A 56,413-nucleotide genomic window follows, 5' to 3' on the forward strand; every position below is an offset into this window, starting at 1 on the left:
CGGCGGGCACGCGCCGGACATCATCAAGGTCGCGGGTCAGCGCAACGTGCTGCCGAGCTCGACGAACCCGACGCTGCCGTACGGGGTCAACTCGCAGTCCGAGCTGTTCGACATGATCATGTTCTGTCACAACCTCAACCCGCGGATCCCCTCGGACGTCGCGTTCGCGGAGAGCCGGGTCCGGCCCGAGACGATGGCCGCCGAGAACGTCCTGCACGACCTCGGCGCCATCTCGATGATCTCCAGCGACAGTCAGGCGATGGGCCGGGTGGGCGAGAGCTTCCTGCGCGCCGTCCAGCTCGCACAGGCGATGAAGGCGGCCCGGGGCAAGCTCCCGGAGGACGCGCCGGGCAACGACAACGTCCGGGTGCTGCGGTACCTGGCGAAGGTGACCATCAACCCGGCCGTCACCCAGGGCGTGGCCCACGTGCTGGGCTCGGTCGAGCCGGGCAAGCTGGCCGACCTCGTGCTGTGGGAGCCGGCGTTCTTCGGCGCCAAACCGAAGCTGGTCCTCAAGGGCGGCATCATCAGCTGGGCGGCCACCGGCAGCTCGGACGCGTCGCTGCCGCTGACCGAGCCCGTCATGTACAAGCCGATGTTCGGGGCATTCGGTGCGGCGCTGTCGCAGAGCTGCGTGACGTTCGTGTCGCAGGCCGGTCTGGACGCCGACGTCGCCGGGAAGCTCGGCCTGCAGCGGCAGATCCTGCCGGTGCAGGGGACGCGCTCGCTGACCAAGCGGGACATGGTGCGCAACGAGCTGACCCCGCGGATCGAGGTCGACCCGGAGACCTTCGCCGTCAAGGTCGACGGGGTGCACGCCACCGTGCCGGCGGCCTCGGCGCTGTCCATGAACCAGTTGTACTTCTTCAGCTGACGCCCGCGCCGACGCCGATGTGATGCCGATGTGATGCGGGGGGAAACATGTACGTCGAATCAGTGCTGGGCAACGCCGCCGAGCCGGGCTGGCGCGACCGGCTGGCCGACATGCACGTCGACCGGCTCGTCCTGGACCAGTGGGAGGCGCAGAAGCGCCGCCTGCGCAAGCGGACCAGCGGCGGCGTCGAGGTGGCGCTGTCACTGGCGCGCGACACGCACCTGCACGACGGTGACGTCCTGACCTGGGACGCCGCGAAGCGGACGGCAACCGTCGTGCAGCTCATGCTGGGTGAGGTGATGGCGGTCGAGCTCCCGCCCGACACGCCGCTGCGCACCGCGGTCGAGTTCGGGCACGCCATCGGCAACCAGCACTGGCCGGCCGTGGTGAACGGCACGACCGTGTACGTGCCGGTCACCGTCGACCGCAGGGTCATGGACTCGGTCATGCGGACCCACGACTTCGCCGGGATCAAGCACGAGTTCGTCGACGGCACCGAGGTGCTCGCGTTCCTGGCGCCGCACGAGGCCCGGCGGCTGTTCGGCGGGGCCGACGCGGCGGGCCACACGCACCTACCCGCGGACGGCAGTTGAAGAGCGTCGCGGCGGTACCGCGGATGCCGGAGCTGATGCGGCTGCTGCAGTTCACCGACTCGATGTTCCCGGTCGGGGCCTTCACGTTCTCCAACGCGCTGGAGCCGGCGGTGCAGCTCGGGATCGTGCATGACCGGCGGACGCTGCACGACTTCGTGTCCACCGCGACGCATCTGGCGGCCGGCTGTGACGGCATCGCGCTGCTGGAAAGCCATCGCGGCACCCGCGCCGGCGACACCGACCGGGTCGGGCGGTCCGACGAGGCGGTGTTCGTCCGCAAGCTCAACGAGGAGATGCGCTCGATGAGCACCCGGATGGGCCGGAAGCTGGCGGAGATCTCCGCCGCCGTCGTCGCCGATCCGGTGCTGGTACGGCGGGCCGGTGACATCGCCGCCGGAACCGTACCCGGTACGTATCCGATCGGCGTCGGGGTGCTCGCCGCCGTGCTCGGCCTGCCCGAGGAGGCCGCCTTCGCGGCGCAGCAGTACGGGACGGCGGCGATGATCGTCGGCGCCGCCGTCCGGCTCATGCCCATCGATCACGTCGACGCCCAGACGGTGCTGTTCGCCGTCAACGACACCGCACAGCGGCACTACGAACGGGTGGCCGGGGCGGGGCTGGACGACATGGCGTCGTTCGCGCCCATGACCGACGTGCTGGCCGCCGCGCACGTGCGGGCCCGGATTCGGATGTTCATCAACTGACCTCACCGGAGGAAACATGCAATCAGCCAGTCGCGTCGGCGTCGGAGGTCCGGTCGGCAGCGGGAAGACGGCGATCATCGAGGCGCTGGTGCCGCGCCTGGTGGCCGGCGGGCAGCGGGTCCTTGTCGTGACGAACGACGTGGTGACGACCGAGGACGCCGCGCACGTGCGGCGGGTGCTCACCGGCGTGCTGCAGGCCGAGCGGATCATCGGGGTGGAGACCGGCGCCTGCCCGCACACCGCCGTCCGCGAGGACCCGAGTATGAACCTCGCCGCGGTGGAGGACATGGAGTCCCGGTTCCCCGGCACCGACCTCGTGCTGATCGAGAGCGGCGGCGACAACCTGACCCTCACGTTCAGCCCGGCCCTGGTGGACTTCTTCATCTACGTGATCGACGTGGCGGCCGGCGACAAGATCCCGCGCAAGAACGGCCCCGGCATCGCGCGCTCCGACCTGCTCGTGATCAACAAGGTGGACCTGGCCCCGTACGTCGACGCGGATCTCGCCGTGATGGACCGTGACGCGGCGATGCAGCGCGACGGCAAGCCGGTCGTGTTCACCAACTGCAGGACCGGCGAAGGCGTCGACGAGGTCCTCGCGGTCATCCGCCGTGAGGTCCTGTTCGGGCTGGTACCCGCCGAATGAGCACCCTGCACGCCGCGCCGGAGCTGGCGCCGTACCACGACGAGCCGGCGCAACTGCCCAGCGGCGCTCCCGGCAAGAACGGGGTGCTGCGCCTGGGATTCGAGCGCCGCGGCGACCGCACGATCCTCGCGGAGCTGTACCGGCAGGCGCCGCTGCTGGTGCAACGGGCGTTGTACTGGGACGAGGCAATGCCCGACCTCGCCTGCGTCTTCATCATCACCACGTCCGGCGGGCTGCTGCAGGGCGACCGGCATGCGCTGCGGGTGCGGCTCGGCGAGGACGCGCAGGCCCATCTGACGACCCAGTCCGCGACCAGGATCCAGCAGATGGACGCGAACTACGCGACGCAGACGCAGGACATCGTGCTGGAGGACGGGGCGTACCTGGAGTTCCTGCCGGAGCCGGTGATCCCGTACCGCCGCAGCCGGTACCTGGCCCGGACCCAGGTGTCGTTGCCGGAGAGCGCGACGGCGCTGTACGCGGAGATCATCCTGCCCGGGCGGCGGTACCACCACGACGGTGAGCTGTTCGGCTACGACCTGTTCTCCTCGGCGCTGCGGGCGACCCGCCCGGACGGCCGCGAGCTGTTCGCGGAGAAGTTCGTCATCGAGCCGGGGCGCTTTCCCGTCGACCGTTGCGCGGTGATGGGCGGGTTCCAGGTCGTCGCCAACGTCGTGCTGCTGACCTCGGCGGCGCTCGCCGACCGGGTGTTCGACCAGGTCCCGGCCGCCGTCACCATGACCGGCCCGGCGGTCGCCGGTGCGAGCCGCCTGCCCAACGGCGCGGGCCTGATCTACCGGGTGCTGGGGACGGACTCGGAACCGGTCCGGGCCGTGGTCCGGGACTTCTGGTCGCTGGTGCGCCGGGAGACCGTCGGCGCTTCGCTGCCGCCCCCGTTCCGCTGGCGCTGACGGCATGGACGCGATCAGCCGGACCTGGTCCGCGACGGCCGACGCTCATGCCCCCGTGCGGTTCGCCGACGCGTGCCTGCGCGGCGCCGCCCAGGTGATGCTGCAGAACAACCCGGTCACCGGCCTGCTCATCCTGGCCGCCATCGGCTGGGGCACGATCCGCACCGGCACCGCTGAGGTCGGCGCCGGCGCCCTGGTGGGGCTGCTCGCCGGCACGGGCACCGCCCTGCTGCTGCGGGTCGACGCGACGTCGTGGCGGCAGGGCCTGTTCGGGTTCAGCCCGCTGCTGACCGGCGCGGCGCTGCCCACGTTCCTCGCCGCCGAGCCGGTGCTGTGGGCGTACGTGGTGCTGGGCGCGGCCGTCACGACCGTGGTCACCCTCGCGTTGAGCAACGTGCTCAACAGCTGGGGTGTGGCCGCCCTGACGTTCCCGTTCGTGCTGACGTCCTGGTTCCTGCTGATGGGCGCCTACCAGTTCATGCGGATCGGGCCCGGTGCGCTGAGCCGGCCGGCGCTGCCGGCCGCCACGCCGGCGGAGCTGGCCCACGTGCCGGTGACCTTCGAGTTCCTGGCCACCGGCACGCTGAAGGGGATCGCTCAGGTCTTCCTGCTCGACGACTGGGTCAGCGGCGCCGTCATTCTCGTCGCGCTGGCGGTCAACTCCCGCGCGGTCGCACTCGCCGCGATCCTCGGCTCGGCGGTCGGCACCGCGCTCGCGATCGGGCTGGGCGCGGACGGCACGGCGATCGGCAAGGGGATCTGGGGCTTCAACGCGGTCCTCACCGCGCTCGCCCTGGGTGCCGTGTTCTACCGTCCCATGCCGGCGGTGGCCGTCTACACCCTGCTGGCGACGATCACCGCGGTCTGGGTGCAGGCCGCCCTGACCACGGTGCTGGCGCCGTACGGCATCCCCACGCTGACCGCCCCGTTCGTGGTCGCCACGTGGCTGTTCCTGCTGCCGAAGCGGCACTTCGCCCCGGTGCCGCACCACGAGCGGCACGGCGACGGCACGATGCTGAGCACCCCCGCCGCACCGCCGCGCCGCTCATGAGGGCAACCGGCGGTTTCAGGGTGTTGCGCCGTGCTCGCGCTGGATGCTGGTGCTGGGCTTGACGACCTGGACGAACCCCTCCGGATGCTCGGCGGAGAACCGGTCGAAGACGTCCAGGACCATGGCGACGCTGCGGTCCGGGACGAGCACCTCGATGCGCAGGCGGCTGACGAGCTCGAGGTTTCGCCGGTACCCGCGGACGGTCTGCGCCTGCGGCGACTCCACGGCGGCGTGGGCCTCGGTGACGACGACCGACGCGGCGCCGGCCCGTGACAGTGCGTCCTCGAGTTCGTCGGTGTGCACGCGTTCGGGGTCCAGCAGCCCGGTGACGAGGCTGACGGTGGAGTCCGGGCCGCCGGCGGCCGCCCTGGCCGGCACCGGGCGCTGCGGTGCCGCCCCGGGGCCGCTCGAGCCGGGCAGGCCGGAGACCGCGTCGAGGTGGTATGCCTCGACGGCCTGCTGTACCCGGTCGAGCCGATCCTCGTCGGCCGGCGGGACGCGAAGGCCGATGCTCTTCTGGATCGCCACGGCGATGATCCAGGTCAGGACGAACGAGAACGCCGCCACCGCGACGACCGCGACGGCCTGCCGCCACAGCAGGCCCACGCCACCGCCGAAGAACAGGCCGTCGGCGCCGAGGCTGTTGGCGGCGCGGTCGGCGAAGAAGCCCAGCAGCAGCGAGCCGAGGACACCGCCGATGAAGTGCACGGCGACGACGTCGAGCGCGTCGTCGAACCGGAGGCGGAACTTCACCCGCATCGCCAGCTGGCAGACGAGGCCGGCGACGACGCCGATGGCGAGCGCGGACAGCGTGCTGACGTATCCCGCGCACGGGGTGATGGTCGCGAGCCCGGCCACGGCGCCGGACACGGCTCCCAGCACGGTCGCGTGGCCGCTGGTGAACCGCTCCAGCAGCAGCCAGGCGATCAGGCCGGCCGCGGCAGCGATGTGGGTGTTGAGCAGCGCCTGGGCCGCGATTGTGTCGGCGCGCAGCCCGTCGCCGGCGTTGAAGCCGAACCAGCCGAACCACAGCACGCCGGCGCCGACGATCGTCAGGGGCAGCGAGTTGGGCAGGGTGCCGGTCTGCGGCCAGTTCCTGCGGCGGCCGACCACGAGGAGGATCGCCAGCACCGCGGCGCCCGCGGAGGTGTGCACGACCATGCCGCCGGCCCAGTCCTGCGCGCCGAGCCTGGCCAGCCAGCCGCCGGGGTGCCAGAGCCAGTGCGCGATCGGCGCGTAGACGATCACCGACCAGACCGCGATGAAGACCGCCCAGCCGACGATCTTCAGCCGTCCCGCGGTCGCTCCGGTGATGAGCGCCGGGGTGATGACGGCGAACATCATCTGGAACGCCACGAACGCCAGCGTGGGGATGGCGACCCCGGGGGCGACGACGTGGAACGCGGGCGCCGGCGCGGGTGTCGTGCCGGCGTGCATCAGCCCGAACAGTTTCACGTTGCCGACGAGGCCGGTGCCGGCGTCGTCGCCGAACGCGATGGTGTAGCCGAGCAGGATCCAGGTGATGCTGACGATGCCGAGCGGGATGAAGTTCTGTTGCAGCATAGCCAGGGTGTTGCGGCTGGACACCTGGCCGGCGTAGAAGAACGCCAGACCTGGGACCATGAACAACACCAGCGCCGCGCAGACGAGCACCCAGGCGGTGTCGGCGCCGTTCACGATGATCGGTGTGGGCATGTGACAGCTCCTTCCGGGACAGCGGGATCAGGTCGGTGGGCCGGCGTCCGGGTCGCATGGGGACCGGCGTCACGGCTGGACACCCGCGAAGTTCCCCCGGTGCGCTGATTGCAACCTGGATCGCCGGGGGACCTCACCGGCGCATGGTGGAAGGGTCCGTGTCAGGACCGTGCAGGCAGCCGGTTCGTCAGAGCAGGCCACCCAGCCAGAGGCCGAAGGCCGCCAGCACGAGGCTCGCGGCCAGGCTGCCCAGCACGTTGAAGGCCTCGAGACCGGCGTTCTTGCGCAGCAGGCCCAGGGTGTGCCACTCCTCGGTCGAGAACGTCGTGTACGCACCGAGAAAACCCACGCCCGCGATCGTGGCGAAGTCCTGGACGGCGCCGGACGTGTCCGCGGTCGCGAAGCCCGTGACGATGCCGAGCACGAACGCGCCGGAGACGTTGATCAGGAAGGTGCTGGCCGGGAACGCGCTGCTCGACGCCGGCACCCGAGCCTTCCACCACGGCATGACGGTCGCGTCGAGGGCGCCCCTGCACAGCGCGCCCAGCCCGCAGGCCAGGAAGACCCCGATCCCCACCCACATCAGACGGGGCTTCCCGCCGGGCGGCCGGTGCGCAACTCCACCAGGCGCGCGCCGAGCGCCGCCGCGATCACGCCGGCGACGATGCTCACCACCAGGTAGATGATGGCGAGCCCACTGCGCCGGGCCCCGATCAGCTGGTCGCTCTCGACGATGAAGTGGGACCAGGTCGTGAAACCGCCCAGGACGCCGGTGGACAGGAAGGGCTTCGCCCAGGCGGCGTTCAACCGGCCGGCCGCGAGCAGCGTCATGAGCGCACCCAGCCCGAACGCGCCGACCATGTTGATCATGAAGGTGACCCACGGGAAGTCCGGTGGTGTCGGCGGCGCCAGAGAGAGCCCGAGCAGGTAGCGGAGCAGGGCACCGATCCCGCCACCGATGACCACCAGGACGACCTTCACACGACAATTTGCTCACGTGCCAGGGGTGCCAGGGGCCCGCGTCGCGCCGGACCACCCGGGGCGGATGAGCGCGGTGGTGGCGGCCGTTTCATCCGGGGCCGGCCCTTCGCGTTCCGGGTTGCGGGCGGCGTGCCGTCAGCGACAGCAGCAGCATGCACAGGATCGACACCGCGACGGCGAACGTCCACACCGGATGGCGCTGGGTCAGGGCGCCGACGCCGCCGCCGGTGGCATAGCCGGCGATCCCGATGCTTCCCAGCAACGAGGCGTGCCGCGCGCCCGTGCGTGCGGGACCGGTACCGGTGATCCACGCCGCGATGCGTTCCCCGGTCTTGGCGACCGTGCCCGACTGGTACGTCGCGTTGACGGCGGTCCCGGCGCTTCGGACCATCAGGGCGCTCATGCACCCCATGGAGAACCCGCCGATGACGACCAGGACCACCCACCGGACGCCGGCAACCGGGCCCCGGTCCAGCGCCACGTCGATGCCCGCCCACAGCAGGAGGGCGCCGATCGTCATGCAGAGCTCGACGGCGGCCGGTGACCGGTGATCCGGTCCGCCGCGGCCGCGCAGCCGGAAGGCGACGCCGGCGCCGGTGGCGAAGCCGGCCATCGAAGCCACCGACGCCGGCCAGGACGGATCGTGGCCGACCAGGCCCATGCCCACGTGGACGACATTGCCCGACTGGTTGGCGACGAAGACGCCGTACCGGGTCAGGGCGAACGCGTCCAGAATGCCCGCGACACCGGCGGCGAGCGCCAACGCCAGGAAGGGAGCCCTGAACGCCGCACGCTCACCCGCGGCGGGGGAGTCGCCTGCCGCGCTGCCGCCGGTGTGTGCTGCCATGCCGGGCCCTCACTTGCAGTGTGCGGCGTGGACGCGGCGCGTCTCCGGCCGGTGGTGGCCGGAGACGCGCTGGTGTGCACCCGCGTCGGGAGGTGGTCACTCCTTGCGGCGGGCCTGCTGCTCACCTCCCTTCGACGACTGCATGCCGGCCTGCCGTGGGCGTTCCTCGGAGGTGTGCACCTCGATCCTGCGCATCGCGGACTCCTGTGCCTTGCCCACGGTGATCGTCAGCACCCCGTTGACGTAGTTGGCGTCGACCTGGTCGGCGTCGACGTTGCCGGGCAGTTCCACCTGGTACTCGAACTCGCCCGATTCGCGGAGCTGGCGGCGCATGACGCCGCTGCGTGGGCGCTGCTGGAACTCCCCGGTGATGCGCAGTTCCTCGCCGCGCATCTGGATGTCGACGTCCTGCGGGTTCACGTTGGGCAGATCGACGTCGACGATGTAGGCGTCGTCGGTCTCCTCGATGTCGACCGGCGCCAGCGTCGACCACAGCCCCGCGCCGGACCCGGCGCCCGGTTCGCCCATGAAGCTGCTCATCAGCTGGCTGAACCGGGTGGAGATGTCGTCGATCTCCCGGCGTGGGTCCCAGCGGTGCAGCGGTGCCAGACGTCCACCGGCATAGCGTTGCCGGGAGGAGAACGGTGCGAGTGACATGGCGGATCGGTTCCCTTCTGCAGGCCGGCACGTCCCGGCTCGATCATTTCGGTGACCAATCCGAAGCATGGCGCCGGGGCGGGGCAATCCGTCTCGCCTGGACGAGATGACCACCGGCGGTCAGGTGAGCAGGTTTACGCCGCCGGAAACCGGCCAGTGTCGTCCTTACGGCCTTCGTCGCGGCCGGGTCACGCCGGGAGGACATGTGGATCACCAGTTGCTGGCCGATGCGGCGGACAACCTGTACCCGGCCCGGATGCAGATGGCGTTCTCGCTGGGCTGGCACATCATCTTCTCCTGCTTCGGGATCACGTTCCCGGCGCTGGTGCTGTTCGCGGAGTGGCGGGCGCACCGGCGGGCCGACGCCGACCTGGAGCGGCTGGCCCACACCTGGGCCAAGGCCATGGGCGTGATGTTCGCCGCCGGCGCGGTGTCCGGCACGATCCTGTCCTTCGAGATGGGCATCCTGTGGCCGGGGCTGATGGAGCGCTTCGGCGCGGTGTTCGGCTTCCCGTTCATCCTGGAGGGCTTCACGTTCTTCATCGAGGCGATCTTCCTCGGCATCTACCTGTTCAGCTGGGGACGGCTGTCGCCGCGGGCCCACCTGCTCACCGGCCTGCCGATCATCCCCGCCGGCGTGGCCGGGGCGCTCTTCGTCATCTCCGCGAACGCCTGGATGAACACCCCGCAGGGATTCACCATCGACGCCGAGGGCCGCGTGGTCGACGTCGACGTGATCGACGCGATGTTCAACCCGTCCACGGCCGCGCAGTGGCTGCACATGATCATTGCGGCGTTCATGGTGGTCGGCTTCACCGTCGCGTCGATCTACGCGGTGGGGATGCTGCGCGGCCGGCGCACCCGCTATCACCGGCTGGGCCTGGTGATCCCGCTGACCCTGGCGGCGATCGCGACGCCGGTGCAGATCGGGGTGGGCGACTACATCGCCAACGTGGTCGCCGAGACCCAGCCGGTCAAGCTCGCGGCGATGGAGGGCCTGTACCGCACCGGCACCGGCGTGCCGCTGTCGCTGGGCGGCATCTACACCGGCGACGAACTGCGGTACGCGCTGCGGATCCCGTGGGGGCTGTCGCTGCTGGTGACCCACGACCCGGACGGTCGGGTCGTCGGCCTGGAAGCGGTCGCACCGCAGTTGCGGCCACCGGTCAACGTCGTGCACCTGTCCTACAACGTCATGGTCGGCATCGGCTCCGCCCTGATGCTGATCACGCTCGCGATGGCCTGGACGTGGCTGCGGCACCGGCGGCTGCCCAGATCGCGGTGGTTCCTGCGCGGCGTCGCCGTGTCCGGCGTGGCGTCGATCGTCGCGATGGAGGCGGGCTGGGTCACCACCGAGGTCGGCCGCCAGCCGTGGGTCGTCTACGACAAGCTCAGGACCGCCGACGCGGTGAGCTCGGCGCCCGGGCTGTACCTGGGTCTGTGGGCGGTGCTGGCCGTGTACGCCGTGCTGACGTTCCTCACCGTGTACACGCTGCGGCGCCTCGCCCATCACCACGACGCCGCCGTGGCGCCGCAGGAGGCCGCCGCCGAGCCGCTGGACGGCGAGAGGCAGGCCGGATGAACCTGCCCGACGCCGTGCTCGCCGTGATGTTCGTGGCGCTGATCGCCTACGCCCTGTTCGGCGGCGCCGACTTCGGCGCCGGGATCTGGGACCTCCTCGCCGGCGGCTCCGTCAAGGGTCGCCCCCAGCGCGCCCTGATCGAGCACTCCATCGGGCCGGTGTGGGAGGCGAACCACGTCTGGTTGATCTTCGTGCTCGTGGTGCTGTGGACCGGGTTCCCGCCCGCGTTCGCCGCGGTCGCCTCGACCCTGTACATCCCGCTGACCCTCGCCGGGTTCGGGATGATCGTGCGGGGCGGGGCGTTCGCGTTCCGCAAGACCGCGACCACCCACGCGATGCAACGCTTCCTCGGCGGCTCGTTCGCGCTGTCGTCGGTCGTCACCCCGTTCTTCCTGGGCGCGATGGTCGGCGGCATCGCCTCCGGGCGCGTGCCACCGGGCGTCGCCGCCGGCAACGTGCTGACCAGCTGGATCAACCCGACGTCGGTGCTCGGCGGGGTGCTGGCCGTGCTGTCCTGCGCCTACCTCGCCGCCGCCTTCCTGTGCGGCGACGCCCGCCGCGAGGCGCCGGACCTGGCCGACGTGTTCCGCGTCCGGGCGCTGATCACCGCCGTCGTCACTGGTGCGGTGGCCGTCGCCGGCATCTTCGTCCTGCGCGGCGACGCACCCGCGCTGTTCGACCAGCTGCTCGGCCGCGGCCTGGCACCGATCGTGCTGTCCGCGGCCGCCGGTGCCGTCTCCATCGGGCTGCTGCTGGGCCGCCGGTACATCTGGGCCCGTATCACCGCCGGTGCCGCCGTCACCGCGGTGCTCTGCGGCTGGGCGGCCGGGCAGTACCCGTACGTGCTGCCGGCGCACCTCACCATCGACGACGCCGCGGCCGGCCGGGCCACCCTCACCGCGGTGCTGGTCGCCGTCGCGATCGGTGCGGTCCTGCTCATCCCGGCGCTGATCCTCATGTACCGGATGTTCCAGACGGTCCCGCCGCAGCGATGACGGCCGTCGCGGTCGCGCCGGCGCCGGACGTGCCGCCGTGGCCCAGGGCCGGTCCCGCCCTGGACGTTCCCAGGGCGGGACCGGCCGCGACTACACGGTGCAGGTGAGTGCGGGCACGGCGTTCGTGCCGTTCCAGGTGCCGGTGAAGCCGAACGAGGTGGTGCCGCCGGCTGGGACGGTGCCGTTGTACGACACGTTCGTCACGGTGATGGCCGAGCCGGACGTGCTCAGGGTGCCGTTCCACAGCTGGTTGATCGTCTGGCCGTTGGCGAACGTCCACTTGACCGTCCACCGTGAGATGGCGGCGTTCCCGGCGCTCACCGTGACCGAGCCCTGGAATCCGCCCTGCCACGAACTGGTGACGGCGTACGTCGCTGAGCAGGCCCCACCCGCCGGCGGCGGCGAGCTCGGCGGCTGCGACGTGCCGCCGCCCGGGGTGGTCGGCGGCGGGGTGGTCGGGTTGGTGCCGTCGGGGGCGACCGCCCGGCCGGTCTGCGGGGAGATCATGCCGGCGCAGAGGTTGCGTGCCGCCAGGCCCTGGGCGATGCGCGGGATCGCGGCGACCGTGTTGGCCGGCCAGTCGTGCATGAGGATGATCTGGCCGTTGGTGAGGCGGGCGTTGGCCTGGACGATCGCGTCGACGCTGGCGTTGTTCCAGTCCTGCGAGTCGACGTCCCAGATGATCTGGGTCAGGCCGTAGCGCGACAGGACCGACTGCACGGTGGAGTTGGTCTCGCCGTACGGCGGGCGGAAGAGCTTCGGGGTGCCGCCGCCGGCGTTGGCGATGGCCTGCTGGGTGCGGGAGACCTCCGAGTCGATCTGGGCCTGGCTCTGCTGGGTCAGGTGCGGGTGGGTGTAGCTGTGGTTGCCGACCCACATGCCGGCGCTGACCTGCGCGCGGACCTGGGCCGGGTACTGGGCGGCGTACTGGCCCTCGTTGAACATCGTGGCCCGCAGCCCGTTCTGGCGCAGCGCGTTGAGCAGGTTGCCGGTGTTGTTGCCGGGGCCGTCGTCGAACGTGAGCCCGACGTACCCGTTGCAGGTCGCGGCGTTCGCCGGGGAGGCGGCCCCGACGACGAAGGTGGTGAGAGCCGCGGCCGCCGAGACGGCGGCGGCGGTGGCGAGCAGACGGCTACGCATGTTCATGGTGCGCGCGTTCCTCCTCAACATGGGCAGCATGCGACAACCCGGTCGGCGCCCGGTGTTGACGGATATCGATGGCGCCAGTATTGGGCGACCTTCGCGGCGGTGTCAAAGCTTTCGAAACCCCTGTGCGTGGGGCGCGGCCGGCGGCTCCGGAAGATCCGAGGCGTGGCGCGGCCCGCCGAGGGACCCGGGAATGCGCCGCGGATCCTGCCCGAATGGTGGTGTTCGGCGGCATAAAAGCATTCCACCCGACTCGCGGGAGGCCCGGTTGATAACACATTTTAAATGCCAAGGTTCCGGCTGCCGGAAACGAACGCCGACACCATTCATCGATGGCGTCACGGCGGGTCTCCGGATTTCGTTCGGCACTGCAACTTTCATGGCGGGACTCGTGCGTGCCGCGCATATTCCGGCCCCGCTGTCGCGCATTTCATTGTCATCGATGAGTCTGCGTGAACTGATTCGAGAATGCCTGAACGTGCCCGGCGGACGGCACGGACCCCAGGCCGGACGAAAGGAAGTGCGGTGTCGAAACGCAGATACGGCGCGCCGGTGCTCGCGGCGCTGGCCGCGCTGATCATGGTCGTGGCCGGCCACACCCTCACCAGTGGCGGTGCCACCGCGGAAGCCGCGACCAACGGCGTGCTCGCGACCACCGCCGGATGCGGCAGGTCCCCGGCGCTGAGCAGCGGTACCCGCACGATCCAGAGCAGCGGCCAGAACCGCACCTACATCCTGCGGGTTCCCGACAACTACGACAGCAACCGGCCGTACCGGCTGATCTTCGCGCTGCACTGGCTCAACGGCTCGGCCGGCAACGTGTCCTCGGCCGGCTTCTACGGGCTGCAGCCGCTGTCCGGCAACAGTGCGATCTTCGTGGCGCCGCAGGGCATCAACAACGGCTGGGCGAACACCAACGGCCAGGACCTGACCCTCGTCGACGACCTCACCAAGCTGATCGAGAGCAGCCTGTGCGTCGACACGACGCAGCTCTTCGCCCTGGGCTGGAGCTATGGCGGCGCCATGAGCTACGCGATCGCCTGCGCCCGGCCCACGGTGTTCCGGGCGGTCAGCGTCCTGTCGGGGGCGAACCTCAGCGGCTGCAGCGGCGGCACCCAGCCCGTGGCCTACTTCGGCATCCACGGCACGCACGACAGCGTCCTCAACATCAGCAGCGGGCGGTCGCTGCGTGACACCTTCGTGCGCAACAACGGCTGCACCGCCCAGAGTCCGCGTGAGCCGTCGCAGGGGAGCCTGACGCACATCACCACGACCTACTCCGGGTGCCGGTCGGGGTACCCGGTCCAGTGGGCCGCGTTCGACGGTGACCACACGCCCAGCCCGGTGGACGGGTCGGGCTCGCCCAACGACGCCCGGACGTGGACGTCGGGGGAGATCTGGAAGTTCTTCTCGCAGTTCCAGAACACCACCCCGCCGAGCAGCCCGCCGCCGTCGTCGTCGCCGCCGGTCTCGCCGAGCGCCTCCCCGTCGAGCAGCCCGCCGCCCAGCGGCCAGCCCGGCACCTGCACTGCCACCTACCGCATGATCAACGACTGGCCCGGCGGCTTCCAGGGTGAGTTCACGGTGGCCAACAACGGCTCCACCACCCTCAGCGGCTGGACCACCCGGTTCAGCCTCGCCGGCGGCCAGGCCATCAGCAGTCTGTGGAACGGCGTCAACACCGGCACCACCGGCGCCATCACCGTCCGCAACGCCGTCTACAACGGCGCCCTCGGGGCGAATGCCACGACGACATTCGGATTCACCGCCACCGGTGCCAGCACGCCACCCAGCGGCATCACCTGCACCAGCCCGTGACCCCCGCCGGTGGGGGTTCGAAGCCGCGCGGCCTCGAGCCCCCACCGGCCCGTGTCGCCGTCCGCCAGCACCTCGCCGAGCATGCCGGGCGGCACGAGAGAGATCGTCGGCTCGCAGTCAGGCCGGTGCATCGACGTGCCGAACGCGTCGCAGACCAACGGCACGCTGGTGCAGCTACCGCCGGACCGGGCCATCCGTGATCGTCCACGGGGGCCCGGTCCTCGGCGTGCGGGCACTGCTCGGGACCGGTCACGTCGTGGGTTCGTCCGGCACGACGACGAGGCTGACGACGCGGCGGATCCGGCCGCCGTCGCGGGCGTTGCCGACCCTTGACACGACCGCGTGCTCGATCTCGGCGACCATCACGGCGAACTCCTCGTCGGTCAGCCACACCGCCGCCTGCTGACCGCCGCGGTGCAGCGGGCGGTTGCACTGCCCTGAGCCGGACGACGACGTGGGGTTCAGCCGCCGCCGGCCGTCGCCGGAGCGGTCGCTGAGCCGGGGCCCGCTCGGTCGATGTCCGCGGTGGCACCGGGATCCGCGGGGGCCGGCGACCTCGCCGCGGTGCTGCGGTAACGCCCGTCGTCACCCGGTGGCTGCTGATGGCGCGGGCCTGCCGGCAGCCGGGCGGTGACGAGCGTGCCGCCGCCGTCACGGGTCCGGATGTCGGCGCTGCCGCCCAGTGCGGCGCAGCGCTCACGGATCGAGCGCAGTCCCACCCCGGCGTGGTAGTCCGGTGGCAGGCCCACGCCGTCGTCGGCGACCTCGATGCGCAGGTCGTCATCGCGGCGCAGCCGCACGACGCACCCGGTGGCGTCGGCGTGCTTGACCACGTTCGTCAGCGCCTCGGAGATGATGTGGTACGCGGCGACCTCGGCCGCGGCGGGCAGCGACGCCACGTCCTCGCCGGCCTCGACGGTGATGGTCACGCCGCCGCTGAGCCGGGCGGCGCGTTCCCGCACGGCGGGCACCAGGCCCAGCTGGTCGAGCACCGGTGGGCGCAGCCCGTCGATGAGCCGGCGGACGTCCCGCAGCGCGTGCTGATGGGTCTGCACGAGGCCGTCGAACACCACGTCGGCCGTGGCCGGGTCGGTGTGCATCAGGGAACGGGCGAGCTCCAGCCGCATGGTCACGGACGCGAGCGTCGGCCCGAGCCCGTCATGGATGTCGCGGCGCATACGACGCCGCTCCTCCTCCAGCGCCGTGATGGTGCGTTCCAGGGAGCGCCGGAGCCGCTCGCCCAGCACGAGGTTGTGCGCGATGACGCCGACCTGGCGGGCGACCGCGTCGAGCAGGCGCCGGTCGCGTTCGCCGAACGGCTCGTGCAGCGGTCCCGTGTCGAGCACCAGCCGGCCGTTGTGTTCATCCTGGTACAGCAACGGAATCGTCGCCGGTGCCGCGGACGGCGTGCCGTGGCTGGACGTGTGACCGCCGGACACCTCGATCGCCACGTACGTCAGCCGGAGCGTGCGGGCGAGCGTGTGGGTCACGTGGTCGAGCACCGCCTGCGGCGACGAGGTGGACTCCAGGGTGTCGGCGAGCTGGCGCAGTACCTCGTACGGGTCGTCCCGGTCGCCGAACACCTGCCGGCCCACGACGCGTCGCAGGTGCCGGCCCACGGACACCGTGACGAGGGTGACGAGCACGGCGGCGGCGAACGGCACCGGGTCGACCGGCCGGCCGGACAGGAGCCTCAGCACGGCGGCGACGCCGAGCGCACCGAGCACCAGCGCGGCCGACAGCAGCCCGTACACCAGGGAGCGCCGCAGGATGACCTGGATGTCGAACAGCCGGTACCGCAGCACGGCCGCGCCGAGCGCGATCGGGCACGGGAGGAAGAACAGTGTCAGCACGTCCCAGCCGAGCAGCGGCCGGCCGGTGAGCCACTCGGGGAGCCGGCCGAGCCCCAGGTACGCGGCGACACCGAACCCGAACGTGTACACCTGCCACCGCATCCGCTGCCGGGCGGCCGGGTCACGTTTGGCGAGCGCGAAGCTCGTCACGAGGGCGGCGACGATGACGACGGGCAGCACGTTGGCCGCCGGCGGTGACACGGCGGCGAGGACGCCCAGCCGCTGCAGCGCATTGGCGCCGGGCAACCCCATGGCCAGGCTCAGCCCGTACAGGAGAAACGGTATGACGTAGGCGAGCGCCGTCAGGCGGGGGCGGCGCCGCAGGATCGGCCACCGGTTCGGGAACACCGTCGCGAAATGCAGCATCGCACCCCAGAGCAGCGCGTTGGCGGTGTCGCTCACAACGGTGGGCCAGAGCCGCCCGGTGGCGACGTCGACGACCTGGCTCGCGAACGGATACGCGGCCCCGCCGGCGGCCTGCAGCACGGCGATGCCGAACAGCGCCCGCGCCGCCGGGTCGCGCGGACGGCGGCGGACGACGAACCCGGCCACCACCAGCTCGACGACGACGAACGGCAGCACCGCCGCGTGGTCGCCCAGGACGTCCCGGATCGGGTACGCCACGAGCGGCACGGTCAGCTCCAGCGTCTCGCCGCCGCGGACCACCCGGTACACGGGCCGGTCGCCCACGTCGCCGACGGGTCCCGCCGCGAGCGGGACGCCGTTCACCGCGACGACCCGGTCGCCCGGCCGCAGCGGGCTGCCCTCGGCGTGCACCTCCTGGATCACCACGCCGTCGGGACCCCACGGCGGCGCGCTCGGGTACGCCACCGTGCCGTCGGCCGGCGCGGCCAGGCGCGCGAACACGACCCACAGCATCGCGACGACGCCCGCCGCCGCGATCAACCCTGTTGTGAGCCACGGTCGTGTCCTGACCGCCATCACACGCCATCCTCCCCGGTCGGATCGGGACTCGCGTCCCATTGACGCCGGGACGTGTCCCCCCGCATCGTGAGGCATTCAAGGACGACTTCGCGGGACGGTGCTACATGTCCGACAGTGCGGGCCCGCTGCGGGTCCTGGTCGCCGACGACCATCCGGTGTTCCGCGCCGGCATGCGCCAGCTGCTGGACACCGAGCCGACGCTGACGTGCGTCGCGGAGGCGGACGGCGGCGCGGAGGCGATCAGGCTCGCGACGGCCCTGCTCCCCGACGTGGCCGTGCTCGACCTGCACATGCCGGGCGTCAACGGGGTCGACGCCGCCCGCGCCATCACCCGCGAGACATCGGCCGTCGGCGTGCTGATCCTGACCATGCTAGACGACGACGAGTCCGTGTTCGCCGCGATGCGGGCCGGTGCCCGCGGCTACCTGCTGAAGGGTGCGGGGCCGGCCGAGGTCGTCCACGCCATCCACGCGGTCGGTTCGGGTGCGGCGGTGTTCGGGCAGAACATCGCGCAGCGGGTCCTCGACCACTTCGCCAGACCCAAGCCGGCCGACGCGTTCGCGGACCTCACCAACCGCGAGCGGGAGATCCTCGGCATGCTCGCCGACGGCCACCCGAACGCCCGCATCGCCGAACAGTTGCACCTGAGCCCGAAGACCGTGCGCAACCACGTCTCCAGCATCTTCGCCAAGCTGCACGTGGCAGACCGGGCCGAAGCGATGCTGCAGGCCCGCCGGGCCGGGCTCGGCCAGCCGTAGCCGCCTTCCAGGGGCACTCGCGCGGCGGCTCCTCAGGCGAGGTAGCCCACCGCGTAGGTCAGCGTGATGCTGTTGTTGTTCTCGTTGTACTCGGTGAAGTTGGGAGTGTCGATCAGGATCGTGAACGTGTAGATGCCCGGTGCGGGCGGGGCCTGCCACACGTAGGTGAACTGGCTGTACGACCCCACCGGCATGTTGTTGCCGTAGCAGGCAAGGCCGGGCCAGTGGTAGGCGCCGCAGCCACCGATGCGCCAGCCGCCGTCGAACGACCCGGCGCGAGGAACGATGAACTCCTCATCCGATGCCGGGTCCCAGACCACGAACACCTCAAGCGGGGCGGGGCCCTCGGGCCACTCGACGGGTCCGGTCATCCCGCCGGTGCGCCAGCCGGTGCTGGTCACCCGCACCGTGTAGGTGTGGGTCTCGCCCGGAGCCACCGGAATCGGCAACGCCGGCACCGTCCACGCCGCGACCGTGAAGTCCGCCCAATACCGGTAACACGCGAAGCCGGTGCACTGCGCGGCCTGCGCGGGGGCGGCGAAGACCACGGTGCCGATCAGCATGAGGGCGGCGGCGAGGATGCGCCGCAGCCACGATTCACCAGACATGGCCTGACGCTATGAGCGCGGGTGCCCGCATTCAACGCGGCCGCCGCCACCTGACACCAACTCTGGCCCAACGTCCAGTCCGAGCCGGGACGCCGGTCCTGATCCGAACCGGGCGGCAGTCCCGAGTCGGACGGGACGCCGGCAGACGCAAGCGCGCCGACCGAACGTCACGACAGCCCGGCCGCTGGGTGTCGCATCACAGGAGGTGTCCGGCTGTCGTTGCGGTGCCTGTCAGGTCCGGCGGACAACCGGGCCGCAACCGGTGGACCGCTCAGCTGCGGCGGGACAGGGCCGATCTGCCTCCTGACATGGACTGGGACAGGAGGCAGACTATGCGCGGTTGGCTTCCGGCCGGAGGTGGCCTGCGCGACGAGGACTGGGCGCGCCGCCACCGTCTGCTGACGATGTTGCTCGCCTCGTCCGTCCTGGCCCTGACCGCCTTCGGTGTGGTGCGTCACACGCTCGGTACGGCCTGGGTGGTGACGGTCCTGCTGGTACTGCCGTGCCTCGTCGGTGCGGTGCAGCTGCGCCCGCGCCGGGCCCCTTCGACCCTCATCGCTGTCGGGTTCACCTTCGCGTGCGGCGGCTTCGTCGCCATGTGCGACGGGCTGACCGAGGCGCATTTCTCGTTCTTCATCGTGGTCGCCGCGCTGGCGCTGTACCGCGACTGGATGCCGTTCGGCGCGTTCCTGCTCGGCACGACACTGCACCACGCGGTCTTCGGCACGATCGTCAGCGACCACACCTACGATCACCACAGCGCCATGGCCCACCCGTGGATCTGGGCGCTGCTGCACGGCCTTGCCGTGCTGCTGGCCGCCGCGTTCCAGGTGGTGGCATGGAGCCTCACCGAGGCCGAGGAGCGCCGGGCGCAGGACAGTCTCGCGGCAAGCCAGGCGCAGCTGAGCGTGGCGTTCGACCAGACCCCGGTGCCGATGGCGATGCTCGCTCCCGACGGCCGGCTGCTGCGCACCAACTCGGCGTACCGCAGCTGGCTCGGCCTGCCCGAGCAGCTGCCGCCGGACTTCACCGTCGATCAGATTCCGCTGACCCCGGTCGCCCCCGGGCCGGACACGCTGTTCCAGGAACTGATGACGGCACCCGACGCGGCCACGGTGACCCGGGCGTACCGGCGCCACGACGACGATGCAGTGATCTGGATCGAGATCCACAGCAACGGGCTGCGGGACCGCCGGGGCCGGCTGCAGTCGATCTTCGTGCACTGCCTGGACGTCACCCGGCAGCAGGAGCACGAGGCCGCGCTGCGCCGTCAGGTGCGCCAGGACGCGCTGACCGGGCTGCTGTCGCGGTCGGCGTTCGAGGTGGACCTGGTGAAGCTCCTCGACGCGAGCGACGGGCCGGTGTCCGTGCTCTATCTGGACGTGGACCGATTCAAGACGATCAACGACGGGTCCGGCCACGCCGCCGGCGACGACGTGCTGCGCGCGCTCGCCGCCCGGTTGGAGCGGACCGTGCCCCGCGGCTCGCTGATCGCCCGGCTCGGCGGCGACGAGTTCGTGATCGCGCTTCCTGGCTCCCTGCAGCGCGGCCTCGACATCGGCCAGGCGGTGCTGGCGTCGCTGGACCAGCCGCTGCCGGTGGCCGCGGGGCACCTGCAGGTTGCGCTGAGCATCGGTCTGGCGCAGGCACTCGGCCCGCGGCAGGCCGAGCAGGCCGTACTGGCCGCCGACACCGCCATGTACACCGCGAAGCGCGCCGGCGGCAACCGCCTCGAAATCTTCAACGAGCAGATGCGGGTCGCGGTCCAGCAGCGGATCACCGCCGAGTCCAGGCTGCGGCAGGCCCTGGACGGCCGGCGCGAGGCCACCCTGCCGGTCTGGTTCCAGCCCATCGTGTCGCCCGCGACCGGGCAGATCGTCGGCGCCGAGGCGCTGGTCCGGATGCGGACCGCCGACGGCGAGCTGCTGGCGCCCGGCCACTTCATCCCGGCCGCGGAGGAGACCGGCCTGGTCGTCCCGCTCGGCGAGCACGTGCTGGCTCAGGCCCTGCGTCACCTGCACCGATGGCGCCACGAGCTGGGGTACGTGTCGGTCAACGTCAGCCCGCGGCAGCTGTCCGAGCCCGGCTTCGTGCCGATGCTGGTCCGGCTGCTGACCGCCAGCGGCCTGGACGACCCGGCCCGGCTGGTCCTGGAGATCACCGAGACGGCCCTGCTGTCCACCTCCGTGGACCTGCGGGACCGGCTGCACGCCATCAAGTCCGTCGGCGTCCGGATCGCCCTGGACGACTTCGGCACCGGGTACAGCTCACTGACCTGGCTCCAGTCGGTCCCCGCCGACATCGTCAAACTGGACCGCTCGTTCGTCGCCGGGCTGGCACACGACACCCGCAAGTCCTCGATCATCTCCGCCGTGCTCTGGCTGGCCCGCTCGCTGAACATGTCCGCGGTCGCCGAGGGCGTCGAAGACCTGGCCGACTGGGAAGCGCTCCGGGCCGCCGACTGCCCGGCGATCCAGGGATATCTCTTCAGCCGGCCCGTCACCGCCGACGACTTCTCCGCCATGCTCACGCGGACGCGCCGGGTCAGCCTGGAGGCGGCCTAGCCGGAAGCCGGCGGGGTGCACACCCCACCGGCGTCCGGGTTCACTGCGGTCGGCGCGGGACTACTTCAAGGACATCATCCAGTCCCGCAACTCGCGGGCCTGGCGGTCGAGCTCGCCGCGAGCTGTGCCGGCGGCGGGCGAGCCGGCCAGTGCGATGATCTTGTTGAGCGACGTGATCGCGGCGTTGTGGTCCAGCCGCAGGTAGGCGGCCTGGGCATCGTCGAGGAGTGCGGTGGCCGCTGCGGCGGACTCCGGATCCAGCGTGCCGGCCGCGGTGCCGGTGGTGATCAGCGTGCGGGTCTGCCGGAAGGTCGAGCAGTTTGCCTCGGTCTGGCCTGCGGTCCAGCTGATGCCGGCCAGCAGGATCCTGGTGAATGACTCACGGGAGTACTGCGCGCGATCGTGGCCGAGGATGAGGGAGAACTGGCGGCCGCCGTCGTAGTTCTGGCACCATGCGATCGGGTGGTCGCCGCCCATGAGCGCCAGCGGGACGTTCGCGGCGTTGCCGCTGTTGAGACTGCGGCGGTATGACGACTCGTCAAGGCTCAGCAGCGTGTGCACCTCGGCCCGCGGGTTGTGGTCGAAGTTGTACAGCTCGTCGATGGTGAGCCAGGTCGCCGGCAGGTGCGCGGTGGCCGGGTTCGTCGGGTCCTCGGTGTTGACCCGCACGTTGATGCAGCTGCCGCAGGTGCCCTCACCGTTCTGGCCGCCCGGGTGGTTGGTGAACCAGGCCCCGACCAGGTCGCGGTACCACGGCACGTTGTGGATCGCGTCGGACGCGCCGTGCAGCCCGACGTATCCGCCGCCGGCCTGGATGTACCCCTTGAACGCGGCCAGCTCGTCGGCGTTGAGCGCGTCCGCCGCCGGTGCGCTGCCGGCGTTGGTCCCGTCCACCGGGGAGCCGAAGATGATCGTCTTGTACTTCGCAAGGTCGGCGGCGGAGGTGAACGGCGTGCTCGACAGCGACGCCGGGGCCAGCCTCGGGTCCCAGATGTCGACGTCGAAGCCGTGCTGCTGACCCCACTGCTGGACGAGCAGGGCGGTGTCGGCGATGTGGTCGTGCCGGAAGCCCTTGGTGGCCGAGAAGTACAGCACCCGGTAGGTGGCGCCGGGGAAGTTCGTCGAGGCCGCGAGCGGCGTTACCGGTGCGATCGGGTTGGGCCCGGCGGCCGGCGTGACGGTCATACCGGTCGGCGGGTCGCCGGGCAGCTTCCCGGTGACCTGATCCTGCAGGTAGCGAGCGTCGCCGACGAGCGTGTCCCGGACCGCGCCGGAGGTCGGTGCGCCCTGCGCGGCGGCGACGAACTGGTTGAGGGCCCGCTTCGCCTGGTTGGTGTTGCCCTGCTCCGCGAGGCTCGCCGCCTCCGTCAGCTTGGCGCGCAGTCCGGCCCCGAGGTCCGCGCTGATCGCGCCGCCGGCGGCGAAACCGCCGATGAGGGTGTCGAGGTCGGCGAACGACGTGGTCACCACGAACGTCTGGTCGAACCGCGCCGCGTTGCCGGCGGCGTCGCTGGCCACCACGCTGATCGTGTGCGCCCCGGTGGCGAGGGCTGAGGTGGCGACGGGCAGCGGGGTCGTCTCGGTCTCGTCGATCCACATGCGGTGGATGAAGACGCCGCCGGAGCCGGGCGCGGGATCGGTCCGGGTCGGGATCAGCGTCGCGGTGTGGCCGACGTGCCCGTCGACGATGCCGGGCCAGCTGACCACCGGGGCGACGGTGTCGATCCGGACCGTGATCGTGCGGACGGCCTCGGCCGAACCGTCGCCGCCGACCGCGCGGTAGCCGACCGTGGTGGTGCCCTGCTGGGTGATCTGCACCGAGCCGGTCAGCGTCGAGGGGTACGGGGCGGTCGCGGACGTCGCGGTCTGGAACGGTGCCGCGTTGCCGAGCCTGTACTCCAGGCGTTGGACACCGTTGGCCGCGTCGGTCGCGGACAGGTTCAGCGTGACCGGGCCCCGGTAGTAGTTGTTGGTCCCGGTGGGAGGTGCCGGGGTGAGGGTGGCCGGCGTGCTCGTCGGCGCGGCCCATGCCGGGACGGCGATGACGAACGACCCGACGGACAGCGACGCCACCGGCACGGCAACGGCCAGGCGGCGTAACCAGTATCGGGAGTCTCTGCGCGTTCGGCTGGACGGGTGCATCGGACGTTGGCTGGGCATGGTTTTCCTTCCGGTTCAGGAACGGGAACGGATTCGGACGGTGTCCAGCGCGGCCGGAAGGGTCCCGTCCCCCCGGCCGCGCCGGCCAACCCCTCCCGCTTCGCCGCCTCCGGCTATGGAGCGCACCCACAGCCAGACCCTCTGGACAGCGTTGCCGGAGAGCTCTCCCCGTGCCGCCGCGTGCGGCGACGGCGCTTGTGCATGCGTCGATGGCAACGGTGGTCCCAAGTGGCGCGTCCACAAGGGACGGTCGCGGGTCAGCGCTGCTCGGCGGTCACGATGCTCGGGTCCGCCGCGGCGGGCCGTACGCACGGATCGAGCACACTGCCGTGTGCTGTGCGGTGGGTGTCAGAGCTGAAGGACAAGCAGTCCACCCCCTGGCTCGTTCACATGGTCGAAACGGTGCTGCCCCGTGGCCGACACAGTAGAAGCCTTCTGCTTGGAATGTCCAGGGCTTCGACGGCATATGATTCAACTTTCATTCAACTCAGCAAAAGACCCTCCTGTCGTCCGCGTGGGAGGCCATCAACGCGCCGGCACCCGCCGTGGTGCATGCGGGCCCATCGCGAACGCCAGGTGGCATTTCGCCAGGTCCAATGTCATCTTCGAGGCAGTCCGGTGCGGTGTGTAACGCAAATCGCTCCTCTTCCGCTCCTTCGAACGGGAGCATTCTCATGGCCGCCGAGAGGGCCTTGGGGGCTCTGCCGATGCGTGATGAGCTTTTGTTAGTACGATTAAAAGTTGGACCAGATCCAACCGAACTTTCACTTCGTTAACTCTTTCGTTTGACGGATTCGAGTTATACGGTGTCGGCTACAGGTTGACCGAGCCAGTCGCTCGCCCCGCTGAGCGGGATCCCGGCGAGCACTGACGCGCAGCTCGGCGATGCCCTCGCGGTTCGACGCACCCCCCCGTACGCCTCCCTCCGGGCGTGCCGCAGCACCACACCCCGTAACACGACCGGACGTCGTCCGCTCGCGGCGCAGCGCCGCGGCCCTCGACGGTCCGTTCGTCCTGCACCCCTGCGGAGGAGGTCCCATGATCAGAGCTCAGAGCCGTCGCGTCACCGCGTACGGCAGCCTGCTCGCGCTCGTTGCAACTGTGTTGGTCGGGACGGTGTCGGCGTCCGCCCCGGCGGTCGCCGCGCCCCAGCCGGCCAGTAACGGCATCCAGTACAAGGTTCTGGCGTTCACCAAGGCGGTCGGCACGAAACACGCGTCGACCTCGGCCGGCGTCAACGCGCTCAAGGAACTGGGCAAGCAGCTCCGGTTCACCGTCGAGGAGACCGACGACGCCGGGAAGTTCGACGAGCCCCATCTCAAGCAGTTCCGGGTGGTCGTCTTCCTCAACACGTACGGCGACGTGCTCGACGCGACACAGCAGGCCGCGTTCGAGTCGTACTACCGTGACGGCGGCGGCTTCGTCGGCATCCACTCGGCGATCGAGACCGAGCCGGACTGGCCGTTCCTCACCGATGTCCTCGGCACCAGGGCGTCCGGTGCGTCGAGCGTCACCAAGGCCACGATCAAGGTGGCGGACCGCGTGCACCCGGCATCGGGGAATCTGCCCGAATACTGGAACCGCACCGATCAGTGGTACAACTTCACGTCCAACGTGCGGGGCGTCTCGCACGTGTTGGCGACCGTCGACGAGAACACCTACAGCGGCGGCACGATGGGCTCCGACCACCCGATCACCTGGTGCAAGGACTACCAGGGCGGCCGCTCGTTCTACACCGGGCTCGGCGACACGCCGGCGAGCTTCGCCACGGCCGACCTGCGGACGCACCTCGGCGGTGCGGTCCAGTGGGCGGCCGGTATGACCGACGGCGACTGCGGTGCGACCGTGCTGGCGAACTACCAGATGGACTACGTCGCCGCGCCGCCGAACGTCAGCGAGCCGATCGGCTTCGATGTGCTGCCCGACGGCCGCGTCGTGCAGACCGACCGCCGTGGCGGCGTCCGCCTGCACGACCCGGCGAACAACACCACCCACCTGCTGGCGCAGATCCCCGTGTACATGGCCAGCGAGGACGGCATGTACGGCCCGGCGATCGACAACGACTTCGCCAACAACCGCTGGGTCTACCTGTACTACTCGCCGCTGACCATGGAAGCGCCGTACCCGCAGACGACGCCGACCGCGAACGCCCCGACGACCGGCGCCGACCCCAGCGTCTGGGATCCGTGGAAGGGCTACTTCCAGCTGTCGCGGTTCAAGTTCGTCGACGGTCCCACCCCGACCCTCGACGTCGCGACCGAGCAGAAGATCATGAAGGTGCCGGTCAACCGCGGTGCCTGCTGCCACGTGGCCGGCGACATCACCTTCGACAAGGACAACAACCTGTGGATGGTGACCGGCGACGACACCCCGGCGGGTGGCGGCAACTCCGGTGGCTTCGCGCCGTTCAACGACATGCTCACCACGACCGGGCAGTACAACGCCCCGTTCGTCGACGCCCGGCGCTCGGCGATGAACACCAACGACCTGCGCGGCAAGGTCCTGCGCATCAAGGTCCAGGGTGACGGCTCGTACACCATCCCGGCCGGCAACCTGTTCACCGGCAACGAGGAGGGCGGTGGCAAGACCCGGCCCGAGATCTACGCCATGGGCTTCCGCAACCCGTTCCGCATCACCGTGGACAAGGCCGGCGTCGCCTACGTCACCGACTACTCGCCCGACTCGTCGACGCCGCAGGTGAACCGCGGGCCCGCGGGCACCGGCCGGATGGAGATCGTGCGGCGCCCGGCCAACTACGGCTGGCCGCTGTGCTACTCGCCGACCCTGCCGTACTACCGGTGGAACTTCAACACCTCGACGCCGCTGGACAGCCCGCCGCAGGCGTTCGAATGCAACAACCCGGACCACGGCCCGGCCAACACGTCGCGGTGGAACACCGGCCTGACGTACGCGCCGGCGATCGCGCAGCCGGACATGTGGTACTCGTTCCAGGACAACAACGCGGCCAACCCGCTCGGCACGCCCTGCGCGGCGTACTACATGCAGACCCCGGCCGGCAAGTGCCCGCAGCTGTTCCCGGAGCTCGGCACCGGCGGCGTCGGGCCGCACGGCGCGGCCAAGTACGACTACGACCCGAACAACCCCAACCCGACGAAGTTCCCGGCGTACTACGACCAGTCCATCTTCTTCGGCGAGTTCACCCGCGACTACCTGCGGGAGATCCGGCTGGACTCGTCCGGGCAGGTCTTCAAGATCAACGACCTGCTCAGCTGTGGCGCGGGGCCGGCCACGCCCGCCCGGCCGTTCCTGTGCGACAACCCCATGGACATGATGTGGGGCAAGGACGGCAGCTTCTACCTGCTGACCTACGGTGACGGCTTCTTCAACATCAACCCCGACGCAGCGCTGGTGAAGTTCAGCTATGTCAAGGGCACCCGGGCGCCGGTCGCGAAGCTGTCGGCCACCCCGACCGACGGCGTTGGGCCGCTGACCGTCGCGTTCTCCAGCGAAGGCTCGAAGGACGCGGACCCGGGCGACTCCATCAGGTTCGCCTGGGACTTCGACGGCAACGGCACGACCGACTCGGTCGACCCGGACCCGACGTTCACGTACACCACCAATGGGGTGTACACGGCCCGGCTGACCGTCACGGACTCCAGCGGCAAGACCGCCTCGGCCAACACGACGATCACCGTCGGCAACACCTCGCCGACGGTCAAGGTCACCGTGCCGATCGAGGGTGGTCTGTTCGCCTTCGGCGACTCGATCCCGTTCAACGTCACGGTCACCGACCCGCAGGACGGTGCGATCGACTGCTCCCGGGTCGAGGTGACGTTCGTGCTCGGGCACGACAGCCACGGCCACGCCGAGTCGACCGCGACCGGCTGCTCCGGGACGCTGCCCACGTCCGACGAGGACGCCTCGCACGGCGGCAACGTGTTCGGCGTGATCAGTGCCTCGTACACGGACCGGGGCGGCGCCGGCGGCATCCCGGCGCTGACCACCGTCAACCAGACGACCATCCGGCAGAAGAAGCAGGAGCTCGAGTTCGCCGTCGACCAGTCCGGCACGAACACGGCGGCCACCGCCGACACCGGCGGCGGGCTGCAACGCGGCAGCCTCGGCAACGGTGACTGGATCGCCCTCAACGGCACGGTCGACCTCGAGAACATCAACTCGCTGACGTTCCGCACGTCGGGTGGCAGCGGCGCGGCCGGTACCGGATCCGTCGAGGTCCGCCTGGACGCGGTCGACGGGCCGGTCCTGACCACGGTCACGATCGCGCCCACCGCGAACGCGACCACGTACGCCAGCCAGACCTTCCCGATCACTGACCCCGGTGGGGCACACCGGATCTACCTGGTGTTCCGTCCCGTCGCGGGCGGGCCGACGAACAACTACTTCAACCTCAACTGGGTGGAGTTCGGCGGTCAGGGCGTGAGCGCGCCCTAGCGCCATCCGCCGGGGCGGGGTGTGACACCCCGCAGTGCCCACACCCCGCCCCGGTCTGAACCACACGCACTACCAGCAGAAGGAGCAACACATGTCCGGAAAGATCAGCCGCCGCCGGGTATTGGCCGGTGCCGGTCTCACGGCGGCCGCCGCGTTCACCCCGCTCGGCCCGGCCTCCGTCTTCTCCGCCTCGGCGGCGAGCGCGGCCAACGGCCGGCTCATCCCCGACGGCAAGCTCGGCACCATCACGTACAGCCAGCGTGACGTCCCGACCCGGATCGGCATCGCCGCGAGCGCCGCGCTGGGCGTGGCGCCGACCATGGGCTACCTGGGCGGTCCCAACTTCCCCAAGGACCCGACCGACCTCGGGCCGCTGGTGCCGCTGCCGGGCGGCTGGCTGGAGCTGTTCGAGTTCCTGGCCAACGCCGGCTTCAAACAGATCGAGTTCGCCGGCTACGGCCAGCACGCCTCGAACCCGGGCGGCGCCGCGCCGAACCCGGCCCCGGGCGGCACGACCACCCCGGAGGCGCGGGCGGCCTACCTGGCCTATGCCCGCACCCTGCGCGGCTTCCTCGACGCCTTCGGCCTGCAGGCGATCGGCAACCACGGGTTCGTCCCGAACACCTGGAACGGCCCGGGCAGCGCTGGCGGCGCGATGACCACCCAGGACTATAACCGGCTGCAGGCCGAGCTGGAGTTCGCGGCGATCCTCGGCATGCCGTACATGGGCACCGGCAACGACCCGACGAGCGCCAACAACCGCAACATCGAGCCGTGGACCATCGCGGGCGAGAAGTGGTCGGCGCTCAACGAGATCAGCGTGGGGCAGTGGGGCATCCACATGTACACCCACAACCACTCGCCGGCGTACAACTTCCTCCAGGACGGGCCGCTGGTCACCGTCACCCAGGACCGGATCACCGGCGCGCCGATCGCGCCGACCCAGGTCCGCGGCGAGTCGGGCAAGCGGCTCATGCAGCACTACCTCGATGTCACCAGTGCCGACCTCGTCGTCATCGAGATGGACGTCTACTGGGCCCACGTCGCGCAGCACCAGCACCGCTGGCGCTACGACTGGGAAGGCAAGCGCGTCGAGGACATCTTCGACCCGACCGCCCAGGTCGCCAGGCAGACCAAGCGGTACCCGCTGTTCCACGCCAAGGACGGCGACGCCACCGGCCAGCCGCCCGGCGTGGGTGACGGCTACTCGTGGATCCCGTTCGGCGACCCCCGCAGCGACATCAACTACGAGGGGTTCTACGGCAACATCGGCGCCAAGGGGTTCCACAACTCGAACTACGAGCAGGACAACGCCCCCGGCGGCAACGGTGACCCCGGTCAGTCGCTGCGCTTCGCCAGGATCAGCGCCGCCGGCATGGCGGCCCTGCGCGGCTGACCCGTCCGACGAGAGAGAGTTGGAGGCCGTCCCCGCAGCCCCGGGGACGGCCTTCGGTCGTGCGCCCGCAGGCCGTGCGCGGCGCTCCGCGTCGCGGCGGACAGGGCGGCTCCTACGGTGTGAGCAACCGGTAGACGTAGTCCTCCCGGTCCCGCCGGCCGGCCGGGCCGGGGCCCTCGCGGGGGACGAACAGGTTGGCCTCCGAGCGCGTCCACTCCCGTGACGCGTAGCGCTCCAGGATGCGCCATTCGCCGTCGCGCTGCTCGACGAGGTCGACGTAGCGGAAGCCGCTGGTGAAGTTCAGCTGAGGGCTGTCGGACGGCGTGCCCCAGTGCACGGCCATGCCGTAGGTCTCGGACAGGGCGCGGGGCCTCGCGAACTCGACGAGGTGGTTGGCGACCAGGTGCATCGTGCCGTCGAAACCGCGCAGTTTCGGCTCCACCCAGGCGATGTACTCCTCGACGGGTCCGTCGAAGCCGGTGTGATGGTCGATCGCGCCGTCGTGGTAGCAGGATCGGACCAGGTCCATGTCCAGCCGGTCGACGCCCCGGCAGTACCGGCAGACCAGATCCCGGATGGCGGCCCGGTCAGCATCGTCGCTCGTCATCAAAAGCCTCCGTAACTGTCCGGTGCGGACCGCGTGGCCTGGTGCTTTCCGGGTCCGCACCGGTAGGCTACCAAGCACTTGCTTGGTTCGGGAATCCGTTGCCTGCCAACGGTTCCGGTGGTGCTCATGGAGGAAATGGAGACGCGATGGCTCGGTTGGGCTTCAACCTGATGGCCGTGGAGGAGCTGTACGGCGGCCGGTTCGCCGGCATCCTCGAGGCGGCGACGCTGGCCGACCGGATGGGCGTGGACCTGCTGGTGCTCCCGGACCACGTGACGATCAGCGAACAGGCCCACCGCGACCGGGTGACCCTCGGCTTCCCGTACCCCATCCCGACCAACTGGTTCGAGCCGCTGACCGCGCTGGCGGCGGTCGCCGCCGTCACCGAACGCGCCCGGCTCGGCACCAACGTGCTCATCGCACCGATCCGCCCCGCCGTGCTGCTGGCCAAGCAGCTCGCGACGCTCGACGTCATCTGCGGCGGGCGGCTGGACGTGGGGCTCGGGGCGGGCTGGCAGGAGGAGGAGTACCGGGTCACCGAGCGGCCGTTCGAGCGTCGCTTCGGCTACCTCGAGGAGCAGGTCGCCGTCTGCCGTGCGCTGTGGGCCGGCGGGCCCGCGGCCCATGCGGGGCACCGGGTGGACTTCACCGACCTGCACAGCATGCCGGTGCCGGTGCAGGGCGCGGACCTGCGGTTGTCGTTCGGCTTCAACCCCACCCCGCGGGCGATCGAGCGCATCGTGCGCCACGGCGTGGGCTGGTGGGCGGCCCCGATGCCGATCGAGGACGTCCGGGCGGCGATCGCCGGCATCCGCGCGGAGTGCGGGCGGGTCGGCCGGGACCCGGCGGAGGTCACCGTCACCGCGGCCACGACGCTGGTACCGCACGGGAAGTCGGCCGGGGAGGTCGGCGCGATGCCCGTCGTGCAGGAGGCGCAGGCGCTGTGGGACGCCGGCGCCGACTGCGTCATCGTGCACCCGCTCGCCTTCGTCCGGGCGCCGCAGGAGCTGCCGGGCTTCCTGCAGCCCCTGCTCGACGCCCGGGACGCGGTCCGGTCTGACGCCCGGGACGCGGTCCGCCCTCACGCTTCGAGGACGACCTTGAGCTGACCGGCGCGGGGAGCGGCGGCCCGCGCGTAGGCGTCCTGCGCGCGGGTCATCGGCAGCCGGTCGGTGACGTAGGCGTCCAGGATCGACGGATGTTCCCGCAGATACTGCTGGGCGAGCCGGAGCACCCGCTGGCGGTCCTTGGTGGTGCCGGCCCGCAGGGTCAGGTCCTTGCGGAAGAAGGTGTGCATCGGCACCGGGTAGACCAGGTCGTCGGGCACCCCGAAGTAGTAGACCAGGCCGCCGCCCGCGACCGCGTCGACGGCGCAGGCGAGGGTGCCGACCTGGTGCCCGATGGACTCGACCACGACCTGCGGCCGGTCGGCCGCGGCGAGCGACTCCACCCACCGGTCGCACGAGGCCCAGACGAACTCGTCGACGCCGAACGCCGGCGCCTCGGTCGATCGGTCGACGCGGTCGACGCCGACGACGTGGCCGGCGCCCATCGTCTTCAGGACATGGCTGAACAGCATCCCGATCGGCCCCTGGCCCAGGACGGCGACCCGCTGCCCGGTCACGTCGCCCATCCGCTCGACGGCGTAGATGACACAGGCCAGCGGCTGCGCGACGACGGCGTCGGCCGCCGCCAGCGAGCCGTCGTCCGGCACCAGCGAGTCCCCTTCGGTGACCACCAGCTCCGCGATCGCGTCCTGGCCCAGGGCCCAGCCGACCGCGGTGGTGCCGGCCTGGAAGCCGGGGTGGCGGGAGGCGAGCACGTCGCCGACCACCTCGTGCATCGGGCAGCCCGGCCCCGGCGGTGCCCCGTCCGGGTGGTTGCCGAGCCCGCCCTGGCGCTGGATGGCGCCCTTGAACAGTGGCATGTCACTGCCGCAGATCGCGCCGGCCCGCACCCGCAGCAGCACCTCGCCGGGGGCGAGGGCCGACGCGGACGGTGCCGGGACGCGGACGTCGGCAAACGTCGATGGGGCCACGAGCTGGGCCGCCCACATGTCGCTCATCAGTACCTCTCCGATGGCCTGCCGGGCGGGCTGGACGGCCCGCCCGGCAGGTGCCTCACGCGTTGCCGGACCGCTGCGACTCGACATACCTGCGGATGACGTCGATACCGTCGAACAGCTCGGTGAACGTCCACTCGCGTGGCGCGTCCGGAGCCGCCCGCAGCATCGCCAGCAGCGCCTCCTCACTGGCCACGTTGGCGATGATCAGCCGCCCGCCGCCGGACATCGAGTACAGGCAGTCGAAGGTGCCGTCGGCCAGCCGGGCCGAGATCCAGTCGACGGCCGCGTCGGCGATCCGCAGCCCCAGCTGCGGATCGACCGGACCGTGGTGGCCGACGGCGAGGAACTTGCGCATCGGCTACGCGGCCAGCGCCGTCTGGCGCGGCGTGTCATCGTAGATCTGGCTGTCGGCCAGGGGCTTGGGGAAGTTGACGATGCCGCCGATCTCGGCCCAGGCCGCCTCGATGGGCGCGATGTTGGTGATGGGGAACTTGAAGTCCGGGTCGAAGACGAGGCTGGACGCCCCGGTCACCTGCGCCTCGGTCGCTCCCATCGCCTTGATGAGCCCCGCCTTCACCTCCGGGTTGCTGCGGTAGTCGCCCTGCAGGTAGGTGCGGCTGGTGCGCACGAGCGCGCGCACGATGGCCGCGGCGACCTCCGGCTTCTCGGTGCGGATCTTGCCCATCCAGTAGCTGGTGATGGAGGCGGTGAACGGGATGATGAGCTTGTGACCGGTCTTCTCGGCGGTGCTCCAGACCGGGTCGCTGAGGTTGCCGGCGTCGACGGAGCCGGAGTCGAGGCCGGCCAGCAGGTCGGCGCCGCCCAGCGGGACGATGGTGACGTCCTTGACGGTGAGGTTGCAGGTCTTGAGGTAGGCGGCCAGCTCGACCACGGCCGGGGAGCCCAGGCCGGTGGCGGAGCCGGTCGAGACCTTCTTGCCCTTCAGGTCGCAGGCGGTGAAGGTGCCGTCGGCCTTGAGCAGGCTCTTGCGCACGTAGTAGCCCTGGTGGTTGGCGGGACTCCAGCCGACGCCGCCGCCGATGCCCTTGATGTCGGCACCGCCCGCAATGGCGTTGAACAGGCCGGCCGACGGCGCGGCGGGCGCGAAGTCGATGTCACCCTTCTGCATCAGCACGACGAGGTTGTTCGTCTGGACCAGCTGGATGTTGATTTTGATGTTTTCCTTCTTGAACTCGCCGAAGTGCTCGGCGAGCAGCAACGGCGCGTACGCCTCGATGTTGCGGAAGGGCAGCGAGGCGTTGACGGTGGTCTCGGCCGCGAGCGGCTTGGGCGCCGGGGTGTTCGGCCCGGTCGGGCCGGGGCTGGGCGCGTTGGCGGCTGAGGTCCCGGTCGGGGTCGAGGCCGGTGCGGCGCTGTCGTCGCCGCAGGCGGACAGCAGCGGGACAACGAGCACGGCGGCGACGAACATGGCGGCTAATCGGCGCATTGCGACGTCCTTTCACAGCAGGGGGAAGACTTACAGGAGGTTGCGGTCGCCGCCTTCGATCTCGACGCGTGCCCACGGCAGCACGAGCAGCGACACCCACTTGACGAGGTTGCTCAGCAGCAGTCCCATGAGGGCGACCGCCACGATGCCGACGTACATCCGGGGCGCTTGGAAGAGCGTCCAGGAGTACCAGATGAGATAGCCGATGCCCTTGTTCGCCTGGGTGAACTCGACGCCGACCATCATGAGCACGGCGACACTGACCGACATCCGCAGACCGATGAACATCTGCGGCAGGGCGGCGGGGAACAGCACATGGCGGAAGGTCAGCCAGGAGCCGGCGTGGAAGCTCTGCGCCACCTCGCGGTGCCCGGGGCTGACGGCCAGGAACGCGGCCATCGTGCTGACCCACATGAAGAAGAAGACGGTCATGCCGATGGCCACGTTCAGCGCCGTGTCGGTGAGGCCGAAGATGAGCAGCAGCAACGGGAAGATGGCCAGCTTCGGCACCGTGTAGAGCGCCGAGAGCAGCGGTTCGAGCGTGGCCCGGACCCAGCGGGAGGCGCCGAGCGCGATGCCGGCCGCGACGCCCGACACGACACCCATGGCGCAGCCGATGAGCACCCGGGTCAGGCTGGCCCAGAGGTGGTCGAACAGCTCGCCGCTCTCGATGAGCTCGAGCGCGGCCCGCCAGACGTCGGTCGGCGGGGGGAAGAACAGCGGGTTCAGCGCGCCGCTCGTCGCAGCGACCTGCCACACCACGAACAGCAGCACCGGGGCGCCGAAGCCCAGCAGGATCTCGATGAGCCGGCGCCGGCGCCGCCGGACCGCGGCCTTCTCCGGGGTGGCCGACGCCTCGCGGCGCACCATCCGCCCGCTCGTCTGTGTCGGCGTCCGTACCGCCGGGGCCGGCTTGGTGATCTCGGCCATGACTACTCCTCTCCCGCCGTGAGCGAGGCCTGGACCTCGTCGCGCAGCACGTCCCAGACGTTCTGCTGCAGCGCCGCGAACTCGGGCGTGCGGCGCACGTCGCTGGAGCGGGGACGCCCGAACGGGACGGTGATGTCGCTGACCACCCGGCCGGGCCGGGCCGACACGACGACCACGCGGTCGCCGAGGACCAGCGCCTCCTCAAGGCTGTGGGTCACGAAGATAACGGTGCGCCGGTCCTCCTCCCAGACCTTGAGGAGCACCTCCTGCAGCACGACCCGCATCTGCGCGTCGACGGCAGCGAACGGCTCGTCCATGAGCAGGATCTGGGGTTGTACGGCCAGCGCCCGCGCGATCGACACCCGCTGGCGCATGCCGCCGGACAGGGTCGCCGGGTACGCCTTCTCGAAGCCGCTCAGCCCGATCCGGCGGATCCATTCCATCGCCCGCTCGTTGGCCTCCCGCCGGGGGACCCTGGCCATCTCCAGGCCGAACCGCACGTTGGCCAGGACGGTCTTCCAGGGCAGCACGCCGTAGTCCTGGAAGACCATCGACGTCGCCGCCCGGCCCTCGTCGAGCCAGAGGTCCAGTGTGCCGGCGGTCGGTGGCAGCAGCCCGTTGACGATGCGCAGGAACGTCGACTTGCCGCAGCCGGACGGGCCGACCAGGCAGACGAACTCGCCGTCGGCCACGCGCAGGTCGAGCGGGCCGAGGGCGTGGACGCGGTGCTTGCCGGAGATGAACTGCCGCTCCACGCCTGCTGCGAGCAGTTTGGCGCCGGACGGTGCGGTCGGCGGGGGTGCCGCGGTCGCGTGCCGTGTCTGTGTGTCCACTGTGCTCCAGGTGTTCTCGGGGGTGTGCGCACGGGCGGGCGCGTCAGCCGAACCACTGGCCGGCGTTGACGTCGAGGGTCTGGCCGGTGACGCCGGCGGATGCGGGCGAGCCGAAGAAGGCGACCACGTCGGCCACCTCGCGGGCCGTCACGAACCGGCCCAGGCAGGTCGTCGCCTCGGCGCTCTGCCGGGCCTGCGCGGCGCTCGTGCCGCGGCGGGTGCCGGCATCGGCGAAGAACGCCTCGAGGTTGTCCGACTCGATGTAGCCGGGCACCACGGCGTTGACCCGGACCGCGTGCGGGCCGAGTTCGCGGGCCAGGACCTGGACGAGGGTGAGCATCGCCGACTTCACGACCGCGTAGATACCGGACCCCGGGTAGGGCTGGCGGGCCGAGATGGAGCTGACCAGGACGACCGACGCCGTCCGTCCCTGCATGAGTGGCAGCAGTTCGTACAGCAGGTTCGTCGCCGACAGGATGTTGCCGTCGACGGCGGCGTGCCAGTCGGTGGCCGAGCGTTCGTCCAGCGGTCCGAGCGGCGGCCGGGAGAACGCGTTGTGGACCAGGACGTCGACCGTGCCGTACCGTTCGCCGATCAGCCGTGCGGCTTCGGCGCAGCGGTCCCGGTCGGTCAGGTCGGTCGGCAGGCACAGCGCGGCCCGGCCGGCCGCGCGGACCTCACGCCCGACCTCGTCCACATGGTCGCTGCGGCGGGCCAGCAGGGCCACGTCGGTCCCGGCCCCGGCGAAGGTCAGGGCGAGCTCGCGGCCCAGCCCGGGCCCGACGCCCGCGATCGCGGCGACCCTGCCGTCGGTGCTCATGCCGGCTCCGCCCAGGAGGCGAGAATCTCGTCCACTGTGGACAGTGTGGCGAGGTGGCGCAGGCTGTACCGGATCACCTGGGCCGCGTAGTCGGCCGGCACGCCGGCCACCGCGTCGACCGGCACCACCACGCGGTAGCCCAGCCCGACCGCCTCCATCGAGGCGCCGAGGATGCCCATGTTCACCGACACGCCGACCAGGACGATCGTGCGTGTCCCGAGGCCGCGCAGGGTCGCGTCGAGCTCGGTGCCGGTGAACGGGGTCACGCCGTGCAGCCGCTCGACGGTCACGTCGCCGGGCTCCGGCCCCAGCTCCGGCAGCACCTGCGCCGACACGGACCCGGTGAGCAGGTGCCCGGGCATGCTCGCGGCCCGTTCGAGGATCGGTGCGTTGGTCCGGGGCGGCCGTCCGCCGGTGCGGCGGGCCACGGTGGCGTGCACGACCGCGACGCCGGCCGGGCGGGCCGCGAGCAGCAGGCGGCGCACGTTGTCCACGCCACCGCCGCCGCGCAGCTGCTCGCCCAGCTCCGGCACGAGGCTCTCGGTGCCGACGATGCCCCGCTGCAGTTCCATCGTCACGACCGCGGTGTCGGCGGGGCGGACCACCGCGTTGTCGAGTCGTCGGCTCATGCGTCTCCTCCGAGCTGGATGGCGCGGCGCTGCTCGGCGGAGGCCTGGATCGCCTCGACCACCCGCAGCACGGCCAGGCCGTCGGCGAAGGTCGCCGGGCGGGGAAAGTGGGGTGGCGTCCGGCCGTCGAGGCGTTGGTGCAGCCAGCGGGCGAGGCCGGTGTAGGACGCGATCTCGGCCGCGGTCCACGGCCGGGGGTCCTGCGGGGCCGGCGCCGGCGGCGGCACGGACGGGTCCGGGGTCAGGTCGTGTGACCCGTCGGCGGTCTGCAGGCGGGTCCGGCCGTCCACGATGGACACCGTGCCGGCGGTGCCGGCCACTCTGGTCACCTCGACCGGCTCGCCCCAGGCCGCCGCGCACTCCTGGATCACCCCGACGGCGCCGGACGCGGTGCGCAACAGCACGCCGTAGCCGTCGTCGGCGCCGCCGCCCGGCCGGGGCACCGCCTGGCCCAGCGTGGCGGACACCTCGACGATCGGGCCGAGCCACAGCTGCACCTGGTCCAGCAGATGGGTGCCGTTGGCCCGCAGCCAGCCGCCGCCGCGGGCCGGATCGAACCACCAGCCGGGCGCGCTGGCGTCGGCGGCGGCCAGCATCGGGTAGGAGCGCACGATCGTGGCCGTGTGCGGGCGGCCCACGCGGCCGGCGGCGATCGCGTCGCGGACCGCCTCGACGGTGGGGTCCCAGCGGAACTCGGTGCCCACCAGCGCGATGACGCCGGCGGCGTCGGCCGCCTTCGTCACCGCCTCGGCCTGCTCGACCGACAGTGCGAGGGGTTTCTCGCAGATGACGTGCCGGCCGGCCGCGATGGCCAGCCCGGCCAGTTCGGCGTGGGTGTCCGGGGGAGTGGCGATCGTGACGACCTCGGCGTCGGTGGCGTGCAGGGCGGCCGCGAGCGAGTCGAACCCGGCCGGTACGCCGACCCGCTGCGCGCGCCGGGTCGTGCGCTCGGCGTCCTGGCCGACCAGGGCGGCCACCTGGAACCCGGCCGCCCGCAGTGCCGGCACGTGCACCCGCAGTCCGAAGCCGGTGCCCACGACGATCGCGCGGCGGGTCATGCGTCCTCACTTCGTTCCGGGCGCATGACCCACGACTGCGCTGCTGATGACCGGCCCGAGCCGCTCCGCTGGCCGGTCATGCGTCCTCACTTCGTTCCGGGCGCATGACCCACGACTGCGCTGCTGATGACCGGCCCGAGCCGCTCCGCTGGCCGGTCATGCGTCCTCACTTCGTTCCGGGCGCATGACCAACGACTGCGCTGCTGATGACCGGCCCGAGCCGCTCCGCTGGCCGGTCATGCGTCGGCCTTGCCGAGGCCGAGCACGTGCAGGGCGTTGGTGCGCAGGAACTTCTCCCAGACGTGCTCATGCAGCGGCAGGTCGTCGAGCTCGGTGAAGATGCGCTCCAGCGACAGGCCCATCGGGAAGTACCCGGCGTAGAGCACCTTGTCCGCGCCGCGGGTGTTGGCGAAGTCGAGGATCTGTTTCGGGTAGTACCGCGGGGCGAAGGCGCTCGTGGAGTAGTAGAGGTTCGGCCACTTCAGCAGCAGCTTCACGGCCAGGTCGACCCAGGGTTCGCAGCCGTGGCGGGTGACGAAGCGCAGCTCCGGGAAGTACCAGCAGACCTCGTCGATGAGCGCGACGTCCTGGGCCGCGAACGGGATGCGGGGCCCGGGCACGCCGGCGCAGACGAAGATCGGGATGTCCAGGTCGATGCAGGCCGCGTACAGCGGGTAGAACCGCTTGTCGTTGATGGGCACCGGCGGGTTCAGGCCGCTCGGCATCGCGCTGGCCGCGACCACGCCCAGTTCCTCGACGGCCCGGCGCAGCGCCCGCACGCCCTCCATCCCGGCGTTGGGATCGACCGGGAACGCCCCGAGGAACCGCTCGGGGTGGGCCTTCAGCGCGGCGACTGCGAGCTCGTCGTCGAAGCTCACCGTGATCATGCCGCGTTCGACGCCCCAGCGGTCCATCTCCAGCAGCACGGCGTCGGCGCCGTCCGCGCTGAAGCGCTGGTCGGGCAGGCTCTTGTACATGTACTGCGCCGGGAACCGGTAGGTCTCCCGGCTTTCGCGGTCGCGCAGCTGGGTGCCGAGGAACCGGCGCCAGCTGTCGTCGTCGGGTCCCTTCGGGATCCCCATCATCAGGTCGATGACGCCGATGTCGGCGGGTCTGGGCATCGTCTCACCACCCCCGGAAGCTCGGGTCGCGTTTCTCGGCGAAGCTGCGCAGGCCCTCGGCGCTGTCCTCGGTCCACACGTTCATGGCCACGGCCATCTCCTCCCGGTCGAACGCCGCGACCCGATCCGAGTCCAGCGACTGGTTCAGCAGGCGCTTGGCCAGCCCGATCGCGACGGTCGGCCCGGCCGCGAGCCGGGCGGCCAGCGCGTCGGTGGCGGCCGGCAGTTCGTCGGGCTCGACCACTTGGTGCACGATGCCGAGGCGTTCGGCGTCCGCGACGCTCAGGTCGCCGCCGAGCAGCAGCAGCCGCTTCGCGTGGTGCAGCCCGAGGATGCGGGGCAGCAGATATGCCGCGCCGGCGTCGGGCACGATGCCGCGGGTGATGAACAGCTCCGCGAACCGGGCCCTGGTCGAGGCGATCACGAAGTCGGCCGCGAGGGCGAGCTGGGCGCCCATGCCGGCGGCCGCCCCGTTGACGGCGGCGATGACCGGCTTGGGGCAGTCGAGCACGGCCGCGATGAGGGCCTGTGCGCTGCGCACCGCGGGCCCGGTCTCGCCCACGACCCGGTCCGGCCGGCCCGGCACGTCCGGCTCGCGCCGGGGAGGCTGAGGTCGCCGCCGGCGCAGAAGGCCCGGCCTTCGGCCGCGAGCACGACCACCCGCACCTGGACCGCCGCGCCCGCCTCGGCCAGCAGCCCGATCAGCCGCTCGCGTTGCGGCGGGCCGAGCGCGTTGAGCTTCTCGGGGCGGTCGAACACGATGCGGGCCACGCCGTCCGCGACGGTGTAGCGCACCTGCCGGGACAACTCGTCGGCGGTGCTCATGCGCCGGCCCGCTGTGCCTGAGCCTGTGTCCTGGCCCTGGGCAGGCCGAGATGCCGCTCGGCGATGATGCCGCGCTGGATCTCGCTGGTGCCGGCGTAGATGGTGGTCACGACGGAGTGCCGGAACTCGTGCTCGATCCAGCCGTCGGCCGGCGCCCCGGTGCCGTGCCCGGCGAGGAGCCCGTCCGCGCCGACGACGTCCACCAGGGACGCTGCCGCCCGCATGAGCGCCTCGGAGCTGAACAGCTTGGCCAGCGACCCCTCCGTGTGGGGCAGGACGTCCCGGGCGGTCAGCCAGGTCATCCGGTACCCCATGAGGCGGCTCACCTCGAGGTCGGTGTACGCCCGGGCCAGGCAGGCGCGCACCTCGGGGCGGTCGATGGGCGTGGCCCCGTCGGCGGTGGGTGTGCGGGCCCAGCCGACCGCCCGGTCGAGCAGGTGCAGCAGGTGCCCGGCCGCGGCCGGCTGCCGTTCGAAGGCGAGGGCCACCATCATGACGTCCCAGCCGCCGTCGACCTCGCCGACGCGGGCGCTGTCGGGGACCCGGACCCGTTCGTAGAACGTCGCGTTGGTGCGCTCGCCGCCGAGGGTGTGCACCGGCCGCACGTCGACGCCCTCGGCGTCCATCGGCACCAGGAACATGGTCAGCCCGCGGTGCTTGGGCACCTCCGGGTTGGTCCGGGCCAGCAGGAAGACGTAGCTGGACTCGTGGGCCATGGTGGTGAACATCTTCTGGCCGTCGATGACCCACCCGTCGCCGTCGCGGGTCGCCCGGGTGCGGGCCGCGGCGACGTCGGAGCCCGAGTCCGGCTCCGAGTAGCCCAGGCACAGGAGGATCTCGCCGCTGAGGATGGCCGGGATGACCTCGCTGCGCTGCTGCTCGGTACCGACGATCTGCAGCGTCTTGGCGACCAGCTCGGCGATCAGCCAGCCCTCGATCGGGATTCCGGCGCGCGCGAACTCCTCGTTCAGCGTGGCCATCTCGAACGGGTCCCGGCCCTGCCCGCCCTGCTCGACCGGCCAGGCCGCCTTCAGCCAGCCGCGCTCGGCCATGGCGCGGTGCACGCTCCAGCTGTGCAGGGTGCCTGAGTCGTGCACGGCGGCTGAGGTCGCCGGCGGCAGTTCGGCCAGGAACTGCCGGATCTCGGTCCGGAACCTTCGTTGCGCCTCGGAGGGCTCGAACTCCATTACCGCCGCCCCTCGTCGGTGTCGGACAGTGCGAGCTCGACGACGACGTCGACGGCGGCGCCGTCACCGTGGAGGAGCCCCAGGGCCTTGGCCCGCCGGAAGTAGAGCTGGATGTTGTACTCCAGGGTGTAGCCGTAGCCGCCGTGGGCGTGCAGGCTGCGGTCGGTGGCCTGACGGGCGGCCCGGCCGGCGAACGTGGCGGCCATCGCGGCCAGGCCGTGGCGCCGCGGGCTGCCGGTGTCGCCGGCCCATGCCGCCTCGAGCACCAGCAGCTCGGCGCCGTCCACGAGGGTCGCGGCGTCGGCGAGCTGGTGGGCCAGGGCCTGGAAGGCGCCGATCGGCTGGCCGAACTGGTGGCGGGTCCTGGCGTACTGCACGCCGAGGCGCAGACCCGCCGCGCCGATGCCGGCGAGGCCCGCCGCGGTGAGGATGCGCCAGTCGGTGAGGGCCTCGGCGAACAGCGCGGTCGCCTGCGGTCCGGACGCGAGGACCGCCGCGCCGGTGAGGTCGACGTGGCCGAGTGCGAGCCCGGCCAGGGTCTGCTCCGGGCGGTCGACGTCGTGGCCGGGTCCGGACATGACGATCCGGCCCTCGTCCCAGGCGATGACGTGCTCGGCGACCGCGGCCCACGGCACCGTGCGGGCGACGCCCGCGACGGCCGGCCGCGGCGAGAAGGTGACCAGGCCGGCGGTGCCGGGTCCGGTGCTTCCGAGGCGGTCGAGCAGGCGGGTCGCGACCAGGGTCTCCACCAGCGGGGCCGAGGCGAGGCAGGCCCCGGCCGCCTGGGCGGCGATGACCAGCTCGGCCAGCCCGGCCGGGGTTCCGTCGCGGGAGCTCGCCAGGTGCGGGAAGCCGAACTCGCCGAGCACCGCCCACAGCGCCGGGTCGAAGCCGAGCGGCTCGGCCGCCCGGACGCGGGCCGGTGTGGAGTGGTCGGCGAACAGGGTGGTCAGGCCCGCCCGCAGGTCGAGCTGCTCGGTCGACAGGGAGAAGTCCATCATCGCAGCCGCCACGTGGGCCGGTTGCCGGTGCGGAACGCGTCCTGGCCGGCGGCCAGCGCGGCCGGGTCGGTGCCGGCGGCGACCAGCGCGTGCGCGACGCCCAGTGCCTGCGCCGGTGCCATCTCCGAGCCGATCCAGATCGCCCGCAGCGTCGCCTGGACCGCGAGCGCCGGCAGGGCCGCGATGGTCCCGGCGAGCACCCCGGCCGCCGCCCGCAGCTGGTCGCCCGGCACGATCTCGGAGACCAGGCCGATGTCGAGGGCGCGCTGGGCGGACATCCGCTCGGCCGACCCGAGCAGGGTCAGGCGCAGCACCTCGCCCAGTGGCATGCGGCGCAGCAGGTGCAGGGGCTCGAACACGGCGGGCATGCCGAACGTGGTGTGCGGGTCGAAGAACGTGGCGGTGTCGGCGGCGATGATGATGTCGGCCTCGCCGAGCAGGTAGAACGCGCCGCCGCAGGCGATGCCGTTGACGGCGGCGATGACCGGCTTCCACAGGCCGCACGACTTGGGGCCGATGAAGTCGCCGACGTCGGCGCGCAGGAACGGGCTGCTCGCCTTCAGCAGGGCGGCCTCGACGTCGGCGGCGTCCTGGGGGTCCTGGGTGTCCTCGGTGCCGTCGAGGCCCGAGCGGTCGTAGCCGGTGCAGAACGCCTTCTCGCCGGCGCCGGTGACGACCACGACCCGGACCTCGTCGTCCAGGCGCAGGCGTGTCCACAGGCCGGCCAGCTCGCGCAGCATCGTCTCGTTGAAGGCGTTCAGCACCTGGGGGCGGTTGAGCTCGACCCACGCAACGCCGGCGGCGATGGTGACCCGCAGCGTTGCCGGGGCCTCATCTTCGCTGGTCAAAAGCTGTGTGTTGTGCATCACAGCCCGAAGGTTATAAGGTTATAGCCTTAGCGTCAAGGGTGGCCGGGGAGGGCAGACATGACGGCAGGTCGACAGGGTCGGGTGTTCACCGACGAGGCACTGCGGGAGCTGTCGGCGTCGCCCCGCGAGCGTCTGCTCCGCCGGCTCGCAACGTCCGATGTGGACGGACTGGGCGACGAACTGGCGGCGCTGGAACGGGAGCACCACGGCCAGCGCGAGCGCTACCTCGACTGGGTCACCACCATCCTCGACACCGCCGTCGAGCGGCACGGCCGCGAGGGCCTGCGCGTCCTGGTGGGCAGGACCCTGGCCTTCTTCGCGGCCTATCCGGGCGTCGATCCCGTGCGGGACGAGGCGCCCGCCTCGATGGTCGCCGAGGTCGCGGAGGCCGCCGCCCGCGGCGACGCGGACGGCGCACTGGCGGTCTTCGACCGGCGCGAGGCCGAGTGGCGCTGCGCCATCGACGTGCTGCGGGACTGGCTGTCCGCGCTGCTCTCGCAGATCCACGCCGGCCACGGCCCGGACGAGCTGGAGGCGTTCCACCGCCGCCGCGGCGAGGACGCCCTGCGCGGCCTCATGAACGACATCGACCGCCCCGCCGGGGAGCGCCTGGTCAACCTGGTCCGGCTGCTGCAGGGCCACTTCACCGACCTCGTCGTCAGCGAGGACGACGAGAAGTTCACGATCGTGCAGGACCCCTGCGGCACCTGCGCCCGCCAGGTCATCGACGGCCGGTTCGCCGCCGGGCTCGGCCTCGCGGTCGTCACCGACGAGCACCCGGTGACCTGGGGCGGCCGCCCGACCACCATCTACCGCACCCACGTGCCGATCTGGCACGTGGAAATGGCCCGCGAACGCCTCGGCGTGCCCTGGCCGGTGAACCTCTGCCCGCCCGGCCTCGACGGCGGCACCTGCACCATCCTGCTCTACAAGGATCCGCGCGACCCGTCCGGCGCGGCCCGGTTGCCCTCGGCCGCCGGCGAATCCGCCTGACATGTCGCCGTTCCTCCCTCGTAACGAAGGGCCCGAGACATCCATGACCGACGTGGTGAGTGCGGCGCCGCCGACCGGCCGGCAGCCGGCCGGCTACCAACTGACGGACCGCTACGACGCCGATGACGGCACCGTCGTCCTCACCGGCACCCAGGCGATCACGCGCATCCTGCTGGACCGCCACCGCATCGACCGGGCAGCCGGACTGCGCACCGGCGGCCTCGCCTCCGGCTACCCCGGATCACCGCTGGGCGGCCTGGACCTCACCCTGCACCGGGCGGCCGCCACCCTCGCGGCCGAGGACATCCGGCACGTGCCCGGCGTCAACGAGGAACTCGCGGCCACCGTGGTGTTCGGCACCCAGCAGCCCTCACCCGGCGGGTTCCGCGACGGGCTGCAGGGCGTCTTCGGGCTCTGGTACGGCAAGGCGCCCGGCGTGGACCGCTGCGGCGACGCGTTCAAGCACGCCAACCAGTTCGGCGTGAACCCGCTCGGCGGCGTCCTCGCGGTGGCCGGCGACGACCCGGCGGCCAAGTCCTCGTCACTGCCGAACCAGAGCGAGACCGCCTTCTACGACGCGCTGATGCCCGTCCTCGTGCCCGGCTCCGTCCAGGAACTGCTGGACTTCGGGGTGATCGGGCTGGAGCTGTCGCGCTACTCGGGATGCTGGGTCGGGCTCAAGGTGGTGACCAACGTGGCCGACTCGGTCGGCTCGGTCAACCTGGCCCCCGACCGGCTGTCGCTGCGCCATCCCGTGCTGGAGATCGACGGCGAGCCCTGGCAGCACCGGCAGCGGATCAACCTCGTCCCCACCATCCTCGTCGACCGGGAGCGGGACCTGCTCGAGCGCCGCCACCTCGCGGCCGTCGCCTTCGCCGCCGCCAACGGCCTCAACGTGATCGAGGGCGCCCTGACCGGCGCCCGGATCGGCATCGTCGCGGCCGGCAAGACCTACTACGACGTCCGGCAGACGCTGACCGACCTCGGCCTGGACGACGCCGGCCTGCACGAGCACGGCGTCCGCCTGCTGAAGCTCGGCATGATCTACCCGCTCGACCCGGGCGTCGTGGAACGGTTCGCCGACGGCCTCGAGCACATCGTCGTCATCGAGGAGAAGCGCGACTTCATCGAGTCGGCGCTGCGCAGCGCGCTGTACCCGACCCCGCACCGGCCGAGCATCGTGGGCAAGCGCGACCGCGGTGGCAGGCTGCTCGTGCCCGCCTACGGCGAACTCGGCGTCGATCACCTCAAGCCCGTCCTGCGCCGCGAGCTCGGCCTGCCCGAGCCGGTCCGGGCCGTCCCCCGGCCCACCGGCCCGGTCCTGCTGCCGCTGCTGGCCCGCACCGCGGCCTACTGCAGCGGATGCCCGCACAACCGGTCCACCGTGCTGCCCGAAGGCGCCGTCGTGGGCGGCGGCGTCGGCTGCCACGGCATGTCCTACTTCGACCCGCGGATCGCCGGCAACGAGAAGCTGCCGGTCGTGCCGATGGGCGCCGAGGGCGTGCCCTGGATCGGCATGTCCCCCTTCTCCCGGACCGGGCACATCTTCCAGAACCTCGGCGACGGCACGTACTCCCACTCGGGGCTGCTCGCCGTGCGCGCCTGCGTGGCGGCGAACGTGAACATCACCTTCAAGATCCTGTTCAACGGCTACGTCGCGATGACCGGCGGCCAGCAGATCGCCGGCGGCATGTCCGTGCCGGCCCTGACCCGCGAGCTGGCCGCCGAGGGGGTCCGGAAGATCATCGTGTGTGCCGAGGACACCGGCCGGTACCGCGGGGTGCGCGACCTCGCCGACGGCGTCACCGTGCTGCCACGCGATGAGATCCTGGCCGCGCAGGAGCGCCTCAGCGCGGTCGAGGGCGTCACGGTGCTCGTCTACGACCAGGTCTGCGCGGCCGAGGCCCGGCGGCTGCGCCGCTCCGGCAAGCTGCCCACGCCCGAGCGCCGGGTGGTCATCAACGAGCTCGTCTGCGAGGGCTGCGGCGACTGTGGCGTGAAGAGCAACTGCCTGTCGGTCCAGCCGGTCGACACCGAGCTGGGCCGCAAGACCCAGATCCACCAGACGTCCTGCAACTCGGACTTCAGCTGCCTGGACGGCGACTGCCCGTCCTTCGTCACGGTCCGGACGGCGGCGGCCACCGGCCCACGCCGGCCCCGGCAACGCCGCACGGAAGCGGCGCCACCCGAACCGGCGGCCAAGGCCTCGGTCGGCGACAAGGCCTACGGCGTCTACCTGGTCGGCATCGGCGGCACCGGCGTGGTCACGGTGAACCAGATCCTGGCCACGGCGGCCCTGCTCGACGGGCTCCACACGGCCGGCCTCGACCAGACCGGCATGAGCCAGAAGGCCGGCGCCGTCACGTCCCACCTGCAGATCAGCGCCGCCCCGATCGCCGACCGCACCGCCGCGGTGAGCGCCGGCCAGGCCGACCTCTACCTCGTGTTCGACCTGCTCAGCGGGGCGGCCCCGCACCACCTCGCCCGCGCCGACGCGGACCGCACGGCGGCGGTCGTCGCCGCCTCGGTCACGCCGACCGCCGCCGTGGTGACCGACATCGCGACCAGCCTCCCGCCGGTCGACGCGCTGCTGGAGCGCATCCGCGGCGCGATCGGCCGCACCACGGCGGTGGACGCCGCCCGGCTCAGCCGCACCCTGTTCGGCGACGAGGCAACGGCCAACGTCCTGCTGCTCGGGGTCGCCTACCAGTCCGGCGCCGTGCCGCTGTCCGCCGCCTCGATCGAGGAGGCGATCCGGCTCAACGGCGTCGCGGTCGACAGCAACATCGAGGCGTTCCGGGCCGGCCGGCGCCACGTGATCACGCCGGCCACGCTCGACGAGCCCGCCGCGCCGCGCCGGCTCGGCGCGGCCGGGCTGGACCCGACCCCCGCCGCGCGGGAGCACGCGCGGCTGCTCGACGCGGCCGGACTGCCGGCCGCGGTGCGGGAGACCGCCGAGCTGCGGGCCGCCGAGCTCGTCGACTACCAGGACCAGCGGCTGGCCGCACGCTACGTGGACGCGGTGGGCCGGGTCGTGGCCGCCGAGGCCGGACGGTTCGGCACGGACGCCGTGTCCGTGCAGTTCGCCCGCTACCTGTTCAAACTGCTGGCGTACAAGGACGAGTACGAGGTCGCCCGGCTGCACCTGAAGCTCGACATCGGCGCCCAGGCGGCCGCCGGCGGCACCCGGGCCAAGGTGCGCTACCACCTCCACCCGCCGTTCCTGCGGGCGCTCGGCATGCGTCGCAAGCTCGCCCTGGGCGCCTGGATCAAGCCCGCCTTCGCGGTCCTGCGGGCGATGCGGCCGGTGCGGGGCACCGCCTTCGACCCCTTCGGCCTTGCCGGGGTACGCCGGGTCGAGCGGTCGCTGCCGGCGGAGTACACGACCGCGGTAGAGGCGGCGCTGCTCGCCGATGACGAGGAGCGCTGCCTGGTGGTGGCGCAGGCACCGGATCTGGTCCGCGGATATGAGACCATCAAGCTCGCCAATGTGACCCGGTTCCGGGCGATCCTGGCACGACCGTCCCAGGCGGACAAATGAGAGAGGCGAAGATCATGGCGGACCCAGCCCCAGGCCGGGCTGCTCAGCCGCGCGAAGGTGGCGCGAAGAGCCCGCTGATGCCCCGTCGCCGGGTCGGCGAACGCCTCGCCGACGAGTTGCGCGACCGGATCCTGCGCGGTGACCTCACCACGGAGAACGGGCTGCTGAAACAGGACGACCTGTTCGAGGAGTTCCGGGTCAGCATGCCCTCGGTCCGCGAAGCCATGCGCACGCTGGAGACCGAGGGGCTCATCACCATCCGCCGCGGCAACCGGGGCGGCGCCGAGGTGCACCCGCCCCAGCTCGAACGGGCCGGCTACGTCTTCGGCCTCGTGCTGCAGTCCCGCAACGTCAGCGTCCAGGACCTGGGCATGGCCGTGCGACGCCTCGACCCGGTGTGCGCCGAGATGTGCGCGACCCGGCCGGACCGCCTGGAGACGGTCGTGCCCGCACTGCGGGAGATCCAGCGCCGCACCGAGGAGAACATCGACGACTTCGCCAAGTTCGTGGCCTGCATGAAGGAGTTCCACGAGGCGCTCGTGCGCAACTGCGGCAACCAGACGTTCGAACTGCTCGCGGGCATGCTCGAAGGCCTGTGGTACGCGCACGAGGAGGAGTGGGCCGCCCGCACCGTCATCGAGGGCGGCATCCCCGGCAGCGCCGCGACCCGGCGCAGCCTCAACAGCCACGCCGAGCTGATCCAGGCCATCGAGGAGGGCGACGGGTCCGGCGCCGCGATCCTGGCCCGCCGCCACCAGGAGGACACCCAGCCCCAGGCCAACCTCGGCGTCGACCCGGCGGTGGCGGTCAACGCCCAGCTCATCCGGCCGCCGGACTACTGACGCGGCCGCGGGGAGCGGACCGTGCGCCCGGCCACGTCGTGCGTCGTGGGCGCCGGAACCTAATTTAATAGGTTCACCTCGACCGTCCAATTGGTTGACGGCCGGGCGCCAGGGCGCCGGCGCCGTTTTCGTGGACGAAGGAGAACGAGATGAGCTTGACGATCGGTGACATCGCCCCGGATTTCGTGGCCGCGACCACGGACGGCCCGATCAGCTTCCACGAGTGGATCGGCGACTCCTGGGCGGTGCTGTTCTCGCACCCGAAGGACTTCACCCCGATCTGCACGACCGAGCTCGGCTACATGGCGAAGGTCAAGCCGGAGTTCGTCTTCGGCTTCTCCAAGCTCGACGTCATGTTCGGACGCACCACCGCGGCGGCGGGTCGAGACCGACGAGGGTCCGCACGAGGCGGACGTCCTGGTCGTCGCGCTCGGCGCCGACCTGGACCCGGGCGCGACCCCGGGCCTGATCGAAGCCGGTCACGAGTTCTACACGGTGGACGGCGCGTTCGGGGTCCGCGACGTGCTCGACCGGTTCGCCGGCGGCCGGGTGATCGTCGGGGTCACGTCGACACCGTTCAAGTGCCCGCCGGCGCCGAGCGAGACCGCGCTCATGCTGCACGACCTGCTGCTCGCCCGGGGGCTGCGGGACCGCTCCCAGATCGAGCTGGTCATGCCGCTGGGCGCGCCGATCCCGCCGTCGCCGGCCGCCTCCCGGGCGTTGCCCAAGGCGTTCGCGGAGCGGGGCATCGGCTGGCACTCGGGCCGGCTCGTGCGTGAGCTCGGCCTCGCCGTTCCGGCCCGCGGATCGGCTCGCCGCGGACCTCGACCACCAGATCACCTTTCTGTACCGGTGGCTGGATCACACCGAAGGCGCCGATGAGCTGGCCGGGCCGGACCTGACCGACCCGACGCTGCTCGCCGCGGCCCGTCTGATCAGCGCGATCCTGGCGGCGGTCTATTTCGCCGCCGACCAGTCACGTTCGACTGGTTGAGCCTGGAGTCGCTGCGGATCTGGATCGGGCACGGTCCCGCTCGTCCCCTGCTCGGCCCGGCCAGCCACACTGCCTTCACCGCCATGGCGACCTACGGCGACTACGCCGCCGGGTGGCGGGTGATGCGGCGGGTCCTGGCAGTGGGTGAGGCGCGCGGCTATGAGCCCGAGACCTCACAGGTGCGCTTCCTGTCCTCGTTGGTGGGCTGCTGGGCCGAACCGGTCGAACGCAGTGTCGAGGAGGCTCGACGGGCCCGGGAGGGGTTGATCGTCGGGGGCGAGCTGACCAACGCCCTGCACACACGTACTTCGTGATCAGCGGGGCCCTGCTGGACTGCGCACCGCTGGACGCCTGCCTGGCCGAGGTGGAGGCCGGTCTGGCCTTTGCGCGGCAGACGGGCGGCGCGCACATCGGCGAGGCGCTCGACAGCTACCGGTGGCTGGCCGGCGTGCTGCGCGGCGACCGCTCCGCCACGGCCGGCGGGGCGCTCCCGACGGAACGGTACGCCGACAACCCGCTGGCCGAGCTCCACGCGCATGCGACCCGCGCGCTCGCCGCGGCCGTCTTCGGTGATCCGGCATCCTCTCCACCTCAATCATCACCGTCACCGTCACCACCGACCCCGCCCTGCACGTCACAGTCCACGACGACAGCATCGGCGGCGCCGACTTCACCCACGGCACCGGCCTCATCGGCCTCAAAGACCGCGCCGAAGCACTCGGCGGCCGCATCACCCTGCACAGCCCACACGGCGCCGGCACCCGTCTCACCGTCGACATACCACTCACGGCCGCGGACGGCGACCCCGATCAGTGACCGGACCCGCGTACAGCGCCGGATGCGGGACGTCACCCGGGAAGGATGGATCGGGCATACCGCCCGCCCGATCACCCCCGATCGGACGGCGCCGCGCGTCAGCGGACGGAGGCCGCCGATAGGCGGCCGGCCCGCACCTGAACGGAGCGGGGATGAGCGGACAGCCGAGCGTGACGCTGGGGCGATGGGGTAGGTGGCCGCCGTGGTCGCATGGTTGGATCGGTACCAGCGCCGGCACGCCTGGCTGGGATTCCCGCTGGCGGCGGTGTACAAGTTCTTCGACGACCGTGGTCCATATCTTGCCGCGATGGTCACCTACTACGGCTTCATCTCGCTGTTCCCGCTGACACTGCTGTTCCTGACTGCACTGGGCTTCTTCCTGGAGGCCAACCCTGGCCTGTACCAGCAACTGGTGCAGACGACGGTGGGGGATCTGCCGGCGATAGGGCCGGAGTTGCAGCGCAACGTCAGCGGGTTGCACGGCAGCGGCACGCGCCTGGTGATCAGCGTCCTCGGTGCGCTGTACGGCGGACTGGGGGCGATGCAGGCGGCGCAGGCCGGGTTCAATCACATCTACGGCATCCCGCGCAACGAACAGCCCAATCCGATCCTGTCCAGGCTGCGCAGTCTCGGGCTGTTGCTGACGCTCGGCAGCGCGGTGCTGCTGTCGGCGGCGGCCGCGACGTTCGTGGCCTTCGCCAACGAGCTCACCGGCCGGTCCGGGCCTGGGCTGCAACTGCTCGGCAGCCTGTTGACGTTCATGATCAATGCCGGCCTGTTCACCGCGGCGATGCAGCTGCTGACCGCCCGGACGCTGCGTGTGCGTCAGGTCATTGCCGGCGGGCTGATCGCCGCGGCCACCTGGATGACATTGCAGACCGTAGGCGCTCGATTCATCGCCGACCGGCTCAGCCACGCGAGCGCGCTCTACGGCACGTTCGGGCTCGTCCTCGCCGCTCTCGCATGGATCTACCTGCAAGCGTTCGTGCTGATGTTCTGCGCCGAGATCAACATGATCGCGAACGACCGCCTGTGGCCCCGGGCACTGCTCACCCCCTTCACCGACGACGTCGAACTGACCGAGGCCGACCGGCGGATCTACACGACGTTCGCGGCCGCACAGCGGTTCAAGGACTTCGAGACGGTGCGGGTCGACTTCGGCCGGCCGTCGCGACGATAGGCGCCGGTGCGATCGACGTCGGTGGCACCAAGGTCGCGCTGGGAATGGCGGCCGCCGACGCGCGTGTCCGGGATCGCGACGGGCGAGGTCTCGCGTGGTCACCGCCGTGTTCCGCGTCAGCCTCGCCCGTCGCCGTGCGACGTCACTGCGGTGTGAGCGTCGTGCGCCGCAGTCGCTGTACCCCGAGGTACGTCGCTGTGACGAGCAGCCCGACGTAGACGTCGTTCTCGAACCACCCGAACGTCGTCTGCTGCTGCGGCCCGAACGTCGTCGGGTAGTAGAAGACGGAGATCCCTAACAGCGTCGCGAGGTAGGCGAGCACCGACACCTGCGCCACGCGCCCGGTCCGCCTGGCCAGCACCGCCGACCCGAACCCCACGACGTAGAACGCCCACGCGAGCGGGGTGGTCACGGTGAACGTCGGGTCCTCGATGCCCTCGACCCTCGCGTAGACGGTATGCCCCACCGACAGTGTGAAGGCAGCGATGAGCACGTTCGACATGTGCCGGCCGTACGACGCCGTCCGCGCGCTCATCTGGCGGCCGGTTGCCGTGCTCCTGCCGCTGGTGGCGTCGTGGGGGGTGGTCGGTCCCTGGGTCGGTGCCGTGGTCATGGCCTGTCCTCTCGTCGTGAAGGCGGGATGCCGTCGGCTCCCAGCCTCGGGCCGCGCCGGGCGCCATCCCACCCACAGCAGGTCCACACCGGCACCACAGCCGGTCGCCGTCTCGCGTCGCCGCTGCGCACGGCACCGCACGGGCTAACATCTGACCTGTGGAGGCGGTGGCGGCATCCGGCGACTTCGCCGTCCTGCTGCGCCGCCTGCGCGAGTCGCGGTCGCTGACCCAGGAGGAGCTCGCCGAGCGGGCGGGCCTCACGGCGAAGGCGATCGGTGCCCTCGAGCGCGGCGAACGGCGCCGGCCCTACCCGCACACTGTGCGCTCGCTCGCCGACGGACTCGCCCTCGACGACGACGACCGGGCAGCCTTCGTCGCCGCAGTCCCCAGCCGGGACGCCACGCCACGGGTCGGGTCGACCCCACCTGCTGCCCCCTCGTGGAGCAGCGCGGCCTCGCCATCAGCCACCCGGGTCACCGAGGCGGATGCCGGTGGCACCGCATCCCCTGTCCCATTGTCGGCGCCCGGCGGTTCCCGCTACGCCCCGGCGGGCCCGATGACACCACTCATCGGCCGCGACGGCGAGCTCGCCGGACTCCTGGCCCTCGTCAGCTCGGGCACGCGCCGGATCGTGACGATCACCGGCCCCGGCGGGGTGGGCAAGACACGGCTCGCGATGGAAGTGCTGCACCTCGCGGCGCCGGACTTCCCCGGCGGCGCCCAGGGCGTCGACCTTTCGGCGGTGCGGGAGCCGACGCTCGTCGTGCCGAGGATCGCCGCGGCTCTCGGGCTGCCCGACGCGGTCGGCGTCGAGCCCCTCGACGCGCTCGTCCCCCACCTGGTCGGCCTGCGGGTGCTGCTGGTGCTCGACAACCTGGAGCAGCTGACAAAGGCGGCGCCGGTGCTCGCCGGCCTCGTGGCGCGCTGCCCTGATCTCGTCGTGGTGGCGACCAGTCGTGCGCCGCTACGGGTGCGCGCCGAGCACGAGTTCGTGCTGGGGCCGCTCACCACACCCGCCGCCGACGACGTGGACGCGGTGGCCTCCTCGCCCGCCGTCGCGCTGCTCCTCGACCGGGCCGCGGCCGCCGGTTCCCCCACGGTCGTCACCGACGCCGACGCTCCCGCCCTGGCCGCGATCGTCCGGCGGCTCGACGGGCTCCCCCTCGCGGTCGAACTCGCGGCGCCTGGCCTGCGGCTGCTCTCCCCGTGGGCACTCCTCGCGCGATTGGAGCAGCCGGGCCCCGGCGCGGGCCTGCGCGACCTGCCCGAGCGGCACCGCACGATGGCTGCGGTGCTGGAGTGGAGCATGGATCTCCTCGAGCCTGAGGAGACCGCCCTCTTCGAGCGTCTGGCGGTTTTCAGCGGTGGGTTCTCCCTCGACTCGATCGAGGCCGTCACCGCAGAGGGCGCCGACGTGCTGCCTGCCCTCGGCGCGCTCGTCGACCAGTCGCTGGTGCTTCGTGTGCCGTCGCCGGACCAGCAGCCACGCTTCCGGCTGCTCGAGCCGGTGCGGCAGTTCGCGATGCAGCGGCTGCACGCGTCGGGGCCGGCCACCGCGACCGCCGACCGGCACGCCGCGCACTTCCACGCGCGGGCCACGGCGTCCGCTGCACTGCTCGAGGGACCGGACCTCGTGGCCGTGCTCGACCGCCTCGATGCCGACCACGCCAACCTGCGCTCGGCCTACCTACGCCTGCTTGAGCTCGATCGGGACGGGGATGCCGCCGAGCTCGCCGGGAGCATCTGGCTCTACCTCGCGCTGCGCGGTCACGCCCGCGAGGGACTCGCGTGGCTGGAGCGGATCGGGCCCGGGGCCTCCGACGTCGCGCGCTGCCGCGCCCTGACCGGCCGGCTCGGGCTGCAGTTGCTGGCCGGCGACAACGTCTCCATGCTGAGGGACGCCGGCGTCGCGGTGACGCTGGCCGGTCGGGTGGCCGAGCCGGCCGTGACGTGCGAGACCCTGACCCTGGCCGGCCAGGCGGCGGTCTTCGCGGGTGCTCTCGACGACGCCGATGAGCTGCTGACCCGCGCGCTGTCGCAGGCGGAGGCCGGCGGTCGTCGTTGGGTGGCCGTGCACACCCGGCTCGCGCAGTGCCAGCTCGCCCTCGTCGCCAACGATCTCGCGACGGCCGGGCTGATCCTGCCGGAGGCGGTGCGTGCGGCCCGCGAGGTCGGCAACGCCTTCGCCCTGGCCACCGCGCTCAACGTGCACGCGACGCTCACCGAGCTGCTCGGCGACGAGCCGGCGACCGCCACGCTGCTCGGTGAAGCGGTAGCCCTGTCGCTCGCCGCCCGGATGAGCTGGACCCTCGGATACGCGCTGCCCGCCCTGGCGAGCCTTGCGCAACGGGTGGGCGACCCGGTGTCCGCGGCCTGGCTCTTCGGGGCGGGCGCCTCGATTTCGGCGGCCGACGCCGTCGACCCCACCTTCCCGGTCTCGCGGGCGCTCTCCGACCGCGGGCTCGACGCCACCCGGGCCGCCCTCGGGGACCTGAAGTTCACCCGCGAGTGGGACGCCGGGCGCGCCGCGAGCGACACCGAGATTCAGGCCCGTGCCGCGGTGGTCACGACGCGTGCAGGCGGCGGACGTAGCGTTTGAACTGCCGAGCGCCGACGGTCTTCAGCAGCAACCGGACCGGCAGCGGGAGGTTGCCGAGCATGCGGGCGCGCTCGTCGTCGTCGGCGCCCTGGAGCACCAGACCGAACATGATCGGCAGCTGACTGGCGGTCATCGTGTCCTTGCCGTGCTGTCCCATCTGGTTCCACTCGGCGGCGGTGACGTGCCGCGAGGCCAGCGGCAGTATCTCGCGCTCCTCGAGATCGAGGTGCTCGAGCAGGGCCGCCGTGAACCGCTCACAGAGGGTCGCGAGGTGCTCGCCGGCGGCCTCGGTCGGGGTGGCCTCCCAGGTGGCGAGCGCGGGGAGGATGGCCCCGACGTGCCCGTCGATGCCGTGGTGCTGGGCCTGCATCGTCTCGACCAGCCCGGTCGACGGCGCGGCCCGCTCCAGCAGCAGCGGCCAGAGCACGATGTCCTCGCCGGTGTGGTGCATCTCGAGGCCGGCAGTACAGAGGCGCAGGTGGGTCGCGACGATCTTCGCGCGGCGGGTGTCGCTGACGGGTGTGCGACGCACGTGGCCGGCGGCGGCGCCGAACTCTCGCCGGAAGGCGCGGTGGACGACCACCATCTCGTGGACGTCGGGGCGCTGGTCGGTGCGGGTCAGGGCGGTCACGATGACTCCTCGTGGCTGGACGGATCTGGTGCGTCCAGCCTCCTGACCGATGCCGTCCCATCCCACCCACAGCACCTGCACACTCGCCCCACACGTCGGTCGTTGATGGTGGCTGGGGCGGTGTTGGCGATGTGGTGTTGCATCGCGGCCCAGATCCGTTCGACGGGGTGTCCTGTGGGCTGTAGCGGGCGCCTTCGATGAGAACTGGTCGGCGTCCAGGTCAGCGGTGCATCCGTTCGCTGATCACGCGGGTGTCAGATGCAATGCCTGGACGGCGTCGCGCAGACGCTGCTCCGCCTCCATGCTCAGCGAGCTGCGCAGCAGCTTGCCGCCGAACTGGTACGGTGCCATCTCCGCCACGACCTTGTCGACGGTGACCTGGTCGATGAGCAGGAACAGGGCCGCAGTGCCGGGCTGCAGCGCCGCGCCGACGTCTTTCATGAACTTGTCGTCCACTCCGACGTCGGTGGCCTTGCCGGCGAGCGCGCCGGCGCCCGCGCCGACTGCCATCCCGAGGAACGGCGCGAAGAACAGCAGCCCGATGAGGCCGCCCCACAAGGCGCCACCGGCCGCTCCGACACCGGTCGCGGATGCCGCCTGCTGGAGCCGGACCTTGCCGTCGGGGTCCACGTCCACCACAGCGGCGTCGCGCACGGTGATGAGGCCTTGCCGCTGCAGGTCGCCGGGGCGGTGGCCACCGACCAGCACCGTCTGGTGCGGATCATGTGGACGGTGCGCGGCGCGATGCGCTTCACCATCGACATCAGGCCCAGGTTCGACTACGGACGGATGCCGCACAAACTGGACCTGTCCAGCGACGGCGCGGTCTTCGCCGCCGACGGCCTGGAGCTGACCGGGCACCCGGTCGGCGTCACGGAACACGACCGTGAGATTCAGCGCGACGGTGACGACCTGCGCATCAGCCCGGACCCTGAGCGAGGGGCAGACCGCCGGTGTCGTGCTCGACTCCATGGGCGGTCGTCCGACCCGGCTGCCGGTCGCCGAACTCGAGCGGCTCGGCGCCGACACCGCGCGGTACTGGCGCGACTGGGTCAACACCTCCACGTACCGCGGACGCTGGCGCGAGACGGTCGCCCGGTCCGCGATCACCCTCAAACTGCTCACCAGGGCTGGATGGGTATCGTCCGGGTCATCAACTGGCTCTGCGAGCACTGGGACCAGCCCGACGAGGGCATCTGGGAGACCCGCGGCGGCCGCAAGGACTTCACCTACGGCCGCTTCCAGGCTTGGGTGGCGTTCGACCGGGCGATCCGGATCGCCACCCGGCGGGGCTGGCCGGGAGACGTCGCGCGGTGGACGACCGAACGCGACAACGTCTACGGCCAGATCATGAGCCGGGGCTGGAACCCGCACACCGCCAGCTTCACCCAGCACTACGGCTCGGACGTGGTCGACGCGGCGCTGCTGCTCATGCCGCAGCTGGGCTTCATCACACCCACCGACCCGATGTGGGTGTCCACGCTGAACGCCATCGACCGGGAACTGGTCTCCGACAGTCTCGTCTACCGGTACAACCCCGCCGCGTCGCCCGACGGACTGGTCGGCCACGAAGGCACCTTCTCGCTGTGCACTTCTGGTACGTTGACGCGCTCA

52 protein-coding genes and 3 pseudogenes (2 of these 55 running past the window's edge) are annotated in these 56,413 nt (G+C 71.6%); 23 read left to right on the forward strand and 32 right to left on the reverse strand.

The genetic code is table 11. The features are described from left to right. The 6 genes in view from OHA72_RS26385 to yut are tightly spaced (at most 47 nt apart) and all read left to right on the forward strand, a layout consistent with a single transcriptional unit that may run on beyond the window. Nucleotides 1-874 carry the 3' portion of an urease subunit alpha gene (locus OHA72_RS26385; RefSeq protein WP_327010474.1) on the forward strand. 845 nt of this gene lie to the left of the window's left edge, so the window shows 874 of its 1,719 coding nt (coding positions 846-1,719); its start codon lies off the left edge, out of view; its stop codon occupies nucleotides 872-874. 47 nt (nucleotides 875-921) lie between these two features. Next, the gene (ureE, locus tag OHA72_RS26390; protein ID WP_327010475.1) at nucleotides 922-1,467 is read left to right on the forward strand and encodes an urease accessory protein UreE; all 546 of its coding nucleotides are present in this window, start codon (nucleotides 922-924) and stop codon (nucleotides 1,465-1,467) included. Next, a complete protein-coding gene (locus tag OHA72_RS26395) occupies nucleotides 1,464-2,171 on the forward strand; it encodes an urease accessory protein UreF (RefSeq protein WP_327010476.1) in 708 nt (235 codons plus the stop codon). Before ureE ends, OHA72_RS26395 begins: the two co-directional genes overlap by 4 nt. 16 nt (nucleotides 2,172-2,187) lie before the next feature. After that, a complete protein-coding gene (ureG, locus tag OHA72_RS26400; RefSeq protein WP_327010477.1) occupies nucleotides 2,188-2,817 on the forward strand; it encodes an urease accessory protein UreG in 630 nt (209 codons plus the stop codon). Next, complete coding sequence (locus tag OHA72_RS26405) at nucleotides 2,814-3,728, forward strand: urease accessory protein UreD (protein ID WP_327010478.1); 915 nt, start codon at nucleotides 2,814-2,816, stop codon at nucleotides 3,726-3,728. Before ureG ends, OHA72_RS26405 begins: the two co-directional genes overlap by 4 nt. Nucleotides 3,729-3,732: 4 nt before the next feature. Further along, nucleotides 3,733-4,779, forward strand: coding sequence for an urea transporter (gene yut, locus OHA72_RS26410; protein WP_327010479.1), 1,047 nt, complete (start codon nucleotides 3,733-3,735; stop codon nucleotides 4,777-4,779). 15 nt (nucleotides 4,780-4,794) lie between these two features. On the opposite strand, the gene OHA72_RS26415 is transcribed toward yut, so the two are convergent. The 5 genes from OHA72_RS26415 to OHA72_RS26435 form a co-directional block, all read right to left on the reverse strand. Beyond that, a complete protein-coding gene (locus tag OHA72_RS26415; protein ID WP_327010480.1) occupies nucleotides 4,795-6,474 on the reverse strand; it encodes an ammonium transporter in 1,680 nt (559 codons plus the stop codon). A 187-nt stretch (nucleotides 6,475-6,661) separates the two neighbouring features. Next, nucleotides 6,662-7,057 carry a fluoride efflux transporter FluC gene (locus OHA72_RS26420; protein ID WP_327010481.1) on the reverse strand — a complete coding sequence of 132 codons (396 nt, stop codon included), beginning with the start codon at nucleotides 7,055-7,057 and terminating at the stop codon, nucleotides 6,662-6,664. After that, a complete protein-coding gene (crcB, locus tag OHA72_RS26425; RefSeq protein ID WP_327010482.1) occupies nucleotides 7,057-7,455 on the reverse strand; it encodes a fluoride efflux transporter CrcB in 399 nt (132 codons plus the stop codon). Before crcB ends, OHA72_RS26420 begins: the two co-directional genes overlap by 1 nt. An 88-nt stretch (nucleotides 7,456-7,543) precedes the next feature. After that, nucleotides 7,544-8,302: a YoaK family protein gene (locus OHA72_RS26430; protein ID WP_327010483.1), complete on the reverse strand. Its 759-nt coding sequence runs from the start codon at nucleotides 8,300-8,302 to the stop codon at nucleotides 7,544-7,546. 96 nt (nucleotides 8,303-8,398) lie between these two features. Next, nucleotides 8,399-8,959, reverse strand: a complete 561-nt coding sequence (locus tag OHA72_RS26435; RefSeq protein ID WP_327010484.1) for an Hsp20/alpha crystallin family protein — start codon at nucleotides 8,957-8,959, stop codon at nucleotides 8,399-8,401. Between the two features lie 205 nt (nucleotides 8,960-9,164). On the opposite strand from OHA72_RS26435, the gene OHA72_RS26440 reads away from it, so the two are divergent. Beyond that, nucleotides 9,165-10,541, forward strand: coding sequence for a cytochrome ubiquinol oxidase subunit I (locus OHA72_RS26440; protein WP_327010485.1), 1,377 nt, complete (start codon nucleotides 9,165-9,167; stop codon nucleotides 10,539-10,541). Then, nucleotides 10,538-11,536, forward strand: a complete 999-nt coding sequence (locus OHA72_RS26445) for a cytochrome d ubiquinol oxidase subunit II (protein WP_327010486.1) — start codon at nucleotides 10,538-10,540, stop codon at nucleotides 11,534-11,536. The genes OHA72_RS26440 and OHA72_RS26445 overlap by 4 nt, the downstream gene beginning before the upstream one ends. 90 nt (nucleotides 11,537-11,626) lie before the next feature. Here the strand turns inward: OHA72_RS26445 and OHA72_RS26450 are convergent, their stop codons facing one another. Then, a complete protein-coding gene (locus OHA72_RS26450; protein WP_327010487.1) occupies nucleotides 11,627-12,676 on the reverse strand; it encodes a polysaccharide deacetylase family protein in 1,050 nt (349 codons plus the stop codon). Nucleotides 12,677-13,207: 531 nt separating this feature from the next. Between OHA72_RS26450 and OHA72_RS26455 the strand changes: the two genes are divergently transcribed. Next, a complete protein-coding gene (locus tag OHA72_RS26455; RefSeq protein WP_327010488.1) occupies nucleotides 13,208-14,500 on the forward strand; it encodes a CE1 family esterase in 1,293 nt (430 codons plus the stop codon). Between the two features lie 249 nt (nucleotides 14,501-14,749). Here OHA72_RS26455 and OHA72_RS26460 read toward each other — a convergent pair whose 3' ends face one another. Continuing rightward, complete coding sequence (locus tag OHA72_RS26460; RefSeq protein WP_327010489.1) at nucleotides 14,750-14,893, reverse strand: hypothetical protein; 144 nt, start codon at nucleotides 14,891-14,893, stop codon at nucleotides 14,750-14,752. A 68-nt stretch (nucleotides 14,894-14,961) separates the two neighbouring features. Continuing rightward, nucleotides 14,962-17,295 carry a sensor histidine kinase gene (locus tag OHA72_RS26465; protein ID WP_327010490.1) on the reverse strand — a complete coding sequence of 778 codons (2,334 nt, stop codon included), beginning with the start codon at nucleotides 17,293-17,295 and terminating at the stop codon, nucleotides 14,962-14,964. 107 nt (nucleotides 17,296-17,402) lie between these two features. On the opposite strand from OHA72_RS26465, the gene OHA72_RS26470 reads away from it, so the two are divergent. Beyond that, nucleotides 17,403-18,056: a response regulator gene (locus OHA72_RS26470; protein WP_327010491.1), complete on the forward strand. Its 654-nt coding sequence runs from the start codon at nucleotides 17,403-17,405 to the stop codon at nucleotides 18,054-18,056. 32 nt (nucleotides 18,057-18,088) lie between these two features. Here the strand turns inward: OHA72_RS26470 and OHA72_RS26475 are convergent, their stop codons facing one another. Further along, nucleotides 18,089-18,664 carry a hypothetical protein gene (locus OHA72_RS26475; protein WP_327010492.1) on the reverse strand — a complete coding sequence of 192 codons (576 nt, stop codon included), beginning with the start codon at nucleotides 18,662-18,664 and terminating at the stop codon, nucleotides 18,089-18,091. 332 nt (nucleotides 18,665-18,996) lie between these two features. Here OHA72_RS26475 and OHA72_RS26480 point away from each other — a divergent pair, with 332 nt between their 5' ends. Further along, on the forward strand, nucleotides 18,997-21,228 hold the full coding sequence (locus OHA72_RS26480; RefSeq protein ID WP_327010493.1) for a putative bifunctional diguanylate cyclase/phosphodiesterase: 2,232 nt from the start codon (nucleotides 18,997-18,999) through the stop codon (nucleotides 21,226-21,228). 60 nt (nucleotides 21,229-21,288) lie between these two features. On the opposite strand, the gene OHA72_RS26485 is transcribed toward OHA72_RS26480, so the two are convergent. Beyond that, nucleotides 21,289-23,388 carry a ThuA domain-containing protein gene (locus OHA72_RS26485; RefSeq protein WP_327010494.1) on the reverse strand — a complete coding sequence of 700 codons (2,100 nt, stop codon included), beginning with the start codon at nucleotides 23,386-23,388 and terminating at the stop codon, nucleotides 21,289-21,291. 1,038 nt (nucleotides 23,389-24,426) lie between these two features. On the opposite strand from OHA72_RS26485, the gene OHA72_RS26490 reads away from it, so the two are divergent. Both OHA72_RS26490 and OHA72_RS26495 read left to right on the forward strand, forming a co-directional pair. Beyond that, nucleotides 24,427-27,801: a ThuA domain-containing protein gene (locus OHA72_RS26490; protein WP_327010495.1), complete on the forward strand. Its 3,375-nt coding sequence runs from the start codon at nucleotides 24,427-24,429 to the stop codon at nucleotides 27,799-27,801. Nucleotides 27,802-27,892: 91 nt separating this feature from the next. Further along, a complete protein-coding gene (locus OHA72_RS26495; protein WP_327010496.1) occupies nucleotides 27,893-29,197 on the forward strand; it encodes an IolE/MocC family protein in 1,305 nt (434 codons plus the stop codon). A gap of 112 nt (nucleotides 29,198-29,309) precedes the next feature. Here the strand turns inward: OHA72_RS26495 and OHA72_RS26500 are convergent, their stop codons facing one another. Beyond that, nucleotides 29,310-29,804 (reverse strand): nuclear transport factor 2 family protein, encoded by a 495-nt coding sequence (locus OHA72_RS26500; RefSeq protein WP_327010497.1) that lies wholly within the window; start codon nucleotides 29,802-29,804, stop codon nucleotides 29,310-29,312. 146 nt (nucleotides 29,805-29,950) lie between these two features. Here OHA72_RS26500 and OHA72_RS26505 point away from each other — a divergent pair, with 146 nt between their 5' ends. Further along, a complete protein-coding gene (locus OHA72_RS26505) occupies nucleotides 29,951-30,913 on the forward strand; it encodes a TIGR03619 family F420-dependent LLM class oxidoreductase (RefSeq protein ID WP_327010498.1) in 963 nt (320 codons plus the stop codon). On the opposite strand, the gene OHA72_RS26510 is transcribed toward OHA72_RS26505, so the two are convergent. From OHA72_RS26510 to OHA72_RS26570, 14 genes and pseudogenes are all read right to left on the reverse strand, one after another. Further along, entirely contained in the window at nucleotides 30,886-31,869 is a 984-nt protein-coding gene (locus OHA72_RS26510; protein WP_327010499.1) for a zinc-binding dehydrogenase, read from the reverse strand. The two genes, OHA72_RS26505 and OHA72_RS26510, sit on opposite strands and share 28 nt — an antisense overlap. A gap of 55 nt (nucleotides 31,870-31,924) precedes the next feature. Continuing rightward, nucleotides 31,925-32,224 (reverse strand): hypothetical protein, encoded by a 300-nt coding sequence (locus OHA72_RS26515; RefSeq protein WP_327010500.1) that lies wholly within the window; start codon nucleotides 32,222-32,224, stop codon nucleotides 31,925-31,927. 3 nt (nucleotides 32,225-32,227) lie between these two features. Next, on the reverse strand, nucleotides 32,228-33,316 hold the full coding sequence (locus OHA72_RS26520; protein WP_327010501.1) for an ABC transporter substrate-binding protein: 1,089 nt from the start codon (nucleotides 33,314-33,316) through the stop codon (nucleotides 32,228-32,230). Nucleotides 33,317-33,346: 30 nt separating this feature from the next. After that, complete coding sequence (locus tag OHA72_RS26525) at nucleotides 33,347-34,246, reverse strand: ABC transporter permease (protein ID WP_327010502.1); 900 nt, start codon at nucleotides 34,244-34,246, stop codon at nucleotides 33,347-33,349. A gap of 2 nt (nucleotides 34,247-34,248) precedes the next feature. After that, nucleotides 34,249-35,079, reverse strand: a complete 831-nt coding sequence (locus tag OHA72_RS26530) for an ABC transporter ATP-binding protein (protein ID WP_327010503.1) — start codon at nucleotides 35,077-35,079, stop codon at nucleotides 34,249-34,251. Between the two features lie 43 nt (nucleotides 35,080-35,122). Further along, nucleotides 35,123-35,899 (reverse strand): SDR family oxidoreductase, encoded by a 777-nt coding sequence (locus OHA72_RS26535; protein WP_327010504.1) that lies wholly within the window; start codon nucleotides 35,897-35,899, stop codon nucleotides 35,123-35,125. Further along, on the reverse strand, nucleotides 35,896-36,528 hold the full coding sequence (locus tag OHA72_RS26540; protein WP_327010505.1) for a cysteine hydrolase family protein: 633 nt from the start codon (nucleotides 36,526-36,528) through the stop codon (nucleotides 35,896-35,898). The genes OHA72_RS26535 and OHA72_RS26540 overlap by 4 nt, the downstream gene beginning before the upstream one ends. After that, a complete protein-coding gene (locus tag OHA72_RS26545) occupies nucleotides 36,525-37,586 on the reverse strand; it encodes a Gfo/Idh/MocA family protein (protein WP_327010506.1) in 1,062 nt (353 codons plus the stop codon). Before OHA72_RS26545 ends, OHA72_RS26540 begins: the two co-directional genes overlap by 4 nt. Before the next feature lie 236 nt (nucleotides 37,587-37,822). Beyond that, nucleotides 37,823-38,707, reverse strand: coding sequence for an amidohydrolase family protein (locus tag OHA72_RS26550; protein WP_327010507.1), 885 nt, complete (start codon nucleotides 38,705-38,707; stop codon nucleotides 37,823-37,825). Nucleotides 38,708-38,711: 4 nt separating this feature from the next. Then, nucleotides 38,712-39,269: an enoyl-CoA hydratase/isomerase family protein gene (locus tag OHA72_RS26555; RefSeq protein ID WP_327010508.1), complete on the reverse strand. Its 558-nt coding sequence runs from the start codon at nucleotides 39,267-39,269 to the stop codon at nucleotides 38,712-38,714. 104 nt (nucleotides 39,270-39,373) lie between these two features. Next, nucleotides 39,374-39,532, reverse strand: a pseudogene (locus OHA72_RS64870) (hypothetical protein); the annotation flags it as partial. After that, nucleotides 39,529-40,719, reverse strand: a complete 1,191-nt coding sequence (locus tag OHA72_RS26560; protein WP_327010509.1) for an acyl-CoA dehydrogenase family protein — start codon at nucleotides 40,717-40,719, stop codon at nucleotides 39,529-39,531. The pseudogene OHA72_RS64870 and the gene OHA72_RS26560, both read right to left, overlap by 4 nt. Further along, nucleotides 40,719-41,720 (reverse strand): acyl-CoA dehydrogenase family protein, encoded by a 1,002-nt coding sequence (locus tag OHA72_RS26565; RefSeq protein WP_327010510.1) that lies wholly within the window; start codon nucleotides 41,718-41,720, stop codon nucleotides 40,719-40,721. The genes OHA72_RS26560 and OHA72_RS26565 overlap by 1 nt, the downstream gene beginning before the upstream one ends. Further along, nucleotides 41,717-42,586, reverse strand: coding sequence for an enoyl-CoA hydratase/isomerase family protein (locus tag OHA72_RS26570; protein ID WP_327011670.1), 870 nt, complete (start codon nucleotides 42,584-42,586; stop codon nucleotides 41,717-41,719). The genes OHA72_RS26565 and OHA72_RS26570 overlap by 4 nt, the downstream gene beginning before the upstream one ends. Before the next feature lie 60 nt (nucleotides 42,587-42,646). Here OHA72_RS26570 and OHA72_RS26575 point away from each other — a divergent pair, with 60 nt between their 5' ends. The 4 genes and pseudogenes from OHA72_RS26575 to OHA72_RS64875 all read left to right on the forward strand — a co-directional run. Next, the gene (locus tag OHA72_RS26575; protein WP_327010511.1) at nucleotides 42,647-43,582 is read left to right on the forward strand and encodes a hypothetical protein; all 936 of its coding nucleotides are present in this window, start codon (nucleotides 42,647-42,649) and stop codon (nucleotides 43,580-43,582) included. A gap of 43 nt (nucleotides 43,583-43,625) precedes the next feature. Continuing rightward, on the forward strand, nucleotides 43,626-47,123 hold the full coding sequence (locus OHA72_RS26580) for an indolepyruvate ferredoxin oxidoreductase family protein (RefSeq protein WP_327010512.1): 3,498 nt from the start codon (nucleotides 43,626-43,628) through the stop codon (nucleotides 47,121-47,123). Between the two features lie 77 nt (nucleotides 47,124-47,200). Then, entirely contained in the window at nucleotides 47,201-47,965 is a 765-nt protein-coding gene (locus OHA72_RS26585) for a FadR/GntR family transcriptional regulator (RefSeq protein ID WP_327010513.1), read from the forward strand. A gap of 149 nt (nucleotides 47,966-48,114) precedes the next feature. Beyond that, a pseudogene (locus OHA72_RS64875) lies at nucleotides 48,115-48,234 on the forward strand (hypothetical protein); the annotation flags it as partial. Between the two features lie 82 nt (nucleotides 48,235-48,316). On the opposite strand, the gene OHA72_RS26595 reads toward OHA72_RS64875, so the two are convergent. Together OHA72_RS26595 and OHA72_RS26600 are read right to left on the reverse strand one after the other, a co-directional pair. Next, the gene (locus tag OHA72_RS26595) at nucleotides 48,317-48,448 is read right to left on the reverse strand and encodes a hypothetical protein (protein ID WP_327010515.1); all 132 of its coding nucleotides are present in this window, start codon (nucleotides 48,446-48,448) and stop codon (nucleotides 48,317-48,319) included. A 5-nt stretch (nucleotides 48,449-48,453) separates the two neighbouring features. Continuing rightward, on the reverse strand, nucleotides 48,454-48,714 hold the full coding sequence (locus tag OHA72_RS26600; RefSeq protein ID WP_327010516.1) for a hypothetical protein: 261 nt from the start codon (nucleotides 48,712-48,714) through the stop codon (nucleotides 48,454-48,456). A 26-nt stretch (nucleotides 48,715-48,740) separates the two neighbouring features. Between OHA72_RS26600 and OHA72_RS26605 the strand changes: the two genes are divergently transcribed. Both OHA72_RS26605 and OHA72_RS26610 read left to right on the forward strand, forming a co-directional pair. Continuing rightward, on the forward strand, nucleotides 48,741-48,959 hold the full coding sequence (locus tag OHA72_RS26605) for a hypothetical protein (RefSeq protein WP_327010517.1): 219 nt from the start codon (nucleotides 48,741-48,743) through the stop codon (nucleotides 48,957-48,959). After that, complete coding sequence (locus OHA72_RS26610; RefSeq protein ID WP_327010518.1) at nucleotides 48,956-49,273, forward strand: hypothetical protein; 318 nt, start codon at nucleotides 48,956-48,958, stop codon at nucleotides 49,271-49,273. The genes OHA72_RS26605 and OHA72_RS26610 overlap by 4 nt, the downstream gene beginning before the upstream one ends. A 277-nt stretch (nucleotides 49,274-49,550) precedes the next feature. Here OHA72_RS26610 and OHA72_RS26615 read toward each other — a convergent pair whose 3' ends face one another. Next, nucleotides 49,551-49,811 (reverse strand): hypothetical protein, encoded by a 261-nt coding sequence (locus OHA72_RS26615; protein WP_327010519.1) that lies wholly within the window; start codon nucleotides 49,809-49,811, stop codon nucleotides 49,551-49,553. Between the two features lie 166 nt (nucleotides 49,812-49,977). On the opposite strand from OHA72_RS26615, the gene OHA72_RS26620 reads away from it, so the two are divergent. After that, entirely contained in the window at nucleotides 49,978-50,955 is a 978-nt protein-coding gene (locus OHA72_RS26620) for a YihY/virulence factor BrkB family protein (RefSeq protein ID WP_327010520.1), read from the forward strand. 142 nt (nucleotides 50,956-51,097) lie between these two features. Here OHA72_RS26620 and OHA72_RS26625 read toward each other — a convergent pair whose 3' ends face one another. Then, nucleotides 51,098-51,568: a hypothetical protein gene (locus tag OHA72_RS26625; protein ID WP_327010521.1), complete on the reverse strand. Its 471-nt coding sequence runs from the start codon at nucleotides 51,566-51,568 to the stop codon at nucleotides 51,098-51,100. 158 nt (nucleotides 51,569-51,726) lie between these two features. Between OHA72_RS26625 and OHA72_RS26630 the strand changes: the two genes are divergently transcribed. Then, nucleotides 51,727-54,168, forward strand: coding sequence for an ATP-binding protein (locus OHA72_RS26630; RefSeq protein WP_327010522.1), 2,442 nt, complete (start codon nucleotides 51,727-51,729; stop codon nucleotides 54,166-54,168). Here OHA72_RS26630 and OHA72_RS26635 read toward each other — a convergent pair. The 3 genes and pseudogenes from OHA72_RS26635 to OHA72_RS26645 form a co-directional block, all read right to left on the reverse strand. Continuing rightward, nucleotides 54,134-54,799: a hemerythrin domain-containing protein gene (locus OHA72_RS26635; RefSeq protein ID WP_327010523.1), complete on the reverse strand. Its 666-nt coding sequence runs from the start codon at nucleotides 54,797-54,799 to the stop codon at nucleotides 54,134-54,136. The genes OHA72_RS26630 and OHA72_RS26635 overlap by 35 nt on opposite strands. Before the next feature lie 95 nt (nucleotides 54,800-54,894). After that, nucleotides 54,895-55,001 (reverse strand): annotated as a pseudogene (locus OHA72_RS26640) (IS630 family transposase); the annotation flags it as partial. A gap of 41 nt (nucleotides 55,002-55,042) precedes the next feature. Next, nucleotides 55,043-55,972 carry a DUF1269 domain-containing protein gene (locus OHA72_RS26645; RefSeq protein ID WP_327010524.1) on the reverse strand — a complete coding sequence of 310 codons (930 nt, stop codon included), beginning with the start codon at nucleotides 55,970-55,972 and terminating at the stop codon, nucleotides 55,043-55,045. Here OHA72_RS26645 and OHA72_RS26650 point away from each other — a divergent pair. After that, nucleotides 55,934-56,413 carry the 5' portion of a glycoside hydrolase family 15 protein gene (locus OHA72_RS26650; RefSeq protein WP_327010525.1) on the forward strand. Its footprint extends 51 nt past the window's final position, so the window shows 480 of its 531 coding nt (coding positions 1-480); its start codon is at nucleotides 55,934-55,936; its stop codon lies off the right edge, out of view. The two genes, OHA72_RS26645 and OHA72_RS26650, sit on opposite strands and share 39 nt — an antisense overlap.

The sequence above is a fragment of the Dactylosporangium sp. NBC_01737 genome, assembly GCF_035963215.1.
In the GTDB taxonomy this organism is placed as follows: domain Bacteria; phylum Actinomycetota; class Actinomycetes; order Mycobacteriales; family Micromonosporaceae; genus Dactylosporangium.

Bases quoted from the DNA above. Each gene is read 5' to 3' on its own strand.
- OHA72_RS26510 (WP_327010499.1), bottom strand. From the start codon at position 31,869: ATGAGCGACATGTGGGCGGCCCAGCTCGTGGCCCCATCGACGTTTGCC.
- OHA72_RS26585 (WP_327010513.1), top strand. From the start codon at position 47,201: ATGCCCCGTCGCCGGGTCGGCGAACGCCTCGCCGACGAGTTGCGCGAC.
- yut (WP_327010479.1), top strand. From the start codon at position 3,733: ATGGACGCGATCAGCCGGACCTGGTCCGCGACGGCCGACGCTCATGCC.
- OHA72_RS26625 (WP_327010521.1), bottom strand. From the start codon at position 51,568: ATGACCACGGCACCGACCCAGGGACCGACCACCCCCCACGACGCCACC.
- OHA72_RS26515 (WP_327010500.1), bottom strand. From the start codon at position 32,224: ATGCGCAAGTTCCTCGCCGTCGGCCACCACGGTCCGGTCGATCCGCAG.
- OHA72_RS26535 (WP_327010504.1), bottom strand. From the start codon at position 35,899: ATGAGCACCGACGGCAGGGTCGCCGCGATCGCGGGCGTCGGGCCCGGG.
- OHA72_RS26580 (WP_327010512.1), top strand. From the start codon at position 43,626: ATGACCGACGTGGTGAGTGCGGCGCCGCCGACCGGCCGGCAGCCGGCC.
- OHA72_RS26565 (WP_327010510.1), bottom strand. From the start codon at position 41,720: ATGATGGACTTCTCCCTGTCGACCGAGCAGCTCGACCTGCGGGCGGGC.
- OHA72_RS26480 (WP_327010493.1), top strand. From the start codon at position 18,997: ATGCGCGGTTGGCTTCCGGCCGGAGGTGGCCTGCGCGACGAGGACTGG.
- OHA72_RS26475 (WP_327010492.1), bottom strand. From the start codon at position 18,664: ATGTCTGGTGAATCGTGGCTGCGGCGCATCCTCGCCGCCGCCCTCATG.
- OHA72_RS26485 (WP_327010494.1), bottom strand. From the start codon at position 23,388: ATGCCCAGCCAACGTCCGATGCACCCGTCCAGCCGAACGCGCAGAGAC.
- OHA72_RS26415 (WP_327010480.1), bottom strand. From the start codon at position 6,474: ATGCCCACACCGATCATCGTGAACGGCGCCGACACCGCCTGGGTGCTC.
- OHA72_RS26520 (WP_327010501.1), bottom strand. From the start codon at position 33,316: ATGCGCCGATTAGCCGCCATGTTCGTCGCCGCCGTGCTCGTTGTCCCG.
- ureE (WP_327010475.1), top strand. From the start codon at position 922: ATGTACGTCGAATCAGTGCTGGGCAACGCCGCCGAGCCGGGCTGGCGC.
- OHA72_RS26430 (WP_327010483.1), bottom strand. From the start codon at position 8,302: ATGGCAGCACACACCGGCGGCAGCGCGGCAGGCGACTCCCCCGCCGCG.
- OHA72_RS26600 (WP_327010516.1), bottom strand. From the start codon at position 48,714: ATGCCCCGCTCCGCGAACGCCTTGGGCAACGCCCGGGAGGCGGCCGGC.
- OHA72_RS26495 (WP_327010496.1), top strand. From the start codon at position 27,893: ATGTCCGGAAAGATCAGCCGCCGCCGGGTATTGGCCGGTGCCGGTCTC.
- OHA72_RS26505 (WP_327010498.1), top strand. From the start codon at position 29,951: ATGGCTCGGTTGGGCTTCAACCTGATGGCCGTGGAGGAGCTGTACGGC.
- OHA72_RS26450 (WP_327010487.1), bottom strand. From the start codon at position 12,676: ATGCGTAGCCGTCTGCTCGCCACCGCCGCCGCCGTCTCGGCGGCCGCG.
- OHA72_RS26545 (WP_327010506.1), bottom strand. From the start codon at position 37,586: ATGACCCGCCGCGCGATCGTCGTGGGCACCGGCTTCGGACTGCGGGTG.
- OHA72_RS26525 (WP_327010502.1), bottom strand. From the start codon at position 34,246: ATGGCCGAGATCACCAAGCCGGCCCCGGCGGTACGGACGCCGACACAG.
- OHA72_RS26500 (WP_327010497.1), bottom strand. From the start codon at position 29,804: ATGACGAGCGACGATGCTGACCGGGCCGCCATCCGGGATCTGGTCTGC.
- OHA72_RS26540 (WP_327010505.1), bottom strand. From the start codon at position 36,528: ATGAGCCGACGACTCGACAACGCGGTGGTCCGCCCCGCCGACACCGCG.
- OHA72_RS26560 (WP_327010509.1), bottom strand. From the start codon at position 40,719: ATGGAGTTCGAGCCCTCCGAGGCGCAACGAAGGTTCCGGACCGAGATC.
- OHA72_RS26470 (WP_327010491.1), top strand. From the start codon at position 17,403: ATGTCCGACAGTGCGGGCCCGCTGCGGGTCCTGGTCGCCGACGACCAT.
- OHA72_RS26405 (WP_327010478.1), top strand. From the start codon at position 2,814: ATGAGCACCCTGCACGCCGCGCCGGAGCTGGCGCCGTACCACGACGAG.
- ureG (WP_327010477.1), top strand. From the start codon at position 2,188: ATGCAATCAGCCAGTCGCGTCGGCGTCGGAGGTCCGGTCGGCAGCGGG.
- OHA72_RS26550 (WP_327010507.1), bottom strand. From the start codon at position 38,707: ATGCCCAGACCCGCCGACATCGGCGTCATCGACCTGATGATGGGGATC.
- OHA72_RS26575 (WP_327010511.1), top strand. From the start codon at position 42,647: ATGACGGCAGGTCGACAGGGTCGGGTGTTCACCGACGAGGCACTGCGG.
- OHA72_RS26435 (WP_327010484.1), bottom strand. From the start codon at position 8,959: ATGTCACTCGCACCGTTCTCCTCCCGGCAACGCTATGCCGGTGGACGT.
- OHA72_RS26465 (WP_327010490.1), bottom strand. From the start codon at position 17,295: ATGGCGGTCAGGACACGACCGTGGCTCACAACAGGGTTGATCGCGGCG.
- OHA72_RS26490 (WP_327010495.1), top strand. From the start codon at position 24,427: ATGATCAGAGCTCAGAGCCGTCGCGTCACCGCGTACGGCAGCCTGCTC.
- OHA72_RS26445 (WP_327010486.1), top strand. From the start codon at position 10,538: ATGAACCTGCCCGACGCCGTGCTCGCCGTGATGTTCGTGGCGCTGATC.
- OHA72_RS26420 (WP_327010481.1), bottom strand. From the start codon at position 7,057: ATGTGGGTGGGGATCGGGGTCTTCCTGGCCTGCGGGCTGGGCGCGCTG.
- OHA72_RS26570 (WP_327011670.1), bottom strand. From the start codon at position 42,586: ATGCACAACACACAGCTTTTGACCAGCGAAGATGAGGCCCCGGCAACG.